The organism is Methylomonas sp. BG-2 (assembly GCF_057766305.1).
The window spans coordinates 1-45,950 of the sequence record NZ_JBYMAP010000003.1; the positions used below are offsets into that span (position 1 = coordinate 1).

Here is a 45,950-nt window from a genome sequence, read left to right on the forward strand (position 1 = left end):
AAGTCAGCCAGATTAAAGTACCGGGCAATTTTGACTGGAACGGCAATTTCGCCTTTGGCGAGGGCCGCGTCAAGATTGCCTCGGATAACTCGTTCTTGTTTTCCACGCTGGATTCCGGGATTTATTACACCCCGTTACGGACGCCGGCTCAGTAAGTCGTTCGCCGTATTGTGCCAAACGGCGGTTTGCCCTTGGGCCACTGCCGCTTGGCACTCGCCGTCGCGAGCTCGCTCAAGCCGCTTATTCAAACACCTCCATCCCCATCTGTCCGGAGCCCTCATGAAAACCACCACTCAGCAACGCGAACACCTGGAAGCTTTGATCCGCCGCGCGGAACGGGAGGCGCAACTGCGGCCCGGCACCTACCGCGCCAAGGTCGGCCTGTTGGCCTTGCTGGGGTACATGGTAATTTTCGGCGTGCTGTTTACACTGTTGGCGATCAGCGTTGGCATTGGCTGGGCGGCGTTGGCCAGCACCACGTTCGCGATTTTGCTGCTGAAGAAAAAGCTGATCGTGGTGATCCTGGGCATGATTTACGTGTTGCTGCGAGCGCTGTGGGTGAAGTTCGAGCCGCCGACCGGCTACCGCTTGACCGCCAAACACCATCCGAAGTTATTCGAGCGCTTGAAAACCCTCAGCCGGCAATTGCGTGCGCCCAGGATTCATCAAGTCATTTTGACGGCGGAATACAACGCCGCCATCGTGCAAACCCCGCGTTTGGGCGTGTTCGGTTTCCCCAAAAACACGCTGTTTTTGGGACTGGAATTGTTGCTTAGCCTGTCGCCCGCCCAAGCCGAAGCGGTGATCGCCCACGAATTGGGCCATTTGTCGGCCGCTCACAGCCGGTTCGCCGGCTGGATATATCGGGTACGTTTGAGCTGGCAACGCATCGTCGCCGGACTGGAGCGTCAACAAAACATCGGCGCGACGCTGATGCGGCGCTTTTTCGATTGGTATGCACCCACCTTCGCCGCCTATTCGTTCGCGCTCGCCCGTACCAACGAATTCGCGGCCGACGCGGTGGCCGCGCGGCTAACCAGCCGTCAAGACGCCGCGCAGGCCCTAGTCAATACCTACGTGGTCAGCGGTTTGGTCAACGAACATTTTTGGACGCCCTTCCTAAAGCAGGCCGACACCCGCGAACTGCCGGCCGCGCCGTTCAAACCCTTGCGCGACTTTCTGAACCGGCCGCCATTCCAGGCCGCCGATTTGCACGCCAAGGTCGCCGAAGCCTTAAAGATCGCCACCGGCCATTACGATACGCATCCCGCGCTGAGCGACCGGCTGCAAGCCCTGCAAACGGAGGCACCGTTGCCTAAAATGCCGGCGGATTCGGCCGCTCGGGCTTGGTTGGATGGCCAACTGGACCGAATCTTGGCGGATTTCGACGCCGATTGGCTGAAACATAACGACGACAAATGGCGCGAGCGTTACCGCTATTGCCAGGAAGGTCTGCAGACCTTGGCGGAACTGACTCAACAAGCGCCTGAAACCCTGAGCGCCGCGCAACACTGGCAATTGGCGGTATTAACCGAGGAGTTCGCGCCGGATGTCGATCCGCTGCCGCTGTTCCAAAGCTATCGCGCCGCCCACGCCGATGCGGACGCCGACTTCGTGATCGGCCGGCTGTTGCTGAAACGCGATAACAGCGCCGGCATCGCGGCCATCGAAGCCGCCATCGCCGCGAAACCGGAATTGACGCTGGAAGGTTGCCGTTGGCTGGACTATTTTTACCGGCGGCGCGGCGACGAAGCCGCCGCCGACCATTGCCTGCAACGAGCCGAGCGGCAGATGGACATCAACCGGGCGGCCGGCCTGGAGCGGGAAACCTTGACCCGCAACGACGCGTTTGCCAAACCGCACGCGGACCAAGCCACGCTGGCGGCAATCCGCGCCGCCGCGGCCGAAGTGGCCGGCGTCAAACGCGTTTGGCTGGCGGAGAAGCCGATGCGGCACTACCCCGACGCCAAGACTTACGCCGTGGTGTTCGCCAAATCAGCCTTCGCCAACGAGAAGAAATTGACGCAACAGCTGCTGGAGCGTCTGGCGCTGCCGCACACGCTGTTCGTTCTAGCCAAGTCCGGGCGGCATGCGGCGATCGCCAAGCGCGCGGTCAAGGCCGGAAGTGAGATATACCGACGGTAGCCGGCGAGGAATGCGCTGGACTTCGGGTTTGTTTGCCGCTGACGGCAGGCTGTTTCGGCACGGCTTCGCTGGCAGTTGGGGCGCGCGAAATGATGTTGGACACCGCGTGTCTCGACTGCTCGGTGGTTTAGTGGGGTTGCTTAACCCCGGCGGACTGGAAAAACTAAAATAGCAGGCAACTTCCTTTTCCCGTTTTAAAGGGTGTCTTACAATGGCGCCTTAAATGCCGTCGGCACAAACCCAGCCAGCCTGAGATAATAAACGCTTCGTTGTTTCGCTGTACTCGCCGTCCGTGTCCCCAAAACTCAATCCGCAACAACTCGCCGCCGTCAAAACCATCGATCGTCCGTTATTGGTGCTGGCCGGGGCCGGCAGCGGCAAGACGCGGGTGATTACCGAGAAGATCGCCTATCTGGTGCAGCAGGGCACGCCGGCCCGGCATATCGCGGCGGTGACCTTCACCAACAAGGCGGCGCGGGAGATGAAGAGCCGGGTGTCCAAATTGCTGGACGACAAGCAAAGCCGAGGCCTCAGGGTGTCGACCTTTCACTCGCTGGGCCTGGATATTCTGCGCGCCGAATACAAGACGCTGGAGTACAAAGCCAGCATCAGCCTGTTCGACGAGCAGGACCGGCTGAGCTTGCTGAAAAATCTGGTCAGCCATGGCATCAAGGATTGCGACGAGGATCAGATCGACCAATACAACTGGCAGATCGGCCAGTGGAAGAACGCCTTCGTTACACCCAAGCAGGCCCTGCATTTACCCGACGCCGCCCTGCAGGCGCCGGCCAGGCTATACGAGGCCTACACCCGCAGCCTGAAAGCCTACAATGCGGTGGATTTCGACGACCTGATTCTGTTGCCGGTGCTGCTGTTTCAGCAGCATGCTCAGGTTTTGGAAAAATGGCAGAACCGGATTCGCTATCTGCTGGTGGACGAGTACCAGGACACCAACATCACCCAATATCAGTTGGTGAAACTGTTGGCCGGCAATCTGGGCCGCTTTACCGTGGTCGGCGACGACGATCAATCGATTTACGCCTGGCGCGGCGCCCAGCCGGAGAATCTGGGCCAGTTGCAAAAGGATTTCGGCCGCCTGCAGGTGATCAAATTGGAGCAGAACTACCGCTCCGCCGGGCGAATCTTAAAGGTCGCCAACCATCTGATCGCCAACAATCCGCACACCTTCGAGAAGAAATTGTGGAGCGAGCTGGGTTTCGGCGACCCACTGAGGGTGCTGAGCCATAAGAACGATGTCGCCGAAGCCAAGCAGATCGTCGCCGAAATCGTTCACCACCGTTTCAAGACCGGCGGCTCCTACGGCGATTACGCGATTCTGTATCGCGGCAATCATCAGTCTCGGCTGTTCGAGAAGGAATTGCGCGAGAATAACGTGCCCTATTTCATCAGCGGCAGCGCCTCGTTTTTTTCCCACGCCGAGATCAAGGACGTGCTGGCCTATCTGCGTTTGTTGGTCAATCCCGGCGACGACGCGGCGTTTTTGCGGGTGATCAACACGCCGCGCCGCGAGATCGGGCCGACCACGCTGGAAAAACTCGGCGCCTACGCCAACGAGCGCCATATCAGTCTGTTCGACGCCTGCGGCGAGTTCGGCTTGCAGCAGCGCATCTCCGAGAAGTCGGCCCAGCGCCTGCAAAAGTTTTGCGAGCTGGTCACCACCACCGCCCGCGAAGTGGAAAGCGGCGATACCTTCAAGACCATCCATCGCCTGCTCGAGCAGATTCATTACCAGTCCTGGTTGCAGGAAAACAGCAAGACGCCGGCGGCGGCCGAACGGCGAATGAAAAACGTGCTGGAGCTGGTCGAATGGCTGGAACGCATCGCCGGCAACGAGCAGGGTTCCGATAAATCCTTGTCCGAAGTCATCGCCAAGGTCATGCTGCTGGACATCCTCGACCGCAACCAGGAAGAACAGGCCGGCGACCAGGTCAGCCTGATGACGCTGCACGCCGCCAAGGGCCTGGAGTTTCCGCATGTGTTCATGATCGGCATGGAAGAAAACCTGCTACCGCACCAGAACAGCATAGAGACCAACAATATCGAGGAAGAGCGTCGGCTGGCCTATGTCGGCATCACCCGCGCCCAGCGCAGCTTGACCTTCAGCTACTGCACCCACCGCAAGCGCTACGGCGAAATGGCCGAATGCGAACCCAGCCGGTTCTTGGCGGAATTGCCGGAAGAGGATCTGGAGTGGGCCAATAAGAAACAATTGGCCCCGGAAGAAAGCAAACAACGCGGCAAGGCTAATCTGGCCAGCTTAAAGGCGATGCTGACCTGAGCGGTCGGCATCGCCTCCGATTGTTACTGCAGCACGACGAAAAATGCCTCGCCGCCGCGTTGCAGATTGACTAGCAGCGGGGCATTCGGATTGACGACCTGTTTAATTTCGTCGAGGTTGCGCACCCGGTAGCGATTGGCGGTGACGATGATGTCGCCGGGGCGTAAGCCGGTTTTCCAGGCCTTGGAGTTTTGCTCGACCTTCTCGATCAGCACGCCTTCGACCTGATCTTTGGGCGTCACGCCCAGCGCCGCGCCGCTCAGAGTCGGATGCAATTTTTCGCCGGCCAGTTGCGGCCGCTTGGGCTTGCCTATCGTGGCTTGCAGACTCAAGCGCTCTTCGCCGCGCACCACCTCCAGATTGGCGGTGTCGCCGATTTGCAGCAAGCCGACCGCATTGCGGATCTGCGCGCTGCCGCCCTTGACGTCCTGACCGTTGATGCCGACGATGATGTCGCCGGGCTCCAAGCCGGCTTTCTCGGCCGGCGAACCGGCTTCGACCCGGCTGACCACCGCGCCGTGCTGGCTTTTTAGCGAAAAGGCCTTGATCAGATCCGGCGTTAAATCCTGAGTGGTCACGCCGAGCAGGCCGCGGCGGACTTCGCCGTGCTGCACCAGCGACTCCATGAGGCGCATCGCCATATTGGACGGAATCGCGAAACCAATACCGACGTTACCGCCGCTGGGCGCCAGAATCGCGGTGTTCATACCGACGAATTCGCCGCGCAGGTTGACTAGCGCACCACCGGAGTTGCCGGGATTGATCGAGGCGTCGGTCTGAATGAAATCTTCGTACCCTTCGATGCCCAGCCCGGAACGGCCCAAGGCGCTGACGATGCCGGAGGTCACGGTTTGGCCCAGGCCGAACGGATTGCCGATGGCTACCACGAAGTCGCCGACCTTGAGCTGGCCGGAGTCGGCGACTTTCAACGCGGTCAGGTTGTCGGCCGGAATCTGGATAACCGCTACGTCGGCTTCCGGATCGGCGCCGAGCAATTTCGCGTTCAATTGCCGGCCGTCGGCCAAGGTCACGGTGATCTTGTCGGCCTTGTCGATCACGTGATTATTGGTCAGCACATAGCCTTGATCCTTATCGACGATGACGCCGGAACCCAGACTGTTTTTTTGTTGCTGGCGCGGGTTGTTGGGAATGTTGAAGAAGCGCCGAAACACCGGATCGTTCATCAACGGATTTTCTTGCATCCGCACGTTGGTGGATGTGGAAATGTTCACCACGGCCGGCATGCTCTGTTCCAGCATCGGCGCCAACGACGGCAGCGTATTGCCGTCGACCTGGCCAGGTAGCGCGGCCATGCCCCCCGCGCTATGGAGACCTATCGCTAAAATCAGTAACAATCGGGTTATCTTCATCTTGGTTTCGAGTTTTAGGCGGTTAAAAATGCCAGCATGGACAAGCTGGATGACGAAATGTTTCTATCAGCCTATAAGTAATAATGTTCTATCATAATTCAAGTGCATCCGACGCAACCCCTCCACTTTTTATCCGCAACTCACCCGTGGCAGTCGATATCCATTCCGCCGAAGGCCGGGTCATCCGGCAATTGATACCGTTGTCGACGCTGCCGTTCAACAAGTTCGAGGAGTTGTGCGGCCAGGTCGAGATCGAGCAGGCCGAGGTGGGCGACTATTTGTTTCGCTACGGCGAGGATCGTAACGATCTGATTTATTTGATCGACGGCAGCGTCACGCTGCAGACCGACGAGTTGACGATAGAGACGATCAAGGCCGGCGGCACGTCGGCCCGCTTCGCGCTGGCGCATCAGATCCCTCGAAAAGTCAACGCGCTCGCGGATAGCCGGATTCGATTTTTACGCTTGAGTGCTGATATGATCAAGGCCGCGCAAGAGCTGCCGTACGAAGAAACCGAGAGTTATATGATAGTTGACGATGTCGAGGAAAACGACGACTGGATGACGACGTTGTTGAAGTCTCCGGTGTTTCGCGCGTTGCCTCCGGCCAATTTGCAAAAAATTTTGATGGGTTTGCAGGAAGTCCGCTTCAAACCCGGCGATGTCATAGTCAGACAAGGGGACGTCGGTGATTACTATTACATCGTCAAGAAAGGCCAGTGCCTGGTCAGCCGCAAGCCGGCCCCGAATGCCAAGGACATTAAACTCGCGCAGCTGGGCAATCAGGACACCTTCGGCGAGGATGCCCTGATTTCCGGCGAACCTCGCAACGTTTCGATCACCGCGTTGACCGAGGTCTCACTGCTACGTCTGGCCAAGGACGCCTTCATCACGTTGATCAAAACCCCCACCCTGAAGTACATCGATTATTACGAGATGCAGGATCTGGTGGCCAAGGGCGCCGATTTGATCGATGTGCGCGAGCCGGACGAATATCGGCGCGGTCATTTGCCGTTTAGCATCAACGTGCCGTTTTACTCTTTGCGGATGCAAATCAAGACGCTGAATCGCCAACACCCCATCGTGGTGGTGTGTCAAAGCGGCCGTATCAGCGCCACCGCCGCGTTCATCCTGCTGCGGCACAAATTCAACGCCTTGATCCTGAACGGCGGTTTGGACCAGATCGATCCCGGCCAGTTGAAAACCGCCTCGTCATTTCCGATCGACGACGGCGTTGAAACCAGCAATTTCATCGACGCCACCGGCAGCGAACCGCAACCGACCAGCAGTTTGCCGGCGACTACCCAGGTATCGTTCGCCGAAACGTCGTCGCTACAAGACGACACGGTGCGCATGCGCCGTTTGTTGCAGCAACTGAAGACCAAATACAATATTTTGGATGCCGAGAAAAAGGCTTTGGAAATGAAGTATTTGGCACTGGCCAAATACACTGAAGCGTTGAAGGCCGAGCTGGCCGAATTGAAAAAGCCGCGCTAGGCGGGCCGACGATGCGACGGCATCGGGCCCAGTCCAGCGGACGGGAAGCCTTTATTTAATTTTGGCTTCTTTATACATCACATGCTTGCGAACGACGGGATCGTATTTTTTGATCTCCATTTTTTCGGGCATGGTTTTTTTGTTTTTGGTGGTGGTATAGAAATGGCCGGTGCCTTCGCTGGATACCAATTTGATTTTGTCGCGCATGATCAGTCTCCTTAAACTTTTTCGCCGCGTTTGCGGATGTCGGCCAACACTGAGTCGATGCCGTTTTTATCGATGATGCGCATGCCTTTCGGCGATACTCTCAAGCGGACCCAACGGTTTTCGCTCTCGACCCAAAATCTATGGTAATGCAGATTGGGCAGGAAGCGGCGTTTGGTGTGGTTCATTGCGTGCGACACGTTATTGCCGCTTAGCGGGTTTTTACCTGTTACTTGGCATACTCTGGACATGACTACCTCAGTGCGAGCTTTTAATTCAAAATAGCCGCGCTTTATATCAAAAAAACTTAAGGCGGTAAACCACAGCCCGGAAAATAAATTTGGTAGAATCGGTCTTATTTTCTCCGGTTTTCCCCGCGAAAGGACAGGAATGGCTATCAAACTCGGCATGGTCATGGACCCCATGGACCAAATCAACATCAAGAAAGACACCAGTTTCGCAATGCTGCTGGAAGCCCAGGCGCGCGGCTGGGAATTGCATTATCTGGAATTGGCCGATCTGTATTTACGCGATGGACATGCTTATGCCCGCAGCCGCTTGTTACGAGTCGAGCGCCACGAAAACCGGTGGTTTGAATTTCTCGGGGAACAAAAGATAGAGCTGGCCGAGCTGGATGCGATCATCATGCGTAAGGACCCGCCCTTCAACCAGGAATACATCTACGCGACCTATATGCTGGAACAGGCCGAGCGCCAGGGCGTTTACGTGGTCAACAAGCCGCAATCGCTGCGCGACGCCAACGAAAAAATGTACACGGCCTGGTTCCCGCAATGCTGCACCGATACCTTGGTGGCTCGCGAGCGGCAACGCATCCGCGAATTCCTGGCCGAACACCGCGAAATCATTCTGAAGCCGCTGGACGGCATGGGCGGCGCATCGATTTTCTACGTCCGCGAGGGCGACCCCAACCTCAGCGTGATTCTGGAAACGATGACCGACCACGGCAGTCGCTTCATCATGGCGCAAAAATACCTGCCGGAAGTCAGGGACGGCGACAAACGCATTCTGATGGTCAACGGCGAGCCGGTGCCTTATTGCCTGGCCCGTATCCCGGCCAGCGGCGAAAGCCGGGGCAATCTGGCGGCCGGCGGCCGCGGCGAAGGTCGCGAACTGAGCGCCAGGGACCGCTGGATCGCCGAACAAGTCGGCCCGGTTTTGCGCGAAAAAGGTCTGATTTTCGTCGGTCTGGACGTGATCGGCGACTATTTGACCGAGGTCAACGTGACCAGCCCAACCTGCGTCCAGGAGCTGGATAAGCAGTTCGGCATCAATATCAGCGCCCAGCTGATGGACCATATCGCCGCCAAGGTATCCGCCTGAAATGTCCGTACCGTCATTGACGCCAACGCCGTTATCTCAAAGCGACACGCTAATCACCGCGCTATTCGTCGCGGCGATCATTCATGTCGCTATCCTGCTGGGCGTCAATTTCACCGCGCCGCATCCGCCCAAGGCCGACAAATCGATCGAAATCACGGTCTCGCACGCGCCGGCCAAGCAGGCACCCAAGGACGCCAAATATCTAGCAGCCGACCACCAAAACGGTGCGGGCCGCGAAACTCGCAAGCCTGCGACAATTCCACAAAGTCTACCGAGAGCCGAACAAACCGAAAGCCAGCCGCGGCCCAAAGCCGCGGTCACGCCGGCGGCACCGCATCCCAAGCCCGTCGTGCAAAAAGTCCTGACCCAGGTCCAAGCGCCGGTCAAGGTCGAATCGCGGCCCGAGCAACCGGTCGAAGCAGAACAGGTGGCCGAGCCGCTCGAGGACAAGCCGAAATTGTCGGCCGAAGCCTTGCAACAGCAGATCGCCCAACTCGGCGAACGCATCCGGGCCAACCAGCTCAGCGCCGAAAACACCAAGATCAAGTTCGTCAACGCCATCAGCACGCATAAATATCTGGCGGCGCAATACGTCAAGGATTGGGAGGAGAAGGTTGAGCGCACCGGCAATCTGAATTATCCTGAGGCCGCGCGTAAAGCCGGCTCCCAGCAAATGCTGACCATGGATGTCGGCATCAACGCCGACGGCAGCATTTACAGCATGCGCATCGTCCGATCCTCCGGCAACCCGGCCTTGGACGATGCCGCCAAGCGCATCGTCAAGATGAGCGCGCCGTTTGCGGAACTGCCCGAGGAATTGATGCGCGAAGTGAACGTTTTGGTAATAACCAGAGTCTGGAAATTTTCAGACGAAACCGGGATGACCGCCCGCTAGCCCAACAGTATTCCCATGACAGACGCGACCTATCTCAATAATCAGTTTTTGATCGCCATGCCCAGCTTGGCCGATCCGCACTTTTTTCATACCGTGACCTATCTATGCCAGCACAACGACGAAGGTGCGCTGGGCATCGTCATCAATCGACCGACCGGTATGAAATTGCGCGACATCTTCGAACAAATGGGCATCGATTGCGACCTGAACGACGTGCTGGAAACGCCGGTGTTCGCCGGCGGGCCGGTGCAGCAGGAACGCGGTTTCGTCATCCACAGCTATTGCGAACAACACTGGGATTCCAGCATTCCGACCGCCGAGAATATTACGCTGACCAGCTCGCGCGACATTCTCGAAGCAATCGCCAAGGGCAAGGGGCCCAAGGATTATCTGATTGCGCTCGGCTACGCCGGCTGGGGTAGCGGCCAACTGGAAAAAGAAATCGTCGAAAATGCCTGGCTGAACACCCCTTCCGGCGAAGCGATCTTGTACCACACGCCGATCAGCCAGCGCTGGAACGCCGCCGCCAGCCAACTTGGCGTCGACATCAATCGCCTGACCACGCCGGCCGGCCATGGTTAACCGCGACCCCTTGGCCGCCAAACTGAGCAGCGACACTTATCTGGGCTTTGACTTCGGCAACAAGAAAATCGGCGTCTCGGTCGGTCATGCCGGTACCGGAATCGCCAGTCCGTTATCGACGTTGCGCTCGATTCAGCAAGTTCCGGACTGGCAGGCCATCGGTAAATTAATTACCGAATGGCAGCCGGTCGGTTTGGTGGTCGGCATTTCCCGTCAGCAGGACGGCGGCGACAATGTGATTACCCCTCGAATGCGGAAGTTTTGCCGGCAACTGCACGGCCGCTACCAACTGCCGGTTCACCAAATCGACGAAACCCTGACCACGTTCGCCGCCAAGCAAATGCTGTACGACGACCTGCAAGTCAGCGCTGCTAAACTATGGGCCGTGCAGGATCAACTGGCCGCCCAAATCATTCTACAAAGCTGGTTCGACCGCTAATCGCGGCCGATGCCGGCCCGGTTCTTTCTTCACTGGCTTTTTCTATAATAATTACAATCCAACCGCCAACAGCCATGTCAACCGCTACTTTAAACATCGACGTATTACTCGACGCGCTGGAACTGGCGATACGCCAGCAAATCGCCGAACGCAAGCTGCAAAACCCGTTGCTGATCGGGATTCATAGCGGCGGCGCCTGGATTGCCAATCACATGCACCGTCGCCTGGGCGGCGGCGAACCGCTGGGCTTGCTGGACATCACCTTTTACCGCGACGATTTTTCGCAAATCGGCATGCACCCCAAGATCAAGACCAGCCAATTGCCGCCGCATCTGGAAGGCCGCGACATCATTTTGATCGACGACGTCTTTTACACCGGCCGCACCGCCCGGGCCGCGCTGAACGAAATCTTCGACTACGGTCGGCCCAACCAAGTGGTGTTGGCGGTGTTGATCGAACGCGACGGCCGGCAGATTCCGCTGCAACCGGACTGCCGGGGTGTCCGCATCGATTTGTCGGGCAATCAACGCATCAAACTGACCGGCCCGGAACCGTTGGGCATCGAGATTCAAACCCCTTGCGGAGTCACTGCATGACACGGCATTTGCAGCTCAACGAGCAGGGCAAGCTCAAGCATTTTCTGTCCATTGAAGGTCTGAGCCGCGAACTGTTGACCGAGATCCTGGATACCGCCGAATCCTTCGCCGGCATGTCCGAACACCAAGTCAAAAAAGTGCCGCTGCTGCGCGGCAAGACCATCGTCAATCTGTTTTTCGAGAACAGCACCCGTACCCGCGCCACCTTCGAACTGGCCGCCGCCCGGCTGTCGGCCGACGTGATGAACATGAACATCGCCACCTCGTCGACGGCCAAGGGCGAAAGCCTGCTGGACACGATACATAACCTGGAAGCGATGCACGTCGATATGTTCGTGGTCCGCCACGCCTTGAGCGGCGCCGCTCATTTCATCGCGCAGCATGTCGCGCCGCATATCAGCGTGATTAACGCCGGCGACGGCCAACACGCGCATCCGACCCAAGCCATGCTGGATATGTACACGATCCGCCAATATAAAAAGCGTTTCGAGGGCCTCAAAGTCGCCATCGTCGGCGACATTCTGCATTCGCGGGTGGCCCGCTCGCAAATCGTCGCGCTGAATACGCTGGGCGTTGCCGAAGTCAGGGTCATCGCCCCCAAAACCTTGTTGCCGGCTCAGGTCGCCAGCATGGGCGTCGTCGCCGTGCACGACATGGACCAAGGCTTGAGCGACGTCGATGTCGTCATCATGCTCAGATTGCAAAAGGAGCGTATGAACTCGGCCTTTTTACCCAGCGAAAGCGAATTTTTCCGCTGCTTCGGCTTGACCGAAGCCAGGCTGCAACGCGCCAAGCCGGATGCCATCGTCATGCATCCCGGCCCGATCAATCGCGGCGTCGAGATTGCCTCCAGTGTCGCCGACGGTCCCCAGTCGGTGATTCTGCAACAGGTGAGCAACGGTATTTCGGTGAGAATGGCGATTATGTCGATGACGATGTCCGGCCAGGGAGGAACGGCGTGAACAAGCTATTGATCAAAAACGGGCGAGTGATCGATCCGGCCAATCGAATCGACGCCCAAGCCGATCTGGCGATCGCGGACGGCAGGATCGTCGGCTTGGTCGGCGACGATTTCAACGCGGATCGGGTGATCGACGCCGCCGGCCAAATCGTTTGCCCTGGCTTCGTCGATATGAGCGTGCGACTGCGCGAACCGGGCCAGACCCAGAAGGGCAATATACTCGGTGAATCGCGGGCCGCGCTGGCGGCCGGGGTTACTTCGCTGTGCCTGCCGCCGGATACCCAGCCGGTCATCGATACTCCGGCCGTCGTCGAATTCATCAAGGACAAGGCCGAAAAAGCCGAGTATCCGCAAATCCACCCGGTCGCGGCCTTGACGCAACGTTTGGCCGGCAGCGAGCTGAGCACGATGTTCGCGCTGAAACAGGCCGGCTGTATCGCGGTCGGCAACGCCAGCGCGCCGCTCGCCAATCTGCTGATTCTGCGCCGGGCGATGGAATACGCCGGCAGCCACGGCTTGCTGTTGATGTTCCGCGCCAATGAAGCCTCGCTGAGCGGCAAGGGCTGCGCCCACGAAGGCGCGGTCGCCAGCCGCTACGGCCTGCCGGGCATACCCGAGGCCGCCGAATCGATCGCGCTGGCGCAATGCCTGGAGCTCGCCGAATTGACCGGCTGCCGGGTGCACATCAGCCAGGTCAGTTGCCGGCAATCGGTGATCAAAATTCAGCAGGCCAAAAAATACGGCTTGAACGTATCCGCCGACGTTGCGGTGCACCAACTGCACTTGACCGAGAACGACATTACGCCGTTCGATAGCAATTATCACGTAATGCCGCCACTGCGCGGCGAAATCGACCGCCAATACCTGCGCGACGGTCTCGCCAACGGTACGCTCGACGCGGTCTGTTCCGACCACCAGCCGCACGATCTGGATGCCAAACTCGGCGCGTTTCCGGAAACCGAGCCCGGCATTGCCGCGCTGGAGACTCTGCTGCCGTTGACTTTGGCTTATGCTCGCCAACATGGCTTGAGCCTGCCCCGCGCCATCGCCAGCCTGACCGACAAGCCGGCCCGGATTTTGGGCTTGCGCGCCGGCGCGTTGACGCCGGGTCTTCCGGCCGACGTTTGCATCTTCGATCCCGAGCGGCGTTGGCGGGTGGAGCGCGGCCAATGGCTCAGCGCCGGCTGCAACACCCCCTACTGGGGCCAAACCCTGACCGGCCGGGTCACGCATACACTATTGAGCGGCAAGCCGGCCTACAGCCTGTAATCGTTCGGCTAAGCACCCACCCGGCCAGCCCGTATATTCGCCGCGCCGCGGCTTCATCCAGGACACAAAACATGGTTTGCATTAAAAACAGAAACAGTTCGCCGAGCATCATCGACGACTTGAAAGGCGATCAGTCTTGGCGCATCTTCCGGATCATCAGCGAATTCACCGAAGGCTTCGACGAGCTGTCCGATCTGTGCGACGCGGTATCGATCTTCGGCTCGGCGCGGCTGGAGCCGGAACATTTTTACTACCAAAAAACCGTGGAATTGGCCGAACTGCTCAGCCAACAAGGTTTCGCGATCATCAGCGGCGGCGGGCCGGGCGTCATGGAAGCCGCCAACAAGGGCGCGCTGACCCAGGGCCAGACCTCCATCGGCCTGAACATCGAGTTGCCGATGGAGCAAAAGCCCAACCCCTATCAGAGCCTGTCGCTGAATTTTCGCTATTTTTTCGTCCGCAAGGTCATGTTCGTCCGCTATTCGATGGGTTATGTCTGCATGCCCGGCGGCTTCGGTACGCTGGACGAGTTTTTCGAAGCGTTGACGCTGATGCAGACCCATAAGATCTATCCCCTCCCGCTGGTGTTGTTCGGCAGCGACTTCTGGAGCGGCTTGGTGGACTGGATGAAATGCAAGATGCTCGAATACGGCACGATTTCCGAGGAAGATCTGTCGCTAATCACGATCACCGACGATCCCCGCCAAGTCGTCGACATCATGATCGCCCACCGGGAATGGAAAGACCAACAACGCCGCAATTAAACTTTCCGGGCCGCCACCTGTCACAACCCCGCTTTAAACCAGGATTTCATTCGACATGACCGAGATCAGTCTCAGCGCCAGCCAAACCGCCCTCCAACAACTGCAAGCCCACATCAATACCCAGATCATCGGCCAGGACGTGCTGGTCGAACGGATGCTGATCGCGCTGCTGGCCGACGGCCATTTGCTGGTCGAGGGCGCGCCAGGACTGGCCAAGACCCGAGCCATCAACGTGCTGGGCCAAGGTCTGGAAGCCGATTTCCACCGGGTGCAGTTCACGCCCGATCTGCTGCCGGCCGATTTGACCGGCACCGAAATTTACCGCCCGCAACAAGGCAGTTTCGAATTTCAAAAAGGCCCGTTGTTTCATAACCTGATATTGGCCGACGAAATCAACCGGGCGCCGGCCAAGGTACAGGCGGCGCTGCTGGAGGCGATGGCGGAACGCCAGATCACGGTCGGCAAGGCCACTTACCCGTTGCCGCCGCTGTTCATGGTGATGGCCACTCAAAATCCGATCGAACAGGAAGGCACTTACCCGCTGCCGGAGGCCCAACTCGATCGTTTCCTGCTGCACGTCAAAATCGATTACCCCAGCCCGAGCCACGAGCAGGCGATTCTGCACCTGGCCCGTGCCGAAGCGCGCGGCGAGCTGGCCCACACCAAGGTCGCGCCGGCCAAAATCGGCCAGCAAACCTTGTTCGCGGCGCGCGCCGAAGTGCTGGACTTATACATGGCCGAAAGCCTGGAGCAATATTTGCTGCAAATCGTACTGGCGACCCGCAATCCGGCCGCCTACGGCCAGGATTTGGCCGGCTGGATACAATACGGCGCCAGCCCGCGCGCCAGCATCGCGTTGGACCGGTGCGCTCGCGCCAAGGCCTGGCTGCAACAACGCGATTTCGTCGATCCCGGCGACATTCAAGACATAGCCTACGACGTGCTGCGCCACCGCTTGATCCTGTCCTACGAAGCCGAAGCGGAAGGCATCAGCCCGGAACACGTCATCAAAGAGCTGATCGCCCGTATCGCGGTACCCTGATGAACCAGCGCCAAACCGCCGGCAACGAACGCATCGCGGTCGATTTAAAGACACTGCTCGATTTGGCCAAACCGGCCGCCGCGCTGAAACTGGGCAACGGTGCCATACGCGCCAGCCAGGGCGGCCATTACCTGTCGCGCTTCAAGGGGCGCGGCATGGCCTTCGACGAAACCCGTTTGTACCAACCCGGCGACGACGTGCGCCGCATAGATTGGCGGGTGACCGCCCGTACCGACAAGCCGCACAGCAAAATCTACCGCGAAGAGCGCGAGCGGCCGATGTTTATCGCCGTCGACTACCGCGCCAGCATGCAATTCGCGACCCGCGGCGTGTTCAAGGCGGTACAGGCCGCCCGATTGGCGGCACTGCTGGCCTGGGCGGCCTGGCACCAGGGCGACCGGGTCGGCGGCCAGATTTTCGCCGAGCAAGGCTGTCAGGAATTCAAACCGCAAAACGGCAAGGCCGCCGTATTGCGCTTCTTAAACGCGCTGGTTCGGCCGGATTTTGCCGGCGACGCCGTGGCCGATTTGGCCCTGCCGCTGGCGCGTTTGCAGCATCACGCCCGCCCCGGCAGCCGGGTCTACATCCTCAGCGATTTTCGCGGCCTGAACGCCGCCGCCGAAAATCACTTGGCCTATCTGGCCCGCCATTGCGACATCGTATTGGTGCAAATTTTCGATCCGTTCGAGCTCGCCTTGCCCGCCAGCGGCAGATTCCGACTGGTGGACCGTTGGCGCGAACTGATCGTCGACGCCGCGGACCGCCGGCAAACTCAGGCTCATCGCCAACGCTTCGAGCAACGCCAAACCTTGTTGCGACGCTTGAGCAAGCAATTGCGCTTGTCGTGGCTGCAATGCAGCACCCAGCAACTGCCGCGGCAGGCGTTGGCACCTGCGTTGCCCGCGCCCGGAGGCCGCGCATGAACACGGTGCCGCCGATGCTCAACATCGTCGGCCCTACGGCCGATCCGGCCGGCCGCGAAATCGGAAGCCTGCCGCCGGCCGGCGTTAACGCGGTGTTTTGGTTGGCCGTCGCGATGTTCGTCAGCGGCTGGGCCGGCTTGAACATCGTGATTCCACCCGGCTATGCCAGTCCGCTGTGGCCGCCGGCCGGGATTGCGCTGGCCGCGTTGCTGATCTGGGGCCGCCGGCTGTGGCCCGGCGTCTGGTTAGGCGCGACCGCGACCCAATTTCTGGCAATCGCCGACTTTACCGAACACTATTCGATCATTTCGGCGCTGACCGCGCTGGTGATCGGCGGCGGCAGCACATTGCAGGTATTGGCCGCCAGCGATTTATCCGCGAAATACCTGGAACCCGGACTACCCAAATTGGATAGCCCGCGCTCGATTCTCGGATTCTTTGTACTGGCCGCGCCTTTGGCCTGCTTGATCTCGCCGAGCGTCGGCGTTACCGCGTTGTTCGCGGCGCAATTCATGACGCCCGAGCAGTTGGGAATTGCTTGGCGTAACTGGTGGATAGGCGACTGTCTTGGCGTTACCGTCGTCACGCCGCTGTTATTGTGCTGGTTCGGCTTGCCCCGCGAACTCTGGCGGCCGCGCCGAATCAGCGTCGCGCTGCCGCTGCTGGCCGCGCTGATGGCCTTGGTACTGGTGTTCGTTCAGGTGTTTCGGGCCGAGCAGGCTCGCATTCAGGTGGCCTTCGACAACCGCGCCGGCGAAATCGAGCGCTTGTTGACCGAATACGTCGGCAACGTCCTCGACAACACGCTGGCACTGCGCGATGTGTTCCTGGCGTCCGAGGAGGTTACTCGCCGCGAGTTCGCGGTGTTCGCCCAAGGTATCTTGTTGCGGCATCCGGAAATTCAGGCCCTGGAATGGTTGCCGCTGGTCAAATCGGCCCAGTTGGCCGCCTTCGAAAAATCGGTGCGCGCCGAGGGCTACCGCGAATTTCGGGTGACCGAGCGCCGGTCCGACGGCGCGCTGGTGCCGGCCGAACTACGCCTGGAATACTGTCCGGTCGCGTTTATCGAGCCGATGAACGGCAACCGGGCCGCGTTCGGCCTGGACTCCTGCTCCAATCCAGCCAGCAAAGCTTCCAAGGATGTCGCCCGCGAAACCGGCAAGATTAGCGCTTCGTCGCGTCTGAATCTGATCCAGGACACCGGCGGCCTGCCAGGCATACTGGTATCGGCACCGCTGATCAAGCAAGCATCGACATTGGATGCGCCGGTATTCGAGGGTTTTATCTCGGCGGTGTTTCTGCCGGCCAGAATGGTCGATATCGTCACCAAGGGCCTCAATCCGGACGAATTCGGTTTAAAAATCGAGGATCTCGGCGCGCCGGAACATCAGGCGGTGCTGTTCAACAAACCCATCCACAGCCTGAGCGGCAAATACAATCTGAAAGACTGGCGGCATCGCTTTGCATTCGCCGACCGCAACTGGCAACTCACGGTCACGCCGGGTAGCGGCTTCGTGGCCGGCCAAGGCTCGTCGCTGCCTTGGATTACCTTGATCGGCGGATTGAGCTTCGCCAGTTTGTTGAACGTGTTGTTGCTGATCGTCAGCGGCCGCACCGCTCACGTCGAAGCCTTGATCGAGGAGCGCACCGACGAATTGGAACAAGCCGTCGCCGAGTTGCAGTCGGCGGCGGCCAAGGCCCGAGAATCCGAAGTGAAGTTGCGCACCATCGTCGATTCCGAGCCGGACTGCGTGAAGCTGCTGGATACCGCCGGCCGTTTGTTGCAGATCAATCCGGCGGGTTTGGACATGATAGGCGCCGAGAGTCTGGAACAGGCCCAAGCCCTGGATTTGGCCGAACTGATCGTGCCCAAGTACCGCGCCGCTTTCGAAGCCTTGAGTCAGCGGGTATTCGCCGGCGCGTCGGGAACCCTGGAGTTCGAAATTATCGGCCTGAAGGGCCGCCACCGCTGGCTGGACACTCATTCGGTGCCGATGCGCGACGCCGAGGGCCGGATCACCGCGTTGCTGGGCCTGACCCGCGACATTACCGAACGCAAGCGCGCCGAGGAACATCTGCGGTTGGCGGCCAGGGTATTCAGCGATGCCCATGAAGGCATCCTGATTACCGACGCCAACGCCAACATCATCGACGTCAATCCGACCTTTTGCGAAATTACCGGCTATAGCCGCGCCGAAGTCCTCGGTCAAAATCCGAGATTTTTGCAAAGCGGCAAGCACCCGAGCGATTTCTACGCCGATATCTGGAGAGCCCTGCGGCTCAATTCATATTGGCGCGGCGAGTTGTGGAACCGGAAGAAAAACGGCGAGCTCTATGCGGAACATCTGACCGTCTCGGCATTGTGCGATGCCGACGGCAATACCAGCCACTATCTCGGCCTGTTCTCCGACGTGACCCACGCCAAGCAGCAACAGCAATTGCTGGAGTTGATCGCCCATTACGATCCGCTGACCGGTCTGCCCAACCGGATTTTGTTCGCCGACCGCTTGAACCGGGCCATCGCCCACGCCAAGCGCGAACACTCGCTGCTGGCGATCTGCTTTCTGGATTTGGACGGTTTCAAACCGGTCAACGACCAATTCGGCCACGATGCCGGCGACCGGGTATTGGTCGAAATTGCCGAGCGCATCAAAGGCGGCATCCGCGAGGAAGACAGCGTATCGCGCCACGGCGGCGACGAATTTGCGTTGCTGTTGGGCGGTATCGAGTCGGTCGAACAGTGCGAACAAGCGATATCGCGCATCCAGCGGGCGATTTCGCAACCTATTCTGATCGACGGCGAACCGGTCGCGGTTGGCGTCAGCACCGGATTCACGGTTTTTCCGTTGGATGACGCCGATCCGGATACCTTGCTACGCCATGCAGACCAAGCCATGTATCAAGCTAAAATGGCCGGCAAGAACTGCTTCCGCCTGTTCGACACCAACCGCGACCAGCAAATCATTCACCGCAACCTACGCCTCAAGGAAATCGAGGAAGCGTTTGGTGCCGGCCAGTTTTGCCTGTACTACCAACCCAAGGTCAACATCCAAACCGGTCAGGTGACCGGCGCGGAGGCCTTGCTGCGTTGGCGGCACCCCGAGCAAGGCATGGTGCCGCCGCTGAGCTTTTTGCCGGCGATTGCATCGACCGAGCTGGAAATCCGGGTCGGCAATTGGGTGATCGCCGAAGCGTGCCGGCAACTCGCCGATTGGCAAGCCCAGGGCTTGACCTTGGAAGTCAGCGTCAACGTTTCGTCCTACCATCTATTGTGGCCCGGGCTCTTCGAGCACATCGAGACCACGCTATCCCAATATCCGGCCGTCGATTCAAGCTATCTACAACTGGAAATTCTGGAAAGCACCGCGCTGGACGACTTGACCGCTGTCAACCGTACCGTCAGGCTGTGCCGCGAACAATTGGGCATCAGCATCGCGCTCGACGATTTCGGCACCGGTTATTCATCGCTGACCCATTTGCGGCATTTGTCGGTGGATACGGTCAAAATCGATCAAAGCTTCGTTCGCGACATGCTGGACGATCCGGACGACTACGCCATCATCGAAAGCGTGATCGGTTTGAGCCAGGCCTTCCGACGCCGGGTCATCGCCGAGGGCGTCGAAAACCGGGACCACGGCACCGTCTTACTATTGATGGGCTGCCAATTGCTGCAAGGCTACGCCATCGCCAGGCCGATGCCGGCCGCCGATCTTCCGGCCTGGATCGCCGCCTACCGCCCGTATGCGGAATGGCAGTTTTACGCCGACGCCGGACTGGCGCCGGAACGGGCGCTGGTCGAGATCCGCAAATTCGACACCCGCCACTGGCTGGAGCGCTTGCGAGACAGTTTGCTGGCGGAATCCGGCGCCGACCGCCATTGGCCGATCTTGAATCCGCGCAAATGCCATTTGGGCCGTTGGCTGAAACAGGCCAAGGCCGAGCATAGCCACAGCCGGGCTTGGTTAAGCGAAATCGAAACCTTGCATCTGGAACGCCACCGTTTAGCGAACGACTTGAAGCATCGCTACGACGCCGGCGAAATCGCCGCAGCTCGCGATGGCTTCGAACAAGTTCAGGCCGTCCACGCCGCGTTATCCGCGCTGTTGGCCGCCGAACCGGAACCGGACGCCGAGGAGGCTTGATCGTGGCGGCTTTGCAACTCAAGGACATACACCTGCCGACTCCGGTCGGCTATTGGCCGCCGGCGCCGGGTTGGTGGCTGCTGGCGCTGTTGCTGCCGATACTGGCTTGGGCGGGTTACCGGTTTTACCGGCGCCCGCGCCGCCGCGCCGCCGTCAAAACCGCGCAAGCGGTGCTGGCGGCGATTCGCGACGATGCCGGCATGGACGACCGCCAAAAGCTGGCCGCCCTGTCGGCGTTGTTGCGGCGCGCGGCGATCAGCCGCGACGGCCGCGAATCGGTCGCCGGACTGCACGGCGACGCCTGGCTACGCTACCTGGATGCTGAGCTGGCCGACCGGCCGTTCAGCGAGGGCGAGGGCCGTTGTCTGGCCGACGGGCCTTACCGGCCGCTGGCGCCGACCGCGGACATTTCCGCCGTCACCGCGCTGTGCGAACGCTGGCTGAAACAACGAGCGAAATCCCGATGATCGAATGGCAATGGCCCTGGCTGCTGGTGTTGCTACCGCTGCCGCTGCTGATTAGATTTACGGTGCCGGCCCGGCCGCTGGATAGGCAGGCGGCGTTGAAGGTGCCGTTTCTGGACGAGTTCGGCGGCGGCGACGCCCGTATCGTCAGTGCTCAGAGCCCGTGGGCGCTGCGCATCGCGGCGCTGGCTTGGCTGTGTTTAGTCTTAGCCGCCGCGCGGCCGTTGTGGCTCGGCGAACCGTTGGAACAGGCCGTCAGCGGCCGCGATTTGATGTTGGCTGTCGACGTATCCGGCAGCATGCAGGAAGAGGACTTTTTTATCGGCAAACGCAAGGTGGACCGACTGACCGCGATCAAGCAGGTGGCCGGCGAATTCATCCGGCGCCGGGCCGGCGATCGGCTCGGTCTGATTTTGTTCGGCACTCAGGCTTATTTGCACGTGCCGTTGACCTTTGACCGCAAAACCGTGCAAACCTTGCTGGACGAGGCCTTCATCGGGATTACCGAGGACGACCCGAAAACCTCGATCGGCGACGCGATTGGCTTGGCGGTCAAACGCCTGGAGCAACAACGCGACGACAGCCGGGTCTTGATTTTACTGACCGACGGCGCCAATACCGCCGGAGAGCTGACGCCGTTGAAGGCCGCCGAAATCGCTGCCGAACACCATTTGAAGATTTACACGATAGGGATAGGCGCCGACGAAATGGTAGTCCGTGGCCTGTTCGGCAACCGCCGGGTCAATCCGTCCGCCGATTTGGACGAAACCACGCTGACCGCGATCGCCGACGCCACCGGCGGCCGCTATTTTCGGGCCCGCGACACCGAAGAATTGGATCGTATCTATCGGTTGCTGGACCAATTGGAACCGGTCGAAAAGGATAAGCAATATTTCCGGCCTCGCCGGGAACTGTACCATTGGCCGTTGGGATTGGCGCTGTTGCTGAGCGCCGGCTTGGCGACCTTTAATTTGCGTCGCGGCTGAAGGAGACCTCAACAATGATCCATTGGTCGGACTTCCATTTTCTTCGCCCCTGGTGGTGGTACGCGTTGTTGCCGGCCGCGATCTTGCTGGCGCTGCTGTGGAAGCGCCGCTTGGGGCGCGGGGCATGGCGGGAATTTTGCGATGCCGAGTTGCTGCCTTTCATCCTGCAAGACCAGCCGACGACCGGCCGAAATTACCGTTTGCCGCTGGCGGCCGCGGCGGTGTTGTTGACCGTCGTCGCGCTGGCCGGTCCCACTTGGCAGCGCTTGCCGGGTCCGGCCTTCCGCAACGAATCGGCGTTGGTCATCGCGCTGGATTTATCGCGCTCGATGGATGCGACCGACATCAAACCCAGCCGCATCGCCAAGGCGCGCTATAAGATCGCCGATCTGCTCAAGCAGCGCAAGGACGGCCAGACCGCGTTGCTGGTCTACGGCGGCGATGCGTTTACCGTGACGCCGCTGACCAACGACGTCGCGACCATCGACAGCCAATTGACCGCGCTGACCACCGACATCATGCCCAGTCCCGGCACCAACGCGGGTATCGCCATTCGCAAGGCCGTCGAATTGTTGCAACAGGCCGGCCTCGTCCAAGGCCACATCCTGTTGGTCAGCGACGGCGTCGATAGCGACAGCGCCGCTCTGGCCGAGCAATGGCTGGGTCGCTATCGTTTATCGGTGCTGGGCATCGGCACCGGCGACGGCGCGCCGATTCCGGTCGGCGGCGGCGGATTTCTGAAGGACGCGGACGGCAATATCGTCATCGCCCGACTCGACGCCGGCGTGCTGCAAGCCTTGGCCGATGTCGGTCGAGGCCTGTACCGGCCGGTTGCCGTCGGCGACGACGATGTCGAAGCATTGAGCCAGCTGTTCAACCATCCGGACAATACCGAACCTTTAACCGGCACCGAATTGATGTTGCAACAATGGGACGAAATCGGTCCCTGGCTGATGTTACCGTTGCTACCTTGGGCTGCCTGGCAATTTCGCAGGGGAGTGTTAGTTTGGGCGACTTTGGCGTTATTGCCCTCCTGGTCAAATGACGCCCACGCCCTGGACTGGCAAAGTCTGTGGCGCACGCCGGACCAACAGGGCCGGCAAGCCTTCGACCGCGAACAATACGACGCGGCGGCGAGTCGTTTCGAAAACCCGGAATGGCGCGCGGCTGCCCAATATAGGGCGGGCCAATATCGGGAAGCCGCCGAAACCTTGAAATCGGCTACCAGCGCCGACGGCCATTACAACCGGGGGAATGCGCTGGCCCAGGCGGGTGATTTGCCTGCGGCGTTGGCGGCCTATCAACAGGCACTGAAATTGCAGCCGGATCACGCGGATGCCCGCTACAACAAAGAACAGATAGAGAAGCAATTGACCCAACAACAGCAACCGGACAACTCGTCGGATTCCAAACCCGACTCGGCGCAACCGCAATCCGGCGCCCAAAACCCGCAACAGCCGGGATCGAAACAGGAACCCGCCGACCAACAACCAAAGCCCGATCAACAAGGCCAGCCATCGGACTCGGCGGCGGACAACCAGAAACGCCAGCCCGACCCCAATTCGGCGCAAGCCGACGATCAACCCCGCGACGACCCTCGCCAAAAGCGGCCGGAAACCTCGCCACAATCCGCCGACTCGGCCAAGCCGCCCGAATCGGCCGAGTCCGGTCATGACGCTGCACAGCCGACGGCCAAACCGGATCAAGCCGGCGAACGCGACGAATCCGAGCGGGCCAACGCCCAATTGCTGAAACGCATTCCGGACGAACCGACCGGCCTACTCAAGCGCAAATTCAAATACCAATACGGTCAACGCAATCCGGCGCCGCGCGACGCACCGGGTTGGTGAGCGCCGTGCCCTTTAGTCACGCGGATCACGCGACGACCGGAATGAAACCATTGCGATGGACATAGGACTGATCCTTTTATTAATTCTGGTCAACGGCCTGTTCGCGATGTCGGAAATGGCCTTGGTATCGGCGCGCAAGGCCAGACTGCGCAAACTGGCCGCCGAAAAGCGGGCCGGGGCCGAAGCGGCGTTAAAACTGCACGAGGAACCGTCGCGGTTTTTGTCCACGGTGCAGGTGGGCATCACCGGCGTCGGCATCATGAACGGCGCGCTCGGCGAGGACGCCTTGACCGCGCCCATCGCCCACTATTTGCAACAGTTTCCGCTACTGGCCGACTATGCCGACTCGGTCGCGCTGTTGGCGACGGTCGGGCTGATTACCTATTTCTCGGTGGTCGTCGGCGAATTGTTGCCCAAGCGCCTAGCCTTGCTGCGGCCGGAAGCCATCGCCGCGCTGGTGGCGCGGCCGATGAATATGATCGCGCTGTTGGCCAGTCCGCTGGTTTGGTTGCTGTCGTCATCCAGCAATCTGCTGCTGAAACTGCTGCGGGCCGATCGGACCCCGGAGGCCGCCGTCACCGACGAAGAGATCAAGTTGTTGATGGAAATCGGCGCGGAGTCCGGCGTGTTTCATGCCGAAGAACGCCATCTGGTCGGTAACGTTTTGCAATTGGACGCCCAGCTGGTTGGCGCGGTGATGACGCCGCGCCAATTGATTTACGCGATCGACCTGACCGACGACCTAGCCGTCACCCGCGCCAAGCTGGCAGATTGCCCGTATTCGCGCGCCGTCGTCTGCCGGGGCGGCCTGGACGAGGTGGTCGGCATTCTGCAACGGAGCGAACTGTTGAAGGCGGCAATGAACGGGCTGGCATTCGACTTGGTTTCCGGGTTGCACGCGCCGATCTACGTTCCGGAATCGCTGACGCTGACCCAGTTGCTGAAGCGCTTTCGCGAAACCCGTAGCGATTTGGCGCTGATCGTCAATGAATACGGCGACATCGAAGGCCTGGCGACGCTGAGCGATGTGTTGAAAGCCATCGTCGGTGACTTGCCCAGCCCCGAACCCAATCTGGACAGCGACGCGGCGCAACGCGCGGACGGTTCCTGGCTGATCGACGGCCGCTTGGCGATACAACGCATGAAGACCGTGACCGGCATCGATACCACGCTCCCCGGCGAAAACGATGGCGATTACCACACCGTCGGCGGTTTCATCCTTTATTATCTGGAAGACCTGCCCAAGGTCGCCGATGCCTTCGAATACGAACGTTGGCGTTTCGAAGTGGTCGATATCGACGGCACCCGCATCGATAAGGTGCTGATCGCCGAAGTATCGCGGCCATGATGCCATCCCAACACCGCCGGCCCAGGGCCGGCACTCGACTCACTCGGATGAACCGCCGGATGGCGATTCGATACCCGATCAATTACCAGGAATAGGTCAATGTCCATCAACCCTCGTTTCCCTCGTTTCCGTTGTTATTTCCGTCCGTTGCGCGCCGCGTTGCTGGCGCTGGCGCTGGTCCCGGCCGCGCGGGCCGAAATCGGCCAACCGGTGACCGCTACGCCGGCATTGTTGAAGCTGTTGAAAATCGCCGAAATCAAACCCGCCACGGTCAGCGAGTCGCTGAGACTGTCGGCGCGAGTGGAACTGGATCAACATCGGGTCGCGAAGATCGGCGCCACCGTAACCGGCCGGATCACCGAAATCAATGCGATGCTGGGTCAAGTCGTCACCAAGGGCGAGCGCTTGGCCTCGCTGAACAGCACCGAACTGAGCCAGGCTCAATCCGAATATCTCAAAGCCAGCTCGCAAGTCAATTTGCGGCGCCTGACCGTGCAGCGCGCCGAACGCTTGCACGACAGCGGCGTGTTGGCCGAAGCCGAGCTGCTGGAACGGCGCGGCGTGTTGACCGAAGCGGAGGTCGATCTGCGCGCCGCGACCGACCGGCTGCGGGTGTTGGGCATGAGCGACGGCGATTTGAAACGCTTGGCCAAGCAACGGGTCATCGATTCGTTTTCGCCGGTGACGTCCAGCATCGCCGGCGTGGTCATCGAGCGTAACGTAGCGGTCGGACAGGTGGTACAGCCGGCCGACAGTCTGTACACGGTCGCCGACTTGTCGCACCTGTGGTTGGTGGCCGAAATCCCGGAGCAACAGGCCTATTGGGCTCGGCAAGGCGATCAAGTGCATGCCGAGGTGCCGGCCCTGCCCGGCCAGGAAGTCAGCGGGAAATTGATTTACGTCGCCGACCTGGTCGATCCGGATACCCGTACCGTCACCGTGCGCATGGCCTTGGCCAATCCGGAGCGCTTGTTCAAGCCGCAAATGCTGGCGACCTTGAAAATCAGCAAGCCGGACACCCAATCCCTGGTGGTGCCGAGCCGAGCCGTAGTCCGCGAGAACGACCGGGATTACGTGTTCGTGCGGCTGACCGACGACCGCTTCGAACTGCGGCCGGTGCAGCTGGGCGCCGAACAGGCGCAGCAACGACCGCTGCTGACCGGTCTGAATGCCGGCGAGCGCATCGTCGTGGATGGTGCGTTTCACTTGAACAACGAGCGCTTGCGCAGCGCGTTGGAGTAAACCATGCTCAACGGATTGATCGAAGTCGCGCTGCGGCAACGGATTCTGGTGGCGGTACTGGCGGTGGCGCTGATTGGCTTCGGCGCGCGGGCGATGCAAAAACTGTCGGTGGACGCGTTTCCCGACGTCACCAATATCCAGGTGCAAATCGCCACTGAAGCCACCGGCCGTTCCCCCGACGAAGTCGAGCGCCTGGTGACGGTGCCGCTGGAAATCGCAATGGCCGGGCTGCCGAGCCTGGAAGAGATGCGCTCGCTGAACAAAAACGGCTTGTCGCTGATCACGTTGATTTTCAGCGACAGCACCGAAGTGTATTTCGCGCGGCAATTGGTGATGGAGCGGCTGATCGAGGTCAAGCAGCAAATGCCGGACGGCGTCAATCCGGTGTTGGGTCCGGTATCCACCGGCCTCGGCGAGGTTTACCAATACACCTTGGAACGCGACGACGACGGCGACAAGGTGCTGAGCCAGGAAGATTTACAACGCCGGCGGGAGGCGCAGGATTGGGTGGTGCGGCCGTTGTTGCGCGGCATTCCCGGCGTCGCCGAAATCAATTCCCAGGGTGGTTACGTCAAGCAATATCAGGTGCTGGTCAATCCGGACCGCTTGCACCATTACCGGATCAAGCTCAACGACGTGTTCGAGGCGCTGGCCCGCAACAACGCCAACAGCGGCGGCGGCGTACTGCCGCATTACGCCGAACAATATCTGATTCGCGGCGTCGGTCTGATCAATGATGTCAACGACATCGGCGGCATCGTTCTGAAGGAAGACAACAGCGTGCCGGTGCACATGCACGACGTCGCCGACATCAAGATCGGCCACGAGGTCCGGGTCGGCGCGGTGATTAAGGACGGCTATACCGAGGCGGTCGGCGGCATTGTGATGATGCTGCGCGGCGGCAACGCCAAGGAAGTGGTCGGCCGGATCAAGGAGCGCGTCGCCGAAATCAACGCGAAAGGCATGTTGCCCGACGGCCTGAAAATCGTGTCGTATTACGATCGTAGCGACCTGGTGGACGCCGCGCTGCACACGGTCACCAAGGTGTTGATGGAAGGCATCGTACTGGTGATCATCGTACTGTTTCTGTTTCTCGGCGACGTGCGCTCCAGTCTGATTGTCGTCGCCACGTTGATCGTCACGCCGCTGGTCACCTTTATCGCGATGAACAAACTCGGCTTGTCGGCCAATTTGATGTCGCTGGGCGGATTGGCGATCGCGATCGGTTTGATGGTGGACGGTTCGGTGGTCGTCGTTGAAAACGCCTTTCGATTGCTCGGCGAGCGCAAGGGCCGCGCCACCAGCCGGGTCAGGGTGGTCGAAGCCGCCACGCACGAGGTGGCGACGCCGGTATTGTTCGGGGTCGGTATCATTGTGTTGGTCTTTCTGCCGCTGATGACCTTGCAAGGCATGGAGGGCAAGATGTTCGCGCCGTTGGCCTACACGATCGCGATCGCGCTGTTGGTATCGCTGGTCGTGTCGCTGACGCTGTCGCCGGTATTGTGCGCGTTTTTTCTGGAAGGCCACGACGGCGAGCACGACACCCGCTTGATCGCGTTCTGCAAGCGCCATTACCTGCGAGTCTTGAATCTAGCTTTGACCAATCGACTCAAGGTCGTGGTCGTCGCGCTGGCGATTTTCGGAGCGACACTGGCCTTGCTGCCCTTCCTGGGGACCTCGTTCATTCCGGAAATGAAGGAAGGTTCCATCGTGCCGGGCATCAATCGCATGCCGAACATTTCGTTGGAGGAGAGCATCAATGTCGAAATGCAGGCGATGAAGATGGTGTTGGGTATTCCCGGCGTCAAAAACGTGGTGAGCGGCGTCGGCCGCGGCGAGAGTCCGGCCGATCCGCAGGCGCAGAACGAATCGACGCCCATCGTCACGCTGAAACCGCGCGAGGAATGGCCGGCCGGCTGGACCCAAGACGATATCGCCGATGCGATGAGCGATGCCTTGAACGCCAACCTGCCCGGCATGCAGGTGGTGATGGCGCAACCGATATCCGACCGGGTCGACGAAATGGTCACCGGCGTGCGTTCCGACGTGGCGGTCAAGGTGTTCGGCGACGATCTGGCCGAACTGAAACGGCTGGCCGATGCGATCGCGGTCGCGGCCGGCGACGTCACCGGCGCCCGCGACATTCGCGTCGAGCGAGTGACCGGCCAGCAATATTTAAATATCACGATCGACCGTCAGGCCATCGCCCGCCACGGTTTGAACGCGTCCGACATCCACGACGTGATCGAAACCGCGATCGCCGGTAAGGTCGCCACCGAAATTTACCAAGGCGAGCGACGCTTCTCGGCGGCGGTGCGCCTGCCGGAAAATTTCCGCAACAATATCGCCGCCATCGACAATCTGATGTTGACCGCGCCCAACGGCGCCCGCGTCCGTTTGGGCGACGTCACCCACATCAGCTTGAACGACGGTCCGGCGCAGGTCAGCCGGGAAATGGGTAAGCGCCGCATCGTGGTCGGCATCAACGTTCGCGACCGGGATTTGGGCGGTTTCGTCGCCGAATTGCAGCAAACCATTTCGGCCAAGGTCGCGCTGCCGGAAGGCTATTATCTGCAGTGGGGCGGCCAATTCCAGAACATGGAGCGGGCCTTGGGCCACTTGCAGTTGATCATTCCAATCACGATCGCGGCGATTTTCTTTTTGCTGTTCATGCTGTTCCAGTCGTTGCGCTTTGCCGCGCTGATCATCCTGGTATTGCCGTTCGCGTCGATCGGCGGGATCATCACGCTGTTCGCGACCGACGAATACTTGTCGGTGCCGGCCTCGGTCGGCTTTATCGCGCTGTGGGGGATCGCGGTATTAAACGGTGTCGTGTTGATTTCGTATATTCGCGGCTTGCGCGCCAGCGGCATGACTCAGGCGCATGCGATCCGCCAGGGTTGCGAACAACGCTTTCGGCCGGTGATGATGACGGCGACCGTCGCGTTGCTGGGCCTGGTACCGTTTTTATTCGCTACCGGGCCCGGCTCGGAAGTTCAAAAGCCGCTGGCCATCGTCGTGATCGGCGGGCTGATCAGTTCGACGCTGTTGACGCTGGTGGTATTGCCGGCCTTGTACGGCTGGTTCGACGACCGTAGCGACAGCCGCAAACCTTTTTCGATGCATTAATTTCCGGAAACCTACGATGTTGACTCGCCCAGGCCGGCGCGCCGGCTTATTTTTTCTGTTGATGCTGATCGCCACGTTGTTGCAGGCCGCCGACATCCAGGTGTCGGTCAGCCGCAATCCGGTGGCGATGAACGAATCGTTTCAAATTGTATTCAGCGCCGAGGACGAACCCGACGGCGATCCGGACTTCGGGCCGTTACGCGACCATTTCGAGATTTTGAACCAGCAGCGCAGTTCCAGTTCTTCTTGGGTCAACGGCAAAAGCAGCCGCAGCGAGCAATGGATATTGAACGCGATGGCCAGACAGGCCGGCGAGTTATTGATTCCGCCGATCCGGTTCGGCGCCGATAGCAGTCGGCCGTTGAAAATTGTCGTGGCCGCATCCGCCGCCGAACCCCAGCAGGACGGCGATCTGTTTCTGGAGGTAGCGGCGACGCCGGAAAAGCCCTATGTGCAGTCGCAAGTCATCTATACCTTGAAGCTGTTCCGGCGCGTGCAAATCACTCAGGCCAGCCTCAGCGAACCGGAGATCAAGGACGCGCTGGTCGAGAAATTGGGCGAGGACGATAGTTACACGACGCAAGTCAACGGGGTCGAGTATTGGGTGACCGAACGCAAATACGCGATTTTCCCGCAGCAGAGCGGATTGTTTACGATTGCGCCACTGACGATGAACGCCGAAGTCGTGGCCGGCGGCCGGCCGCGTTTCAACGGCTTCTTCAATCGGCCCAGTACCGAAACCCGCCGGATTACCTCCAAGCCGGTCACGTTGAATGTGCTGCCGGTACCAAACGGGTTTGCCGGCAACTGGTTAAGCGCCGAGCATCTGGAACTAAGCGAGCAGTGGTCCGACGCCGACCGGCGCGCCAAGGTCGGCGAACCGCTGACTCGCACCGTAACACTGAGCGCCCGGGGCGCCACGGTTGGCCAATTGCCGGAGTTGACCGATAAGGCCGCGATCGACGGCCTCAAAAGTTATCCCGACCAACCGCTGTTGAAGGAGGATAAACTTGCCGACGGTCTGACCGCGCTACGCGAGGAGAAAATCGCGCTGATTCCGTCCAAACCCGGCCGTTACACATTGCCGGCCGTGGAAATCCCGTGGTTCAACACCCGCACCGGTAAAATCGAGACAGCTCGGCTACCGGCCGCGACGATAGCGGCCGAAGCCGGCGCCGGCGACACGGCGCAAACGAACCCAAGCCCCCAGTCCGGCGCGGAAGTCTCCCCTGGCGGAAGCGTCGAAACCGTCGTGGCCTCGGATCGGGAATTACGCTGGTGGCAAGCGACGGCGACGGTCTGCGCGCTCGGTTGGTTGGTCACCGGGTTTTGGGCGATACGCCGCCGAGCCGGCGCCGGATCGAGCCTGCCGTCCAAACCGATGCCGGCCGGCGAGTCGTCGCTGGAACGCAGCTTAAAGCGGGCGTGTTGGGAGAATAATCCGCAAGCCGCCAAGCAGTTGCTGCTGCAATGGGGCCGCCAGCGCTTCGGCACCGACAGCTTGACCGGGTTGGCTGGCCGCTGCGGCGCGGCGCTGGCCGGGGAAATCGAGGCCTTGAACCGTTTGCTTTACTCCGGGAGCGATGCCGATTGGCGGGGAAGCGTGCTTTGGGAGGCTTACGCGGCGGAGTCGCCGGCGCCGGCCGCAACGGTACCCTCCCGCCAGGACGACGGTCTGGAGCCGTTGTTCAAAATCCGAGGGTAAGCGGTCGCGCCACCCACCTTAACCGCGCCGGCGCAAGTGATCCAGTGCCAGATATAACGCGGCAATCGAACGGGCTTCGCTACATTCGCCGCTGGCCAACAAGCTGTCGATCCTCTCCAGCGGCCACGGCACCACTTGCAGTTCTTCCGGCTCGTCGCCGACCAGTTTTTCCGGATACAGTTGCTCGGCCAGAATGATGTCTATCGTGTGCTCCAGATAGGCCGGCGCCAGCGAAACCTGGTGCAGATGCCGTAAACTGGCCGCGCCGTAACCGATTTCTTCCTTCAATTCGCGGTTGGCCGCGCTGAGCATGTCCTCGCCGTCGTCCAATTTGCCCTTGGGCAGCCCCAGTTCGTAGCGGTGCAGCCCGGCGGCATATTCGCGAACCAGTAAAACCGTTTCGTCGTCCAGCATCGGCACGATCAGAACCGCGCCGCAACCATTGCCGCCGCGCGCCAGCCGTTCGTAACGTCGCCGCGTACCGTTGCTGAATTCCAGTTCCAGTGCTTCGACACGGAATTGGCTGGTCTGAGCGACCACGGTTTTGTTAAGAATTTTCGGTCGGTTCGGCATGGCGGCGTTCTGGGGTCGGGTCCGGTCACTATAACCCAGACCCGCCGAACGCTGGCAACAATTTAGCCGGCCGCCGCCAGCGCGACGATGGCCGGCAGGCGGACGCCGGGACGCTGGCGGAAACCCAATACCGGCGTGATGCCGCTTGCCAGCAAGGCTTCGGTTTGGCTTTCGCTCAACACGATCTCGGCGCCGGCCCGCAACACGGTTTCGCCACGCTCCGTGTAGGCAAACACCGGTATATCCGGGAAAACCAAGTCTTCCGGCTCCGGTTCGGCCTTCAACAAAGCCTGCGCGCATAAAAACGCCGAATTGCCCCAAAGCAGATCTTCGACCGCCAGCGGCTGGCCGCACTCTTCGAATGCCAGACTTTCCAGCGGGTCGCGTTTGGCGCCGTAGGGCAGTCGCATCAAATAGCGCGGATAGGCGAGCACGACGCGATCGGCGGCCATCTCCAGATTTGGCGCATGCCTCGTGAGCGCCGCTTCGGCCCAGTCCGCCGCCAGCCCGCCGATCGCGCAACCGCCCAGATTAGCCGCCAATTCGGCGTAAGCGGCCAACAGTGTCCGGTCCGCGCCACCCAGACCGAAGCGATGATCGATCAACACAATGGACGAACGGTCGTCCTCGCGATGCCGGGCATGTTCGACGATGAGAGATGCCATCGTCCCATCGCATGCGGCGGGATCGGTATCCAGCAAATACAGCCGATGTTCGCCTTCGGCCGCCGCGCCGACCAAATTCCGAGTGGCGCGCCACAGGGCTTCCAAGTCCTGAAAAACCGGGGTGTGCAAAACGCCGCGTAAATATTGGCCGACCACGGCGTCGATCAAGTCAGCGAGCGCGGTGTGTTCGGGTAACGCGGCCTGACTGACGTGCGGCGCTACCAAGCTGTCTATCCAACCGGTGAGCTTGTCGGTTGGCGCCGGCCCGGCTTCTTCCGAGGATCGGCCGAGCAGACGCCGCAAGGTTTCGTCGTCGCTTTCGCCGCTAGTCGATGCCGGCGTTGGCGGCTGGGTCACGGCCGGCGCGACCGGCAAATACTGGCGAATCGCCGCCGCGGCCATCTCGGCGGTTGCCGGGTTGTGCAAGCGAGTTTTCAGTTCGCTTAAATCCGCGAGCAGCGGTATCCGTTTCAGCCAGCGGTCGGGATGAAAATCGTCCAGCTCGGCAAAGCGCAAGAGCTGACCGCCGGCTATCGTCATGGTCGGCGCCAAGTCCGCCAAAACCTGATCGAAGTTGTCCAGGTCTATTGCGATCGGCGCCCCGACACCGGTCCGGCCCGAATAGCGGCCAACCAGATATATGCATTTGCCGTCGCCATCTTCGGCGCGGCGCGATGGCGAGCGGTTCCAGCCCAGATTGAATTCGATACGGCCCGTCATGTCGTTCCTCCTAGTGCTTGTTGCTTCGCGGCCCTCGGGCCGTCGTGGATGAGGCCGCCGCCGCAATCGCGAGCGAAGGCCGATCCATAAGTCTGGACCAATTCGGCGAATTCGCCGCGGCCCGGTCGCGAAGATGGCGCGGCGCGGCGGATTTGGGTAACATCGCCGCCGGCTTGGGGACTTCCCGGCGCAACAACAGTTGAGAGACGATGCTGGATTGGCGAGAAATCGATACCGTGCTGCTGGACATGGACGGCACGCTGCTGGACCTGAATTTCGATAATCATTTCTGGCAGGAATTCGTACCCCTGCGCTACGCCGAACTGCACGGCCTGACGCCGGACGCCGCCAAAGCGGAGCTGGCGCCGCGTTTTAAGGCGATGGAAGGCAAGCTGGAGTGGTATTGCCTGGATTACTGGAGCGAGGAACTCAAGTTAAATATCGCCGGCTTGAAGCAGGAATTGGCCGGCCTGATCGCCGTGCATCCGCACGTCGTCGAGTTTCTGGAGGCGGCGCGTGGCCGGGGCCGACGTTTATTGTTGGTGACCAACGCCCATCGCGATAGCTTGAGCCTGAAAATGGAAAAAACCTGTTTGCAGCGCTTTTTCGATCGCATCGTCAGTTCCCACGATTACGGGTTGGCCAAGGAGCAATGCGGTTTTTGGCAGATCCTGCAAGATCAGCATGTGTTCGAAAAGCAGCGGACCTTGCTGGTTGACGATAGCTTGGCGGTATTGCGATCGGCGGCGGCGTTCGGGATTGCCCATCTGGTATCGATCAGCAAACCGGACAGCCGCCGGCCGAGTCGGGCGATTACGGAGTTTCCGGCCGTGGAAGATTTTCGGGCGCTGATGCCGGGGCTGCTGTAGCGGTTTGGCCGTGCTCGCGGCGCGGCCCCGGCCGGCGATCGCGGTCTGGTTTATCGCCGCGCGGCGGCCGTTTGCCGTGAGCGGGCACGCGTTCGCGCGGCTCCCGCCGCTCCGGCTTGATCACGTCTTCGATCAGCAATTCCGGGTCGATCGCGCGTACCGGTACTTTTTCGCCGATGTAATCCTCAATGTCGGGCATCGAGTAGGCGTATTCCTCGCAAATAAAGCTGATCGCTTCGCCGCTGGCGCCGAAACGAGCGGTGCGGCCGATACGGTGCACGTAATCTTCGACGTCCTGCGGCAGATCGTAATTGAACACGTGCGAGACGTCCGGAATGTGCAAACCGCGCGCCGCGACATCGGTGGCGATCAACAAGGTAACCCGGTTTTCCTGAAAATCGTTGAGCAGGCGCTGGCGCTTTTCTTGCGGCACGTCGCCGCTCAACATCGCCACCTTGTGGCCATTGGCGTGCAGATAATCGTCGAGTTGTTCGGCGCAACGCTTGGTGTTGACAAACACGATGCTGCGCACCGGCTGGTGAGATTTCAACAAGCCAAGCAGTAGCGGAATTTTTTGGTCGTTGGCCGGACAAAACGCAAACTGATTGATGGCCTTGGACGTGACTTCCTCGGTTTCGATCTTGACCATGACCGGGTTGTTCATGTGTTCGTAGGCCAGTTCGGTGACCTTGTAGGACAGCGTGGCCGAAAACAACAGATTCAAACGCTTTTCCGGCGGCGGCATCCGGCGCAGCAAAAAGCGTATGTCCTTGATGAAGCCCAGGTCGAACATCCGGTCGGCTTCGTCCATCACCGACACCTGAATATTGTCCAACGTGAACGCGCCTTGTCGGTAAAAGTCGATAATGCGGCCCGGTGTGCCGATGATGATGTCAACATCGGTTTTCAATTTATCCAGTTGCTTTTGGTAATCGGTGCCGCCGTAGATCAGCGCGAATTTCAGATTCAGGTAACGGCTCAGCGCCAAGGCATCCTTGTGAATCTGGATTGCCAGTTCACGGGTCGGCGCCAAAATCAATGCTCTGGGGTTTTTGATCTTTTCGCTTTCATCGTTGATTAAGCGCTGAAAGGTCGCTAGCAAAAATGTGGCGGTCTTGCCGGTACCGGTTTGGGCTTGGCCGGCGACATCGCGGTCGCGTAACGCAATCGGCAATGCTCTGTCCTGGATCGGCGAGCATTGGATGAATCCGGCTTCTTTCAAACCTTTGATAATGGAGTCTGACAACTCCAGGTTGCTAAAACGGGTTTCCGTCAAAATTGTTTTTTTCATAACTCGATAGAATACCGTAAAAGCCGTAGCGTTTGAAATCGATTGACAATCGAAGCGGGACGAAACTATAGTCTTGACTTTGCAAACTATTGGAGATTGGCGTGAGTGACCTAGTCCTTCATGTATCGGACGCGGAGTTTAACGATACCGTATTGAAAGCCAGCGGGCCGGTTCTGGTTGATTATTGGGCGGAATGGTGCGGCCCTTGCAAAATGATCGCCCCGGTTCTGGACGAAATCGCCTCGGAATATCAAGGCAAGCTGACCGTGGCCAAACTGAACATCGACGAGAACCCCAAAACTCCGCAACATTACGGCGTGCGCGGCATCCCGACGCTGATGATCTTCAAGGGTGGCGAGATCGAAGCTACCAAGGTCGGCGCGCTGACCAAATCCCAATTGGCTGCCTTCATCGATAGCAACCTCTAAATTTACCGTATTCGACGTTAACCGGACCGCTGACAAATTAAGTTTGCTAAGTCCGGTTATTGCGCTAGAATTCGCGGCAGCGTATATCCCGCACGCCCCTTAGCCGCCCGAACTCACAACTCCAACAACACACTTACCCCCGCTGTAAACGGCATTCTGCTGCTTTACGTGTTCTTTTTTCCCTAAAACATCATGAATCTTACCGAGTTAAAACTTAAACAAGTCAGTGAAATCATCAATATAGCCGAGTCCCTGGGACTGGAAAACATAGACAGAGCCCGAAAGCAGGAATTGATCTTTTCGATCTTGAAGAAACAGGCAAAAAGCGGCGAGGACATATTTGGCGACGGGGTATTGGAGATTTTGCAGGACGGTTTTGGTTTTTTGCGCACACCCGGTGCATCCTATCTAGCCGGACCCGACGACATTTACGTTTCGCCCAGCCAGATCAGACGTTTCGGCCTACGCACCGGCGACACGGTAAGCGGCAAGATCAGACCTCCAAAAGAAGGCGAACGTTACTTTGCGATGCTGAAAGTCGAAAGCATCAACTTCGAATCTCCCGAGCAGTCCAAAAACAAGATTTCCTTTTCCAACCTGACCCCGCTGTTCGCCAACAAGCGTTTCCGCCTGGAACAAGGCAACGGTACCAGCGAAGACCTCACCGCCCGCATCATCGACTTGGTCGCGCCTATCGGCAAGGGCCAGCGCGGACTGATCGTATCGCCGCCGAAAGCCGGTAAAACGATGATCATGCAAGCTATCGCCCATGCGATCGCCGAGAAAAATCCTGACTGTTACCTGATCGTGTTGTTGATCGACGAGCGTCCGGAAGAGGTGACCGAAATGGAGCGTTGCGTGCGCGGCGAAGTCATTTCCAGTACCTTCGACGAACCGGCGACCCGCCATGTTCAGGTGGCCGAAATGGTAATCGAGAAGGCCCGCCGCTTGGTGGAACACAAATTCGATGTAGTCATTCTGTTAGACTCGATCACCCGTCTGGCTCGCGCCTACAACATGGTGGTGCCTTCATCCGGTAAATTGCTGTCCGGCGGTGTCGACGCCAATGCGTTGGAAAAGCCCAAACGCTTCTTCGGCGCCGCGCGTAACATCGAGGAAGGCGGCAGCTTGACGATCATCGCCACCGCGCTGGTCGAAACCGGCTCGCGGATGGACGAGGTGATTTTCGAGGAGTTTAAGGGGACCGGCAACATGGAGTTGCATCTGGAACGCAAGATTGCCGAAAAGCGCGTCTATCCGGCCATCAATATCAATCGATCCGGCACCCGCCGCGAGGAATATCTGGTCGATCCCGACGAACTGCAAAAAACCTGGATCCTACGCAAAATCCTGCAACCGATGGACGAATTGGCGGCGTCCGAATTCCTGCTGGGCAAACTCAAGGACTTCAAAACCAACGCCGAGTTTTTCGATTCAATGAAACGTTAAGCCATCGGTCGAGGCGGCGCGTTTGCGCCGCCTCGATGCTGCCGCTAAGCGAAAATCGCTTTTTTCCGCCGATCTTTGCTATAGTCCGCCCCCAGACTGTTTGGGGGGACGTGTTTTGCAACGCTCAAGTAAATTTCTGGTTCAGTTTCTGCAATTGACTGGACCGTTCTGGAACGCCGAAAACAAGGCGCTAAGCCGTAGCCTGACGCTATCTCTAATCGGATTGACCGTCGCGCAAATCGCGATTTCAGTCATCATTACCGAATGGAGCGCCGACCTGTTCGATGCGTTGGACCAGCACGACATGACTAAGCTCTGGGCCCAAGTCGGCGCCATATTGCTGATCTTCGGCGCCAACATCGGCATCACCGTTACCCACCTGAAAGTCAAACGCCGATTACAGTTGGAATGGCGCGCTTGGCTGACCGAAACAATACTCGGCCAATGGATGCACAAGGGCCGTCATTATCTGGTCACCCACATTCCCGGCAAGCATGACAACCCGGACGGCCGGATCGCCGAGGATATTCGGATCGCCACCGAATACGCGGTGGATTTGTTTCATACCTTGTTCTATTGCGTGCTGCTATTGATTAGCTTTACCGAGATACTCTGGTCGTTGTCCGGCACGGTTACCTTGGATCTGCTGTTCGTGCAGGTACCCATTCACGGCCATCTAGTCTGGTTAGCGCTCATTTACGCCGCCACCGCCTCGACGCTGGGCTGGCTGATTGGCCGGCCGCTGATCAAGGCCACCGACAGCCGCCAAACCGTCGAGGCCAATTTCCGTTTCGGCTTGGTCAAGGCACGGGAGAACTCGATGGCCATCGCGCTGATTCACGGCGAACCCCATGAAAAACAACATTTTCAAACCTTGTTTGCCGACATTGTCTCGGCCTGGCACGAACAAACCAAGGCGTGGGAAAAGATCATGCTGTTCAGCTCCGGCTATTCGGTCCTGACGATGGCTTTTCCGATTCTAGTGTCCGCGCCGCGTTACATTTTGGGCAGCATCACGCTCGGGGCTTTGATGCAATCGGCTCAAGCCTTTCAGCACACGGTATCGGCGCTGTCCTGGCCGGTCGACAACATGGGCAAGGTGGCCGAATGGCGGGCCTCGGTGGAACGCGTGCTGGGTTTGAGCCAAGGCTTGAACCAGCTCGAACGCGAAATCGCCAAACCCGATCCGCACCGCATTCAAATCCAAAAAAGCACCGATTCGGTACTGCGTTTTCACGATTTGTGTATCGCTCGGCTGGACTCCATCGTCTGCATCGCCAATCTGAACGAGGAGATTCGCGGTGGCGAGCGTATCCTGATCGGCGGCAACGCATTTTCCGGTAACAAATTATTCAAGGCAATTGCCGGCTTATGGCCGTGGGGCGAGGGCGTCATCGAACTGCCCGACGACGAACCTTTGATGTTCATGCCACCCCGCCCCTATTTGCCGACCGGCACCTTGCGCGACTCGATTTGTTACCCGGCCGCCGGTACGGTAGTCAAGCACGAGGATCTGGAAGCCGCGCTGTTATTGGCCGGCTTGCCTGAACTGATCGAGCCTCTCGACAAATTCGACGACTGGGCAAAATCACTGGAGCGCGAACAGCAGCAGCGGCTGGGCATGGTGCGCTTGCTGTTGCACAAGCCGAAATGGATATTGATGCAGGAAGCTTTCGACTCCTTGGATCCGGATGGCGAATTGGCAATGATCAATCTGATCTTCGACAGATTGCCGAATTCCGCATTATTGACAATTACCAAACAACCCAATATTCAAGCCTTGCACCAACGCCAAATCACGCTGTGTTAGGCGAACTTCGGCCGCCTCGAAGGCGGTGCGTCAGCGCAGGATTCAGCCGTTGAGCCTGGACCCGCTTGATTGGGCTAAAATTTTTTGTACTCCGGATGGGGTTTTTCGCCGCTGAAACGTCTTATTTAGTGAAACCCCGAAAATAGCCCGGCCGCATTTCGCCGCCGGACAAGGAAAAACTGGTGTAGCTCATGATAAAACCAAGACGCTCGTCCCACGCCAAAGCCGACGGCGATGTATTAGCCGTTGCAGCCGATAGTTTCCCGTCGGCGCGCTACTTTCAAATACATTTCGAACATTTGCATGAGATGATCGCTGATTTGCGCCAGCAGATCGGTCAAGCCAATCAACAAATCGCCGAACTACAGCGCCAATTGCAGAGCAATGGCGATTTGGACGAGATGGGAGCCGTCGGTTATCAAACCGAAAGTCCGGCGAGCATGGGCCGCCCAGCCGGCTGAGCCGCTCAGACTTTGTAACCGGCGCTGTTTTTTTCGACCCAGCGACTCTGCCCGGATGCCAGGGCTTCCCGTTTCCAAAACGGCGCCCGACTTTTCAACGCTTCCATGATATAGCGACTGGCGTCGAAGGCGTCGCCGCGATGCTCGGCCCATGCCGCGACCAGCACCAGCGAATCGCCTGGCAGTACCTCGCCGACCCGGTGGATCACCAAGGTATCCAGCAGTGCCCAGCGCGCGCGGGCATCAAGCACGATGCCGGCCAATTGCTTCTCGGTCATGCCGGGGTAATGTTGCAATGCCATGCCGACAACGCCGTCGCCGAGATTGAAATCGCGCATGCTACCGACGAATACCGCGGCCGCGCCGAATTTTCCAATATGCTCCCCCAGTTCGGATCGCTCGTACTCCGCCAATAACGGCCAGGGATCGAACGCTTGCTCCACGATACGTATCGTCACGTCAGCCTCCGGTCACCGGCGGGAAAAAGGCCACTTCGTCACCGTCGCTTAGCGCGGTGTCGGTAGCGGCATAATCCATATTGATTGCAATCAACATATTATCCGGCCACGCCAGATCGGGATTCAGGCGCCGCCAAAGCGCGCCGACCGAAATCGGGCCGTCCCAGGCGAATTCGTCGGCCTGCCGCCCTACTCGATCTTGCAGGCTGGCGAAATAGAGGACTTTAATCGACATAACAATTTTCCGGAGAATACAATACGGTCCCGTTTTACTACACCGGACACCCAGATGCCAGCAACCCTCACTCATTTTAACGCGATTGGCGAAGCCCACATGGTCGATGTCGGTGATAAAGCCGTTAGCGAGCGCACGGCGGTCGGCGAAGGCTATATCGAGATGCTGGATCAAACCCTGGCGTTGATTATGTCCGGCAGTCATAAAAAAGGCGATGTACTGGGGATTGCCCGAATCGCCGGCATCATGGCCAGCAAAAAAACCGCCGAGTTGATCCCGTTGTGCCACCCGCTGCCGTTAACCCATGTCGAGATTCGACTGGAACCGCAACCCGAATGCAATCGGGTTTATTGTCAAACCACCGTTAAAGCGACCGGGAAAACCGGCGTCGAAATGGAGGCGCTGAATGCCACCCAGGTAGCATTATTGACGATTTACGACATGTGCAAGGCGGTCGATCGCGGTATGACGATACAATCGGTACGCTTGGCGGAAAAAATCGGCGGCAAATCCGGCCACTGGCGCCGCGACGATTCCGCAACAAGTTGATGCCGCCGATCTTTGGCGCCAACCCAACTAAACGTATGCCGCGTGCGATCGACAGCTTGACGCAATTGCGCGCTTGAACTAGTCAAAACGCCGCTCCATGCTATTTTTAGACAGCCACGACACGCCTAATTCGCTGAACCGTAAATAGGTTTTTCAGAAAAGGTCGGTTACCGATTCAATTGTCAGCAGAACAAGGTAGAATTAGCAAACGATGATGGCGTTGAATTTGGCCAATATCCGCCGATAAGCAAACGACCGTACTGTCGCATCTGGAAATCCGACCGTTTGACCATGACTTTTAAACCACGCGCCTCAATAGATTTTCGCCGCCGGCCTGCCTGGTTTACGTTGCTAGCCTGCCTTGCGGCGTCTCACGGCCCAGCGCTAGGCGCCGATGTCCCCGCGGCCGCGCCGACGCTGGAAACCACGCTCCCAAGCCAGGCAAGCCCACCCGAAATGGCGGTTCCGGCCGACAATCCCATCGGCGCGATACTGCTCAGCAAACAACACCCCTTGCTGCTGCGCGCCGATTTCAGCCGTGTTAGCGAACTCGTCAATCAGGTCTACCGCAACAGCAATTTTCAGCCGATTTGGTTTTCCGCCACTCGCTCCGAAAAGAATCTGCGCGATTTGATCGATATTTTGAATAATGCACCTAGCGATGCATTAAATCCGGTCAATTACGACGCCGAACGCATCCGGAATTTAATTGGCGACGTCAATCCGACCGGAAACGCCATCGCCGGCCACGACGTGGCATTGACGGTGTCGTTAGTGCGTTTCCTGCACGAGCTGCGCCAGGGTCAGGTCGAGCCCCGCGAAGTCGGCTATCCGGTGCATATCGCCCCGAAGCCGACCTTGGATGTGGCGGGCTTGGTCAAGCAGCATCTGGATAAGCAGACTCTGCCCGAACTCGTCCAAGCTTTCGAGCCAAAAGCCAAGCAATATCAACAGCTAAAACAGATGCTGAATCGGCTGCGACAACTGGACCGGCAAAGCGATCTGGCTGAATTCAAACCCGGACGCGCGCTACGGCCCGGCGATCGGCATCCGCAGGTCGCCATTTTGCGTCAACGTCTGGTCGCGCTGGGGATAGTTGATTCCCGGCAAACTGGGGACGAAGCCTATTCCAGCGATTTGGTCGAAGCGGTCAAAAAGTTGCAACAACAGCAAGGCTTGAAGGCCGACGGCGTGATAGGTCCGGCAACACTGGCGGCGTTGAACACGCAATCGGTTGGCGAAAAAATCGCGCAAATCGAACTCGCGATGGAACGGGCTCGCTGGATTCCCGATCCGGCCGACGGTCCGATGATAGTCGTCAACATTCCGGCTTTCGAGCTATGGGCCTTCAACTCGACCGACGACGCCAATCCACTGAACATGAAAGTCATTGTCGGCAAATCCCCGGACAATCAGACGCCGCTGCTCTGGGAAGAGATGAAATACCTGGAATTCATGCCGTACTGGAATATTCCGAAAAGCATTTTCGAGAAGGAAATCTTACCTAAAACCGCCAACAACGAAGGCTATCTTGCCAGCCAGGATATCGAACTGGTTCGCCACCAAAACAGCGAGGAACGCGGCGGCGGCAGTTATTTGCGCGCCCGGCAACGGCCCGGCAAGAAAAACCCACTAGGGCGCGTCAAATTCGTGTTCCCCAATACCGCCGACGTTTATCTGCACGACACGCCGGGCCGGGCCGCCTTCAATCGCCAGCGCCGCGACTTGAGCCACGGTTGCGTCCGGGTCTCCGAGCCGGAGCAGCTGGCCGAATTCGTGTTGGGCGACCAACAAGGCTGGGACAAGGAAAGTATCAAATTGGCCATGTCGGCGCCGAAAACTCGCCACGTTACCTTGAAGCGCTCGGTACCGGTGTTGTTTTATTACGGCACTGCGTTTGTCGATCACCAGAACCAGTTGCGCTTTTATCCGGATATTTACGGGCAGGACGAGCAATTGAAAAAAGCCCTGCAAAAATTGCAAAACCCGTCAGCGCCGAATGCCGCCGCCAATAATCAGTTGGCGGCAAACAAAGCCTCCGAGCTCCCGGCCAATCCGTAATTTGGGATACCCATAAAAAAAGCGCCTGTAACGGCGCTTTTTTTATGGGCTGGCGAGTTACAAACTCCAGGTTCTGAACGTTCCGGTATCCAGATGAATGAAATTCGAGTCCGGATAATAGCCCACGCCGCCGCGATGCATTGCCACCGCCGCATTGTGGATACGCCGCAGGTCGAAGCGTTCGATACGGATGTCGACGGCCCGGCCATACATATGGAAGCTGTTATTGGCGACGCCCGAATGCTCGGCATGTAATTTGGCGTTGGTTAACGGCGAGCGATAACCGCAAATCACGTCGAACGGCTGGCTCAAACCCAACATTTGCTTGAGGTCGTGCAACTGATCCAAAAGCTCCGGATCGATGGGGTGAACATCATCGGTGCGGTGATCCCGCAGCAAAAAGCTGATTTCGTTCAACGCATCGCTCAGGTAGCGGCCTTTTTCAAAATAGGTCAGATTCAAGTGGTCGCCGGTATGCGGATTTTGAAACGCCAGCGAACGGTGATTCACCAAGCGACCCCGATCCGCTAAAAACATCGGCTCGCGCGGACCCGGCAACACTAAATCGCGTTGGATCGGTTGAATCTCCGAATGCACTCTACCGCCGTGATAACTATGCCGACTGGCGTAGTGATATTCCGTTGTAACGCCGTGTTTTTTTCCGCCGTAAACGTCATGCACGCGACTGTTATGCATGCCGCCGCGGTGGTCCGCCAAAGCCTGATGGGCATGGCCGTGTTCCGCTCGCGCGGATTTTGCCGATCGGCTCGCGACCGTCATCGGCGACTTGGCTGCTCCCCGGCCGAGGCCAGCCTTGTGGGTTTCCCGCGCCGCCTTCGCGGCAGGCTTGGGTAATCGCACCGCGGTTCTGCCGGCGTTTGCCGCGCCATGCTTGTGGTCAGTTTTGGCAGCCGCCTTTTTTGCGGCCTGCACCACGCCGGGCATCGCTATAGATAAGACAGCGCCGACCGCGAAACGGCCGAAAAAACTACGGCGAGAGAGCTCCACCTCGTCTTGTTTGTTGCTGTGATTTTCTAAGTTACGTCTCAGCATCCATCATCTCCCAATTTAACTTCACTCGGATAGTCATTGATTCCGAAGGCCAAAACCCAAAAAGGGCCGAAGGGATTATAGCACTGCATCACGTTTCTGGCCCGTTTCGGGGAAAACCGATGCCTGTCCTTGCACGGCGCGGGGTCCATGCAAGTCAGCGCGGCAAATCGATCCTTTCGAAATATTTTTGTAAATCGATCCGGATCGGCATGAAGTAAACATGTAGATCGGTGGCGGCAGCGGACCGAATCACCTGATTGGCGAACGCAACGTTCCAATCGTAATCCGGACGGAAATTGGCCGGAAATTTGACCTTGTTTTTGACTTCCCAATAGTTCATCGACGCCTTGGTGGTGATCGGACTGATCCCAATATACGTTTCCAGACCGCGGACTTGCTCGGCGTAAATCTCCACCATGCGGCTGTCGTAGAACGGTTGCGAAAATAGCCCCGTCGCGCCGGCATCGGCCTTGCGCTGGATGTAATCGCACTCGTCCTGCAGCCCCTGCCGATGCGGATCGAAACCGGCGTAGATGCTCAGCTCGGGAAAACGCTGGCGTGTCGCACGAATCAGATCCACGACGTCGGTGTTGTAAAAAGCCCGTTTCAAGCCTTCCGGCGGATCGCCGGTGACCAGCAATACGCTGTCCAACTGATACTGCTCGATGATGCGGTATAACTCGCCGCTCTCAATCTTGAAATCGATCGCCCGAAAATGCGGAACAAAGCGATATTTGCCGCGATCGATGCGCGCCGCCAATTCCCAGCTGCGGGTGTCGAAACGCTGGATGTCCGGTATGTTGACGATATTAATACCGTGACCCAAGCCTTGGACGAAAGCATATTGTTCATCGAAAGCCGCAAGGCTTCTAGGCACAATTTCAAAAGAGATATTCATGGACGTTGCGGACAGTTTTGAGCGGCGACTCGCAGTTAGCGTCCAGGCCAAACCAAAACCCGGTCATCCTAGATGGCCTGTTGGAGATTCGGCCGCTGACGCTAGCACCGGTTGCGTGGTTAATAAATTGAAACGTTTCTTGGGCATTGAATGAATGTTCGGTCGGCGGCGCTGGATATTGAGGGATTTCCGGCGGAGGGCAATATTCACAGTACAGCCTGCCGATTGCTTCGATATTCTAGCCGACTCCGGGACAAAAAGACGTTCGAGAGACGGTTCGGCGACTGGCTTGTTAGGGAACGAATTGCTCGCGCGTTTGTTGCTGGTGGTGCTGAATCGCCAACTGCAGCTTGTAAGCCGCATAGTATTTATAAATGTTGCGCACGTAAGTCGTGGTTTCCCAGCCCACTCTATCGGCCACGACCAATTCCAAATTGTTGAACCAGCGGTTGGGATCGAAGCCGCGCTTTTCCGCTTCGCGGCGCAAGCGGGTGATGGTGCCGGGGCCGGCGTTGTAGCTGGCGAAGGCAAAAAGCGTTCGGTCGTCGTCGCGAAATTCGACGTCGCTAAAGTAACGCGCCATCAAATCGTCCAGGTACTTGGCGCCGGCGTGGATGTTGGCCTCCAAATGCCGCACGTCGCCGACGTTTAGGCTCCGGCCGGTGGACGGTAACACCTGCATTACCCCTATCGCGCCGGTCGGCCCGCGGGCGCTTTGTTGCAGTTGCGATTCCTGAAAACCTTGGGCTGCCAGCATCAACGGGTCGAAGCGGTATCGGTCGCCGTACTTTTCGAACAGTTTCAACATATCGGCGAAACGGCGCCATTCCTGATCGGCGGTATTGTTCCGGATCTGTTCGATGTTTTTATTGAAAGCCACCAGGGTTTGTTCGATCAAACGGTGTCTTTTGACATCGTTGACATAAAAGTCCTGCAACACTGCCTGCAATTCGGGGCTTTGCTTGCGAAAAACCCACCCCGATTGGCCGGCGGAACGCACCGGCACATCGGTCACGGTGATATTGGGCAACACCTTGGCCCAAATGTCCGCCTTCCAATCATCGATAATGATGATGCCGACCAAGCCGGCGTTCAGCATTTCCATTAAATCTTCGTATTCAATGGCGTCGGGCACGGTGACAATGTTGACCGGGACCTTGCCGGCGCTTTTCAAGCGATCGTTCAACGCGGCCAGACTGGCATGGTAGCTGGACGACGGCCGGACATGCACGGTTTTG

At 59.0% G+C, this 45,950-nt stretch carries 39 protein-coding genes; 28 read left to right on the forward strand and 11 right to left on the reverse strand.

Annotation, left to right across the window (positions count from 1 at the left end):
- Nucleotides 1–279: 279 nt before the first annotated feature.
- On the forward strand, nucleotides 280–2,145 hold the full coding sequence (locus tag AC3B8H_RS00610) for a M48 family metallopeptidase (RefSeq protein WP_488439690.1): 1,866 nt from the start codon (nucleotides 280–282) through the stop codon (nucleotides 2,143–2,145).
- Between the two features lie 292 nt (nucleotides 2,146–2,437).
- Nucleotides 2,438–4,444, forward strand: coding sequence for a DNA helicase Rep (gene rep / locus AC3B8H_RS00615; RefSeq protein ID WP_488439691.1), 2,007 nt, complete (start codon nucleotides 2,438–2,440; stop codon nucleotides 4,442–4,444).
- A 23-nt stretch (nucleotides 4,445–4,467) separates the two neighbouring features.
- Here the strand turns inward: rep and AC3B8H_RS00620 are convergent, their stop codons facing one another.
- Nucleotides 4,468–5,814, reverse strand: a complete 1,347-nt coding sequence (locus tag AC3B8H_RS00620; RefSeq protein ID WP_488439692.1) for a DegQ family serine endoprotease — start codon at nucleotides 5,812–5,814, stop codon at nucleotides 4,468–4,470.
- A gap of 146 nt (nucleotides 5,815–5,960) precedes the next feature.
- On the opposite strand from AC3B8H_RS00620, the gene AC3B8H_RS00625 reads away from it, so the two are divergent.
- Nucleotides 5,961–7,310 (forward strand): cyclic nucleotide-binding domain-containing protein, encoded by a 1,350-nt coding sequence (locus tag AC3B8H_RS00625; RefSeq protein ID WP_488439693.1) that lies wholly within the window; start codon nucleotides 5,961–5,963, stop codon nucleotides 7,308–7,310.
- Between the two features lie 51 nt (nucleotides 7,311–7,361).
- Here the strand turns inward: AC3B8H_RS00625 and rpmG are convergent, their stop codons facing one another.
- Complete coding sequence (gene rpmG / locus AC3B8H_RS00630) at nucleotides 7,362–7,517, reverse strand: 50S ribosomal protein L33 (RefSeq protein ID WP_064024665.1); 156 nt, start codon at nucleotides 7,515–7,517, stop codon at nucleotides 7,362–7,364.
- Nucleotides 7,518–7,528: 11 nt separating this feature from the next.
- Entirely contained in the window at nucleotides 7,529–7,765 is a 237-nt protein-coding gene (rpmB, locus tag AC3B8H_RS00635; protein ID WP_064024667.1) for a 50S ribosomal protein L28, read from the reverse strand.
- Nucleotides 7,766–7,904: 139 nt separating this feature from the next.
- On the opposite strand from rpmB, the gene gshB reads away from it, so the two are divergent.
- The 18 genes from gshB to AC3B8H_RS00725 all read left to right on the forward strand — a co-directional run bounded on the left by gshB (nucleotide 7,905) and on the right by AC3B8H_RS00725 (nucleotide 31,192).
- Nucleotides 7,905–8,855 carry a glutathione synthase gene (gshB, locus tag AC3B8H_RS00640; RefSeq protein ID WP_488439694.1) on the forward strand — a complete coding sequence of 317 codons (951 nt, stop codon included), beginning with the start codon at nucleotides 7,905–7,907 and terminating at the stop codon, nucleotides 8,853–8,855.
- A gap of 1 nt (nucleotide 8,856) precedes the next feature.
- The gene (locus AC3B8H_RS00645) at nucleotides 8,857–9,750 is read left to right on the forward strand and encodes a TonB family protein (RefSeq protein ID WP_488439695.1); all 894 of its coding nucleotides are present in this window, start codon (nucleotides 8,857–8,859) and stop codon (nucleotides 9,748–9,750) included.
- Nucleotides 9,751–9,765: 15 nt separating this feature from the next.
- Complete coding sequence (locus tag AC3B8H_RS00650; RefSeq protein WP_488439696.1) at nucleotides 9,766–10,332, forward strand: YqgE/AlgH family protein; 567 nt, start codon at nucleotides 9,766–9,768, stop codon at nucleotides 10,330–10,332.
- Entirely contained in the window at nucleotides 10,325–10,771 is a 447-nt protein-coding gene (ruvX, locus tag AC3B8H_RS00655) for a Holliday junction resolvase RuvX (RefSeq protein ID WP_488439697.1), read from the forward strand. The genes AC3B8H_RS00650 and ruvX overlap by 8 nt, the downstream gene beginning before the upstream one ends.
- Nucleotides 10,772–10,845: 74 nt before the next feature.
- The gene (gene pyrR / locus AC3B8H_RS00660; RefSeq protein WP_488439698.1) at nucleotides 10,846–11,367 is read left to right on the forward strand and encodes a bifunctional pyr operon transcriptional regulator/uracil phosphoribosyltransferase PyrR; all 522 of its coding nucleotides are present in this window, start codon (nucleotides 10,846–10,848) and stop codon (nucleotides 11,365–11,367) included.
- Nucleotides 11,364–12,329, forward strand: a complete 966-nt coding sequence (locus AC3B8H_RS00665) for an aspartate carbamoyltransferase catalytic subunit (protein ID WP_488439699.1) — start codon at nucleotides 11,364–11,366, stop codon at nucleotides 12,327–12,329. The genes pyrR and AC3B8H_RS00665 overlap by 4 nt, the downstream gene beginning before the upstream one ends.
- Nucleotides 12,326–13,597 carry a dihydroorotase gene (locus AC3B8H_RS00670; protein ID WP_488439700.1) on the forward strand — a complete coding sequence of 424 codons (1,272 nt, stop codon included), beginning with the start codon at nucleotides 12,326–12,328 and terminating at the stop codon, nucleotides 13,595–13,597. The genes AC3B8H_RS00665 and AC3B8H_RS00670 overlap by 4 nt, the downstream gene beginning before the upstream one ends.
- 71 nt (nucleotides 13,598–13,668) lie before the next feature.
- A complete protein-coding gene (locus AC3B8H_RS00675) occupies nucleotides 13,669–14,361 on the forward strand; it encodes an LOG family protein (RefSeq protein WP_488439701.1) in 693 nt (230 codons plus the stop codon).
- Between the two features lie 55 nt (nucleotides 14,362–14,416).
- Nucleotides 14,417–15,403 (forward strand): AAA family ATPase, encoded by a 987-nt coding sequence (locus AC3B8H_RS00680; RefSeq protein WP_488439702.1) that lies wholly within the window; start codon nucleotides 14,417–14,419, stop codon nucleotides 15,401–15,403.
- The gene (locus tag AC3B8H_RS00685) at nucleotides 15,403–16,326 is read left to right on the forward strand and encodes a DUF58 domain-containing protein (RefSeq protein WP_488439703.1); all 924 of its coding nucleotides are present in this window, start codon (nucleotides 15,403–15,405) and stop codon (nucleotides 16,324–16,326) included. The genes AC3B8H_RS00680 and AC3B8H_RS00685 overlap by 1 nt, the downstream gene beginning before the upstream one ends.
- A complete protein-coding gene (locus tag AC3B8H_RS00690; RefSeq protein ID WP_488439704.1) occupies nucleotides 16,323–20,468 on the forward strand; it encodes an EAL domain-containing protein in 4,146 nt (1,381 codons plus the stop codon). The genes AC3B8H_RS00685 and AC3B8H_RS00690 overlap by 4 nt, the downstream gene beginning before the upstream one ends.
- Nucleotides 20,469–20,470: 2 nt before the next feature.
- A complete protein-coding gene (locus AC3B8H_RS00695; protein ID WP_488439705.1) occupies nucleotides 20,471–20,935 on the forward strand; it encodes a DUF4381 domain-containing protein in 465 nt (154 codons plus the stop codon).
- Complete coding sequence (locus AC3B8H_RS00700) at nucleotides 20,932–21,918, forward strand: vWA domain-containing protein (RefSeq protein ID WP_488439706.1); 987 nt, start codon at nucleotides 20,932–20,934, stop codon at nucleotides 21,916–21,918. The genes AC3B8H_RS00695 and AC3B8H_RS00700 overlap by 4 nt, the downstream gene beginning before the upstream one ends.
- 14 nt (nucleotides 21,919–21,932) lie before the next feature.
- Nucleotides 21,933–23,768, forward strand: a complete 1,836-nt coding sequence (locus AC3B8H_RS00705; RefSeq protein ID WP_488439707.1) for a vWA domain-containing protein — start codon at nucleotides 21,933–21,935, stop codon at nucleotides 23,766–23,768.
- Nucleotides 23,769–23,823: 55 nt separating this feature from the next.
- The gene (locus tag AC3B8H_RS00710) at nucleotides 23,824–25,116 is read left to right on the forward strand and encodes a hemolysin family protein (RefSeq protein ID WP_488439708.1); all 1,293 of its coding nucleotides are present in this window, start codon (nucleotides 23,824–23,826) and stop codon (nucleotides 25,114–25,116) included.
- A gap of 99 nt (nucleotides 25,117–25,215) precedes the next feature.
- Nucleotides 25,216–26,358, forward strand: coding sequence for an efflux RND transporter periplasmic adaptor subunit (locus AC3B8H_RS00715; protein ID WP_488439709.1), 1,143 nt, complete (start codon nucleotides 25,216–25,218; stop codon nucleotides 26,356–26,358).
- 3 nt (nucleotides 26,359–26,361) lie between these two features.
- Nucleotides 26,362–29,487 (forward strand): efflux RND transporter permease subunit, encoded by a 3,126-nt coding sequence (locus tag AC3B8H_RS00720; protein ID WP_488439710.1) that lies wholly within the window; start codon nucleotides 26,362–26,364, stop codon nucleotides 29,485–29,487.
- Between the two features lie 16 nt (nucleotides 29,488–29,503).
- The gene (locus AC3B8H_RS00725) at nucleotides 29,504–31,192 is read left to right on the forward strand and encodes a BatD family protein (RefSeq protein WP_488439711.1); all 1,689 of its coding nucleotides are present in this window, start codon (nucleotides 29,504–29,506) and stop codon (nucleotides 31,190–31,192) included.
- An 18-nt stretch (nucleotides 31,193–31,210) separates the two neighbouring features.
- Here the strand turns inward: AC3B8H_RS00725 and nudE are convergent, their stop codons facing one another.
- Entirely contained in the window at nucleotides 31,211–31,765 is a 555-nt protein-coding gene (gene nudE / locus AC3B8H_RS00730) for an ADP compounds hydrolase NudE (RefSeq protein ID WP_488439712.1), read from the reverse strand.
- Between the two features lie 62 nt (nucleotides 31,766–31,827).
- The gene (locus AC3B8H_RS00735; RefSeq protein WP_488439713.1) at nucleotides 31,828–33,150 is read right to left on the reverse strand and encodes a type VI secretion system contractile sheath domain-containing protein; all 1,323 of its coding nucleotides are present in this window, start codon (nucleotides 33,148–33,150) and stop codon (nucleotides 31,828–31,830) included.
- 209 nt (nucleotides 33,151–33,359) lie between these two features.
- Between AC3B8H_RS00735 and yrfG the strand changes: the two genes are divergently transcribed.
- Complete coding sequence (gene yrfG, locus AC3B8H_RS00740) at nucleotides 33,360–34,019, forward strand: GMP/IMP nucleotidase (RefSeq protein ID WP_488439714.1); 660 nt, start codon at nucleotides 33,360–33,362, stop codon at nucleotides 34,017–34,019.
- Here yrfG and AC3B8H_RS00745 read toward each other — a convergent pair.
- Nucleotides 33,964–35,310, reverse strand: a complete 1,347-nt coding sequence (locus tag AC3B8H_RS00745; protein WP_488439715.1) for a DEAD/DEAH box helicase — start codon at nucleotides 35,308–35,310, stop codon at nucleotides 33,964–33,966. The two genes, yrfG and AC3B8H_RS00745, sit on opposite strands and share 56 nt — an antisense overlap.
- A gap of 101 nt (nucleotides 35,311–35,411) precedes the next feature.
- Between AC3B8H_RS00745 and trxA the strand changes: the two genes are divergently transcribed.
- The 4 genes from trxA to AC3B8H_RS00765 all read left to right on the forward strand — a co-directional run bounded on the left by trxA (nucleotide 35,412) and on the right by AC3B8H_RS00765 (nucleotide 39,458).
- On the forward strand, nucleotides 35,412–35,738 hold the full coding sequence (gene trxA, locus AC3B8H_RS00750; RefSeq protein ID WP_064025458.1) for a thioredoxin TrxA: 327 nt from the start codon (nucleotides 35,412–35,414) through the stop codon (nucleotides 35,736–35,738).
- Between the two features lie 192 nt (nucleotides 35,739–35,930).
- Complete coding sequence (gene rho, locus AC3B8H_RS00755; RefSeq protein ID WP_064025460.1) at nucleotides 35,931–37,187, forward strand: transcription termination factor Rho; 1,257 nt, start codon at nucleotides 35,931–35,933, stop codon at nucleotides 37,185–37,187.
- 115 nt (nucleotides 37,188–37,302) lie between these two features.
- Entirely contained in the window at nucleotides 37,303–38,997 is a 1,695-nt protein-coding gene (locus AC3B8H_RS00760) for an ABC transporter ATP-binding protein/permease (protein WP_488439716.1), read from the forward strand.
- A gap of 191 nt (nucleotides 38,998–39,188) precedes the next feature.
- Nucleotides 39,189–39,458, forward strand: a complete 270-nt coding sequence (locus tag AC3B8H_RS00765) for a hypothetical protein (RefSeq protein WP_488439717.1) — start codon at nucleotides 39,189–39,191, stop codon at nucleotides 39,456–39,458.
- A gap of 5 nt (nucleotides 39,459–39,463) precedes the next feature.
- Here AC3B8H_RS00765 and AC3B8H_RS00770 read toward each other — a convergent pair whose 3' ends face one another.
- On the reverse strand, nucleotides 39,464–39,916 hold the full coding sequence (locus tag AC3B8H_RS00770) for a molybdenum cofactor biosynthesis protein MoaE (protein WP_488439718.1): 453 nt from the start codon (nucleotides 39,914–39,916) through the stop codon (nucleotides 39,464–39,466).
- A gap of 1 nt (nucleotide 39,917) precedes the next feature.
- Nucleotides 39,918–40,151: a MoaD/ThiS family protein gene (locus AC3B8H_RS00775; RefSeq protein WP_488439719.1), complete on the reverse strand. Its 234-nt coding sequence runs from the start codon at nucleotides 40,149–40,151 to the stop codon at nucleotides 39,918–39,920.
- 54 nt (nucleotides 40,152–40,205) lie between these two features.
- Here AC3B8H_RS00775 and moaC point away from each other — a divergent pair, with 54 nt between their 5' ends.
- Both moaC and AC3B8H_RS00785 read left to right on the forward strand, forming a co-directional pair.
- Nucleotides 40,206–40,700 (forward strand): cyclic pyranopterin monophosphate synthase MoaC, encoded by a 495-nt coding sequence (moaC, locus tag AC3B8H_RS00780; RefSeq protein ID WP_488439720.1) that lies wholly within the window; start codon nucleotides 40,206–40,208, stop codon nucleotides 40,698–40,700.
- A 456-nt stretch (nucleotides 40,701–41,156) separates the two neighbouring features.
- Nucleotides 41,157–42,761 carry a L,D-transpeptidase family protein gene (locus tag AC3B8H_RS00785; RefSeq protein WP_488439721.1) on the forward strand — a complete coding sequence of 535 codons (1,605 nt, stop codon included), beginning with the start codon at nucleotides 41,157–41,159 and terminating at the stop codon, nucleotides 42,759–42,761.
- Between the two features lie 57 nt (nucleotides 42,762–42,818).
- Here AC3B8H_RS00785 and mepK read toward each other — a convergent pair whose 3' ends face one another.
- From mepK to AC3B8H_RS00800, 3 genes are all read right to left on the reverse strand, one after another.
- Nucleotides 42,819–43,814 (reverse strand): peptidoglycan L,D-endopeptidase MepK, encoded by a 996-nt coding sequence (gene mepK / locus AC3B8H_RS00790; protein WP_488439722.1) that lies wholly within the window; start codon nucleotides 43,812–43,814, stop codon nucleotides 42,819–42,821.
- Nucleotides 43,815–43,968: 154 nt separating this feature from the next.
- Nucleotides 43,969–44,712: a methylenetetrahydrofolate reductase gene (locus tag AC3B8H_RS00795; protein WP_488439723.1), complete on the reverse strand. Its 744-nt coding sequence runs from the start codon at nucleotides 44,710–44,712 to the stop codon at nucleotides 43,969–43,971.
- Nucleotides 44,713–45,004: 292 nt separating this feature from the next.
- Nucleotides 45,005–45,950: MltF family protein (locus AC3B8H_RS00800; RefSeq protein WP_488439724.1), on the reverse strand; the 946-nt coding region annotated here is incomplete at its 5' end.

Coding starts and splice junctions, on each gene's coding strand:
- AC3B8H_RS00675 (WP_488439701.1), top strand. CDS start 13,669: ATGGTTTGCATTAAAAACAGAAACAGTTCGCCGAGCATCATCGACGAC.
- rpmG (WP_064024665.1), bottom strand. CDS start 7,517: ATGCGCGACAAAATCAAATTGGTATCCAGCGAAGGCACCGGCCATTTC.
- AC3B8H_RS00765 (WP_488439717.1), top strand. CDS start 39,189: ATGATAAAACCAAGACGCTCGTCCCACGCCAAAGCCGACGGCGATGTA.
- rpmB (WP_064024667.1), bottom strand. CDS start 7,765: ATGTCCAGAGTATGCCAAGTAACAGGTAAAAACCCGCTAAGCGGCAAT.
- pyrR (WP_488439698.1), top strand. CDS start 10,846: ATGTCAACCGCTACTTTAAACATCGACGTATTACTCGACGCGCTGGAA.
- AC3B8H_RS00685 (WP_488439703.1), top strand. CDS start 15,403: ATGAACCAGCGCCAAACCGCCGGCAACGAACGCATCGCGGTCGATTTA.
- AC3B8H_RS00680 (WP_488439702.1), top strand. CDS start 14,417: ATGACCGAGATCAGTCTCAGCGCCAGCCAAACCGCCCTCCAACAACTG.
- AC3B8H_RS00775 (WP_488439719.1), bottom strand. CDS start 40,151: ATGTCGATTAAAGTCCTCTATTTCGCCAGCCTGCAAGATCGAGTAGGG.
- ruvX (WP_488439697.1), top strand. CDS start 10,325: ATGGTTAACCGCGACCCCTTGGCCGCCAAACTGAGCAGCGACACTTAT.
- AC3B8H_RS00700 (WP_488439706.1), top strand. CDS start 20,932: ATGATCGAATGGCAATGGCCCTGGCTGCTGGTGTTGCTACCGCTGCCG.
- AC3B8H_RS00650 (WP_488439696.1), top strand. CDS start 9,766: ATGACAGACGCGACCTATCTCAATAATCAGTTTTTGATCGCCATGCCC.
- AC3B8H_RS00785 (WP_488439721.1), top strand. CDS start 41,157: ATGGCGGTTCCGGCCGACAATCCCATCGGCGCGATACTGCTCAGCAAA.
- AC3B8H_RS00735 (WP_488439713.1), bottom strand. CDS start 33,150: ATGACGGGCCGTATCGAATTCAATCTGGGCTGGAACCGCTCGCCATCG.
- AC3B8H_RS00795 (WP_488439723.1), bottom strand. CDS start 44,712: ATGAATATCTCTTTTGAAATTGTGCCTAGAAGCCTTGCGGCTTTCGAT.
- AC3B8H_RS00645 (WP_488439695.1), top strand. CDS start 8,857: ATGTCCGTACCGTCATTGACGCCAACGCCGTTATCTCAAAGCGACACG.
- nudE (WP_488439712.1), bottom strand. CDS start 31,765: ATGCCGAACCGACCGAAAATTCTTAACAAAACCGTGGTCGCTCAGACC.
- AC3B8H_RS00665 (WP_488439699.1), top strand. CDS start 11,364: ATGACACGGCATTTGCAGCTCAACGAGCAGGGCAAGCTCAAGCATTTT.
- AC3B8H_RS00690 (WP_488439704.1), top strand. CDS start 16,323: ATGAACACGGTGCCGCCGATGCTCAACATCGTCGGCCCTACGGCCGAT.
- AC3B8H_RS00610 (WP_488439690.1), top strand. CDS start 280: ATGAAAACCACCACTCAGCAACGCGAACACCTGGAAGCTTTGATCCGC.
- AC3B8H_RS00620 (WP_488439692.1), bottom strand. CDS start 5,814: ATGAAGATAACCCGATTGTTACTGATTTTAGCGATAGGTCTCCATAGC.
- AC3B8H_RS00710 (WP_488439708.1), top strand. CDS start 23,824: ATGGACATAGGACTGATCCTTTTATTAATTCTGGTCAACGGCCTGTTC.
- mepK (WP_488439722.1), bottom strand. CDS start 43,814: ATGCTGAGACGTAACTTAGAAAATCACAGCAACAAACAAGACGAGGTG.
- AC3B8H_RS00745 (WP_488439715.1), bottom strand. CDS start 35,310: ATGAAAAAAACAATTTTGACGGAAACCCGTTTTAGCAACCTGGAGTTG.
- AC3B8H_RS00715 (WP_488439709.1), top strand. CDS start 25,216: ATGTCCATCAACCCTCGTTTCCCTCGTTTCCGTTGTTATTTCCGTCCG.
- AC3B8H_RS00725 (WP_488439711.1), top strand. CDS start 29,504: ATGTTGACTCGCCCAGGCCGGCGCGCCGGCTTATTTTTTCTGTTGATG.
- moaC (WP_488439720.1), top strand. CDS start 40,206: ATGCCAGCAACCCTCACTCATTTTAACGCGATTGGCGAAGCCCACATG.
- AC3B8H_RS00720 (WP_488439710.1), top strand. CDS start 26,362: ATGCTCAACGGATTGATCGAAGTCGCGCTGCGGCAACGGATTCTGGTG.
- yrfG (WP_488439714.1), top strand. CDS start 33,360: ATGCTGGATTGGCGAGAAATCGATACCGTGCTGCTGGACATGGACGGC.
- gshB (WP_488439694.1), top strand. CDS start 7,905: ATGGCTATCAAACTCGGCATGGTCATGGACCCCATGGACCAAATCAAC.
- AC3B8H_RS00705 (WP_488439707.1), top strand. CDS start 21,933: ATGATCCATTGGTCGGACTTCCATTTTCTTCGCCCCTGGTGGTGGTAC.
- rho (WP_064025460.1), top strand. CDS start 35,931: ATGAATCTTACCGAGTTAAAACTTAAACAAGTCAGTGAAATCATCAAT.